Annotated in this window: 49 protein-coding genes and 1 riboswitch (2 of these 50 cut by a window edge); of the genes, 24 read left to right on the forward strand and 25 right to left on the reverse strand. The window is 61.4% G+C overall.

What is annotated here, in order from left to right; all coding sequences use genetic code 11:
* The 3 genes in view from ACYU70_RS01250 to ACYU70_RS01260 are tightly spaced (at most 24 nt apart) and all read right to left on the reverse strand, a layout consistent with a single transcriptional unit that may run on beyond the window.
* Positions 1 to 256, reverse strand: partial view of a xanthine dehydrogenase family protein molybdopterin-binding subunit gene (locus ACYU70_RS01250; RefSeq protein ID WP_342295713.1) — the beginning only. 1,985 nt of this gene lie to the left of the window's left edge; only the first 256 of its 2,241 coding nucleotides appear in the window; it begins with the start codon at positions 254 to 256; its stop codon lies beyond the left edge, outside the window.
* The gene (locus ACYU70_RS01255; RefSeq protein ID WP_342295714.1) at positions 253 to 1,278 is read right to left on the reverse strand and encodes an FAD binding domain-containing protein; all 1,026 of its coding nucleotides are present in this window, start codon (positions 1,276 to 1,278) and stop codon (positions 253 to 255) included. Before ACYU70_RS01255 ends, ACYU70_RS01250 begins: the two co-directional genes overlap by 4 nt.
* Before the next feature lie 24 nt (positions 1,279 to 1,302).
* Positions 1,303 to 1,896 (reverse strand): (2Fe-2S)-binding protein, encoded by a 594-nt coding sequence (locus tag ACYU70_RS01260; RefSeq protein WP_342295716.1) that lies wholly within the window; start codon positions 1,894 to 1,896, stop codon positions 1,303 to 1,305.
* A gap of 341 nt (positions 1,897 to 2,237) precedes the next feature.
* On the opposite strand from ACYU70_RS01260, the gene ACYU70_RS01265 reads away from it, so the two are divergent.
* The 5 genes from ACYU70_RS01265 (at position 2,238) to ACYU70_RS01285 (ending at position 7,596) form a co-directional block, all read left to right on the forward strand.
* Entirely contained in the window at positions 2,238 to 2,918 is a 681-nt protein-coding gene (locus ACYU70_RS01265) for a response regulator transcription factor (protein ID WP_342295718.1), read from the forward strand.
* A gap of 160 nt (positions 2,919 to 3,078) precedes the next feature.
* Entirely contained in the window at positions 3,079 to 4,473 is a 1,395-nt protein-coding gene (locus ACYU70_RS01270) for a sensor histidine kinase (RefSeq protein ID WP_342295720.1), read from the forward strand.
* Between the two features lie 265 nt (positions 4,474 to 4,738).
* Entirely contained in the window at positions 4,739 to 6,382 is a 1,644-nt protein-coding gene (locus ACYU70_RS01275) for a SulP family inorganic anion transporter (protein ID WP_342295722.1), read from the forward strand.
* A 114-nt stretch (positions 6,383 to 6,496) separates the two neighbouring features.
* Positions 6,497 to 6,682 carry a hypothetical protein gene (locus tag ACYU70_RS01280; protein ID WP_342295724.1) on the forward strand — a complete coding sequence of 62 codons (186 nt, stop codon included), beginning with the start codon at positions 6,497 to 6,499 and terminating at the stop codon, positions 6,680 to 6,682.
* Between the two features lie 170 nt (positions 6,683 to 6,852).
* A complete protein-coding gene (locus tag ACYU70_RS01285) occupies positions 6,853 to 7,596 on the forward strand; it encodes a carbonic anhydrase (RefSeq protein WP_342295725.1) in 744 nt (247 codons plus the stop codon).
* Positions 7,597 to 7,704: 108 nt separating this feature from the next.
* Here the strand turns inward: ACYU70_RS01285 and ACYU70_RS01290 are convergent, their stop codons facing one another.
* Complete coding sequence (locus tag ACYU70_RS01290) at positions 7,705 to 10,188, reverse strand: M1 family aminopeptidase (protein WP_342295727.1); 2,484 nt, start codon at positions 10,186 to 10,188, stop codon at positions 7,705 to 7,707.
* 247 nt (positions 10,189 to 10,435) lie between these two features.
* Between ACYU70_RS01290 and ACYU70_RS01295 the strand changes: the two genes are divergently transcribed.
* Positions 10,436 to 12,415, forward strand: coding sequence for a TonB-dependent receptor plug domain-containing protein (locus ACYU70_RS01295; RefSeq protein WP_342295729.1), 1,980 nt, complete (start codon positions 10,436 to 10,438; stop codon positions 12,413 to 12,415).
* 163 nt (positions 12,416 to 12,578) lie between these two features.
* Here ACYU70_RS01295 and ACYU70_RS01300 read toward each other — a convergent pair whose 3' ends face one another.
* Entirely contained in the window at positions 12,579 to 13,007 is a 429-nt protein-coding gene (locus tag ACYU70_RS01300) for a hypothetical protein (RefSeq protein ID WP_342295730.1), read from the reverse strand.
* A gap of 165 nt (positions 13,008 to 13,172) precedes the next feature.
* Positions 13,173 to 13,264, forward strand: a riboswitch (SAM riboswitch).
* Between the two features lie 233 nt (positions 13,265 to 13,497).
* Between ACYU70_RS01300 and ACYU70_RS01305 the strand changes: the two genes are divergently transcribed.
* Positions 13,498 to 14,961 carry an amino acid permease gene (locus tag ACYU70_RS01305; protein WP_342295731.1) on the forward strand — a complete coding sequence of 488 codons (1,464 nt, stop codon included), beginning with the start codon at positions 13,498 to 13,500 and terminating at the stop codon, positions 14,959 to 14,961.
* A gap of 151 nt (positions 14,962 to 15,112) precedes the next feature.
* On the opposite strand, the gene ACYU70_RS01310 is transcribed toward ACYU70_RS01305, so the two are convergent.
* Entirely contained in the window at positions 15,113 to 15,571 is a 459-nt protein-coding gene (locus tag ACYU70_RS01310; protein WP_342295732.1) for a hypothetical protein, read from the reverse strand.
* A gap of 131 nt (positions 15,572 to 15,702) precedes the next feature.
* Between ACYU70_RS01310 and ACYU70_RS01315 the strand changes: the two genes are divergently transcribed.
* The 3 genes from ACYU70_RS01315 (at position 15,703) to ACYU70_RS01325 (ending at position 20,256) form a co-directional block, all read left to right on the forward strand.
* On the forward strand, positions 15,703 to 16,419 hold the full coding sequence (locus tag ACYU70_RS01315) for a hypothetical protein (RefSeq protein ID WP_342295733.1): 717 nt from the start codon (positions 15,703 to 15,705) through the stop codon (positions 16,417 to 16,419).
* A gap of 432 nt (positions 16,420 to 16,851) precedes the next feature.
* Entirely contained in the window at positions 16,852 to 17,580 is a 729-nt protein-coding gene (locus tag ACYU70_RS01320) for a GAF domain-containing protein (RefSeq protein WP_342295735.1), read from the forward strand.
* Between the two features lie 102 nt (positions 17,581 to 17,682).
* Positions 17,683 to 20,256, forward strand: a complete 2,574-nt coding sequence (locus tag ACYU70_RS01325; RefSeq protein ID WP_342295736.1) for a type IA DNA topoisomerase — start codon at positions 17,683 to 17,685, stop codon at positions 20,254 to 20,256.
* A gap of 15 nt (positions 20,257 to 20,271) precedes the next feature.
* Here ACYU70_RS01325 and ACYU70_RS01330 read toward each other — a convergent pair whose 3' ends face one another.
* Both ACYU70_RS01330 and ACYU70_RS01335 read right to left on the reverse strand, forming a co-directional pair.
* Positions 20,272 to 22,239: a prolipoprotein diacylglyceryl transferase family protein gene (locus ACYU70_RS01330; protein WP_342295738.1), complete on the reverse strand. Its 1,968-nt coding sequence runs from the start codon at positions 22,237 to 22,239 to the stop codon at positions 20,272 to 20,274.
* A gap of 181 nt (positions 22,240 to 22,420) precedes the next feature.
* Positions 22,421 to 23,926, reverse strand: a complete 1,506-nt coding sequence (locus tag ACYU70_RS01335; protein WP_342295740.1) for an SDR family oxidoreductase — start codon at positions 23,924 to 23,926, stop codon at positions 22,421 to 22,423.
* Between the two features lie 130 nt (positions 23,927 to 24,056).
* On the opposite strand from ACYU70_RS01335, the gene ACYU70_RS01340 reads away from it, so the two are divergent.
* Positions 24,057 to 24,920: a DUF2911 domain-containing protein gene (locus ACYU70_RS01340; RefSeq protein ID WP_342295742.1), complete on the forward strand. Its 864-nt coding sequence runs from the start codon at positions 24,057 to 24,059 to the stop codon at positions 24,918 to 24,920.
* A gap of 91 nt (positions 24,921 to 25,011) precedes the next feature.
* Here the strand turns inward: ACYU70_RS01340 and ACYU70_RS01345 are convergent, their stop codons facing one another.
* From ACYU70_RS01345 to ACYU70_RS01380, 8 genes are all read right to left on the reverse strand, one after another.
* Positions 25,012 to 26,358, reverse strand: coding sequence for a T9SS type A sorting domain-containing protein (locus tag ACYU70_RS01345; protein WP_342295744.1), 1,347 nt, complete (start codon positions 26,356 to 26,358; stop codon positions 25,012 to 25,014).
* Between the two features lie 76 nt (positions 26,359 to 26,434).
* Positions 26,435 to 27,196, reverse strand: a complete 762-nt coding sequence (locus ACYU70_RS01350) for a slipin family protein (RefSeq protein WP_342295746.1) — start codon at positions 27,194 to 27,196, stop codon at positions 26,435 to 26,437.
* Positions 27,197 to 27,290: 94 nt separating this feature from the next.
* A complete protein-coding gene (locus ACYU70_RS01355) occupies positions 27,291 to 27,761 on the reverse strand; it encodes a hypothetical protein (RefSeq protein ID WP_342295747.1) in 471 nt (156 codons plus the stop codon).
* Between the two features lie 28 nt (positions 27,762 to 27,789).
* A complete protein-coding gene (locus ACYU70_RS01360; RefSeq protein WP_342295749.1) occupies positions 27,790 to 29,145 on the reverse strand; it encodes a M28 family peptidase in 1,356 nt (451 codons plus the stop codon).
* A gap of 202 nt (positions 29,146 to 29,347) precedes the next feature.
* On the reverse strand, positions 29,348 to 30,277 hold the full coding sequence (locus tag ACYU70_RS01365) for an enhanced serine sensitivity protein SseB C-terminal domain-containing protein (protein WP_342295750.1): 930 nt from the start codon (positions 30,275 to 30,277) through the stop codon (positions 29,348 to 29,350).
* 231 nt (positions 30,278 to 30,508) lie between these two features.
* Positions 30,509 to 30,904: a c-type cytochrome gene (locus ACYU70_RS01370; protein ID WP_342295752.1), complete on the reverse strand. Its 396-nt coding sequence runs from the start codon at positions 30,902 to 30,904 to the stop codon at positions 30,509 to 30,511.
* A gap of 165 nt (positions 30,905 to 31,069) precedes the next feature.
* Positions 31,070 to 31,765, reverse strand: a complete 696-nt coding sequence (locus ACYU70_RS01375; RefSeq protein WP_342295754.1) for an SCO family protein — start codon at positions 31,763 to 31,765, stop codon at positions 31,070 to 31,072.
* An 8-nt stretch (positions 31,766 to 31,773) separates the two neighbouring features.
* Entirely contained in the window at positions 31,774 to 32,232 is a 459-nt protein-coding gene (locus tag ACYU70_RS01380; protein ID WP_342295755.1) for a hypothetical protein, read from the reverse strand.
* A 444-nt stretch (positions 32,233 to 32,676) separates the two neighbouring features.
* Here ACYU70_RS01380 and ACYU70_RS01385 point away from each other — a divergent pair, with 444 nt between their 5' ends.
* Entirely contained in the window at positions 32,677 to 33,669 is a 993-nt protein-coding gene (locus ACYU70_RS01385) for an aldo/keto reductase (protein WP_342295756.1), read from the forward strand.
* Between the two features lie 193 nt (positions 33,670 to 33,862).
* Here ACYU70_RS01385 and ACYU70_RS01390 read toward each other — a convergent pair whose 3' ends face one another.
* The gene (locus tag ACYU70_RS01390; protein WP_342295757.1) at positions 33,863 to 35,311 is read right to left on the reverse strand and encodes a diadenylate cyclase; all 1,449 of its coding nucleotides are present in this window, start codon (positions 35,309 to 35,311) and stop codon (positions 33,863 to 33,865) included.
* Between the two features lie 205 nt (positions 35,312 to 35,516).
* Here ACYU70_RS01390 and ACYU70_RS01395 point away from each other — a divergent pair, with 205 nt between their 5' ends.
* Complete coding sequence (locus ACYU70_RS01395; RefSeq protein WP_342295759.1) at positions 35,517 to 35,777, forward strand: hypothetical protein; 261 nt, start codon at positions 35,517 to 35,519, stop codon at positions 35,775 to 35,777.
* A 34-nt stretch (positions 35,778 to 35,811) separates the two neighbouring features.
* On the opposite strand, the gene ACYU70_RS01400 is transcribed toward ACYU70_RS01395, so the two are convergent.
* From ACYU70_RS01400 to ACYU70_RS01410, 3 genes are all read right to left on the reverse strand, one after another.
* Positions 35,812 to 37,050: a BaiN/RdsA family NAD(P)/FAD-dependent oxidoreductase gene (locus ACYU70_RS01400; RefSeq protein ID WP_342295840.1), complete on the reverse strand. Its 1,239-nt coding sequence runs from the start codon at positions 37,048 to 37,050 to the stop codon at positions 35,812 to 35,814.
* A gap of 2 nt (positions 37,051 to 37,052) precedes the next feature.
* Positions 37,053 to 38,840 (reverse strand): chloride channel protein, encoded by a 1,788-nt coding sequence (locus ACYU70_RS01405; protein WP_342295761.1) that lies wholly within the window; start codon positions 38,838 to 38,840, stop codon positions 37,053 to 37,055.
* 188 nt (positions 38,841 to 39,028) lie between these two features.
* On the reverse strand, positions 39,029 to 39,571 hold the full coding sequence (locus ACYU70_RS01410; RefSeq protein ID WP_342295763.1) for a TetR/AcrR family transcriptional regulator: 543 nt from the start codon (positions 39,569 to 39,571) through the stop codon (positions 39,029 to 39,031).
* A gap of 714 nt (positions 39,572 to 40,285) precedes the next feature.
* On the opposite strand from ACYU70_RS01410, the gene ACYU70_RS01415 reads away from it, so the two are divergent.
* The 10 genes from ACYU70_RS01415 (at position 40,286) to ACYU70_RS01460 (ending at position 49,689) form a co-directional block, all read left to right on the forward strand.
* Positions 40,286 to 40,864 (forward strand): TetR/AcrR family transcriptional regulator, encoded by a 579-nt coding sequence (locus ACYU70_RS01415; protein WP_342295764.1) that lies wholly within the window; start codon positions 40,286 to 40,288, stop codon positions 40,862 to 40,864.
* Between the two features lie 2 nt (positions 40,865 to 40,866).
* Positions 40,867 to 41,946: a 1,2-phenylacetyl-CoA epoxidase subunit PaaE gene (gene paaE / locus ACYU70_RS01420; protein ID WP_342295766.1), complete on the forward strand. Its 1,080-nt coding sequence runs from the start codon at positions 40,867 to 40,869 to the stop codon at positions 41,944 to 41,946.
* 60 nt (positions 41,947 to 42,006) lie between these two features.
* A complete protein-coding gene (gene paaA, locus ACYU70_RS01425) occupies positions 42,007 to 42,957 on the forward strand; it encodes a 1,2-phenylacetyl-CoA epoxidase subunit PaaA (protein ID WP_342295767.1) in 951 nt (316 codons plus the stop codon).
* A gap of 147 nt (positions 42,958 to 43,104) precedes the next feature.
* Positions 43,105 to 43,392, forward strand: coding sequence for a 1,2-phenylacetyl-CoA epoxidase subunit PaaB (paaB, locus tag ACYU70_RS01430; RefSeq protein ID WP_342295768.1), 288 nt, complete (start codon positions 43,105 to 43,107; stop codon positions 43,390 to 43,392).
* Between the two features lie 11 nt (positions 43,393 to 43,403).
* Complete coding sequence (gene paaC / locus ACYU70_RS01435) at positions 43,404 to 44,207, forward strand: 1,2-phenylacetyl-CoA epoxidase subunit PaaC (RefSeq protein ID WP_342295770.1); 804 nt, start codon at positions 43,404 to 43,406, stop codon at positions 44,205 to 44,207.
* A complete protein-coding gene (gene paaD / locus ACYU70_RS01440; RefSeq protein WP_342295772.1) occupies positions 44,201 to 44,710 on the forward strand; it encodes a 1,2-phenylacetyl-CoA epoxidase subunit PaaD in 510 nt (169 codons plus the stop codon). Before paaC ends, paaD begins: the two co-directional genes overlap by 7 nt.
* Positions 44,711 to 44,860: 150 nt before the next feature.
* Complete coding sequence (locus tag ACYU70_RS01445; RefSeq protein ID WP_342295774.1) at positions 44,861 to 45,646, forward strand: enoyl-CoA hydratase-related protein; 786 nt, start codon at positions 44,861 to 44,863, stop codon at positions 45,644 to 45,646.
* Complete coding sequence (locus tag ACYU70_RS01450) at positions 45,643 to 46,800, forward strand: 3-hydroxyacyl-CoA dehydrogenase NAD-binding domain-containing protein (protein ID WP_342295775.1); 1,158 nt, start codon at positions 45,643 to 45,645, stop codon at positions 46,798 to 46,800. Before ACYU70_RS01445 ends, ACYU70_RS01450 begins: the two co-directional genes overlap by 4 nt.
* Before the next feature lie 65 nt (positions 46,801 to 46,865).
* On the forward strand, positions 46,866 to 48,929 hold the full coding sequence (gene paaZ / locus ACYU70_RS01455; protein ID WP_342295777.1) for a phenylacetic acid degradation bifunctional protein PaaZ: 2,064 nt from the start codon (positions 46,866 to 46,868) through the stop codon (positions 48,927 to 48,929).
* Between the two features lies 1 nt (position 48,930).
* Positions 48,931 to 49,689, forward strand: a complete 759-nt coding sequence (locus tag ACYU70_RS01460; RefSeq protein WP_342295779.1) for an enoyl-CoA hydratase/isomerase family protein — start codon at positions 48,931 to 48,933, stop codon at positions 49,687 to 49,689.
* A gap of 160 nt (positions 49,690 to 49,849) precedes the next feature.
* On the opposite strand, the gene ACYU70_RS01465 is transcribed toward ACYU70_RS01460, so the two are convergent.
* From ACYU70_RS01465 to ACYU70_RS01475, 3 genes are read right to left on the reverse strand one after another with little or no spacing between them, the layout of a single operon-like run.
* On the reverse strand, positions 49,850 to 50,302 hold the full coding sequence (locus ACYU70_RS01465; RefSeq protein ID WP_342295781.1) for a nucleoside deaminase: 453 nt from the start codon (positions 50,300 to 50,302) through the stop codon (positions 49,850 to 49,852).
* Positions 50,303 to 50,312: 10 nt separating this feature from the next.
* Positions 50,313 to 53,333: a PD-(D/E)XK nuclease family protein gene (locus ACYU70_RS01470; RefSeq protein ID WP_342295783.1), complete on the reverse strand. Its 3,021-nt coding sequence runs from the start codon at positions 53,331 to 53,333 to the stop codon at positions 50,313 to 50,315.
* Positions 53,334 to 53,392: 59 nt separating this feature from the next.
* Entirely contained in the window at positions 53,393 to 53,851 is a 459-nt protein-coding gene (locus tag ACYU70_RS01475) for a BLUF domain-containing protein (RefSeq protein WP_342295785.1), read from the reverse strand.
* 178 nt (positions 53,852 to 54,029) lie between these two features.
* On the opposite strand from ACYU70_RS01475, the gene ACYU70_RS01480 reads away from it, so the two are divergent.
* On the forward strand, positions 54,030 to 54,980 hold the full coding sequence (locus ACYU70_RS01480; protein WP_342295786.1) for a DUF3078 domain-containing protein: 951 nt from the start codon (positions 54,030 to 54,032) through the stop codon (positions 54,978 to 54,980).
* Positions 54,981 to 55,085: 105 nt separating this feature from the next.
* Here the strand turns inward: ACYU70_RS01480 and ACYU70_RS01485 are convergent, their stop codons facing one another.
* Positions 55,086 to 55,553 (reverse strand): hypothetical protein, encoded by a 468-nt coding sequence (locus tag ACYU70_RS01485; protein ID WP_342295788.1) that lies wholly within the window; start codon positions 55,551 to 55,553, stop codon positions 55,086 to 55,088.
* A 111-nt stretch (positions 55,554 to 55,664) separates the two neighbouring features.
* Positions 55,665 to 56,746, reverse strand: the 3' portion of a protein-coding gene (locus ACYU70_RS01490) for a DUF6056 family protein (RefSeq protein WP_342295790.1). Its footprint extends 421 nt past the window's final position; only the last 1,082 of its 1,503 coding nucleotides appear in the window; the start codon falls outside the window, past its right edge — the gene reads right to left on this strand; it ends in the stop codon at positions 55,665 to 55,667.

Below are 56,746 nucleotides of genomic sequence, written 5' to 3' on the forward strand. Positions count from 1 at the left end.
CCTTGTAGCTGCGGTCAAGAAATGCGAAACCGGGCACGTTTTCGTGCGTGAAAATCTCCTGCACGCCGGGCAGAGCCAAAACCGGCGCGGCGTCGATTTTCGTGATTTTGCCCTTGGCAATCGGGCTGCTTACCACATAGCCGTAGAGCAGATTGGGCACGTTGAATTCGGCGGCGTACTTGGCGGTGCCGAGGACTTTTGCCGGGCCATCGACGCGGTTGGTGGGTTTGCCGATGTAGTCGGTGGTGTGGCTCATGGGTTGGAGTTTTGAAAGGCGTTGGTGTCGAGCACCTGATTCATTTCGGTGGCTTGCTTAAGGGCGCGCACGATGGCGCGCTTAGCCAGCTCAATCTTAAACGTATTGGCACCGTGGCCTTTGGCATTTTCGAGCACCTTGGCCGCCACGCGGCGGAAGGTGTCGGCCGTGGCGCGCTGGCCAACGAGCATTGCCTCAGCCTCTTTATCGCGCCAGGGCTTGTGGGCAACGCCGCCCAGCGCCAAGCGGGCATCCTTGATGAGTGTGCCTTCCAACTCCAACGCCGCCGCCACGCTCACCAGGGCAAAGGCGTAGCTGGTGCGGTCGCGCAGCTTCAAGTAGCTGAAGTTTTTCTCGAAGCCCTTTGCGGGCAAGTCGAGGCCGGTGATGAGCTCGCCGGGCTCCAGGGTGTTGTCGCGCTCGGGATGGTCGCCGGGTAGGCGGTGGAAATCCTCAAATTTGATGGTGCGCTCGCCGTTCGGGCCGCTCACGCGCACGGTGGTATCGAGGGCGGCCAGGGCCACGCACATATCGGAAGGGTGGGTGGCAATGCACTGGTCGCTGGTGCCCAGGATGCCGCACACCCGGTTGTAGCCGCCGATGGCCGAGCAGCCGGAGCCGGGCTCGCGCTTGTTGCAGGGCGTGGCCAAGTCGTAGAAGTAGTAGCAGCGGGTGCGCTGCATCAGGTTGCCGCCGTCGGTGGCCATGTTGCGCAGCTGCGGGCTGGCCCCCGCCAGAATGGCTTGGTTCAGCAGCGGGTAGCGTTTTTCTACCTCGGGGTGCCAGGCGGTGTCGGCGTTGGTGGCGAGAGCACCGAGGCGCAGGCCGCCGTCGGGCAGGTTCTCGATGGTATCTAGGCCCAGCTTTTTGAGGCCGATGAGGTGCGTGGGGCGGGCCACGTTCTCCTTCATCAGGTCAATCAGGTTGGTGCCGCCGCCGATGTAAGCCGCGTCGTCGTGCGCGGCTTTATCCTGCACGGCGCCCGCCACGGCGGTGGCTTGGGTGAAAGTGAAGCTGTTCATCTTACTGGAATGAGGAATGAAGGATTATTTCTTCGGTGGTTCAACCGGGGCCATGTCCGGCTTGGCGGCACCCGCCGACCACGCCTTATCCTCGATGATTAATCCTTCGTTGTTAAGTACTTCCATTACCGCGCTCAAAATATTGGTGTAAGCGCCGCAGCGGCACACGTTGCCGCTCATCAGCTCGCGCACCTGGGCTTCGGTTTTGGCCTTGCCTTCGTTGATGAGGCCCTGGGCCGAGCAAATCTGGCCCGGCGTGCAGTAGCCGCACTGGAAGGCGTCGTGGTCGATGAAGGCTTGTTGCAGCGGGCTGAGCTTGTCCTCCGTTCCGAGTCCTTCGATGGTCGTGATTTTTGACTCATCATGCATCACGGCCAGCGTGAGGCAGGAGTTGATGCGCTTGCCATCGACCAGCACCGTGCAGGCGCCACACTGGCCGTGGTCGCAGCCTTTCTTGGTGCCGGTGAGGTCGAGGTACTCGCGCAGGGCGTCGAGCAGGGTGGTCCAGGGGGCAATCTGGAGGGTGTGGGCCTGGCCGTTGATGTTGAGGCTGACGGCTTGGGTTGGGGCCAGGGCCACCGGCGGCGGGGCCAGTGGGGCTTGGGTAACTTGACTCATAATGAAAGAATAGCTAGGAGATGGCAGGTACTGGTATTGCCTACGGCCGCTTTTTCCTTCGTGTTTTGCCAAGTGATGCTGTTCATTGCCGGATGCTTTCAAGTAAGCACAACCAGACAATGTCGAAAGGTTGAAAATCAGTCATAATGAAGACTAGATGAAAATTCTGGCAATTCAGAGAAACTCCTGCCTTTGCCAATATCACATCCGTAAAAGGGATGTATTGTCGGAAATACAACGTGTTAACACTGCTTTAGCGCATACCCGTATTCCTAACCAAGTGGCCCGCCAACGGCCGCCCACGCGGCCCGTTTTCCGAAACGGCGCTACCTTCCGGCCCCATGAAAATCCTTTTAGTTGAAGACGAACCCTCGGTAGCCGCCTTTCTGCACCAGGGCCTGACGGAGCAGGACTACACCGTCGACCTCGCCGCCGACGGCCTGCTGGGCCTGCGCCGCGCCCAGGAAAACCGCTACGATTGCCTAATTCTGGACCAGATGCTGCCCGGCCTCAGCGGCCTCGAAGTGTGCCGGCAAGTGCGCGCCCATGACCCCGGCGTGCCCATCCTCATGCTCACCGCGCTGGGCGAAACCGACGACAAAATCCGCGGCCTCGACGCCGGCGCTGATGACTACCTCGTCAAGCCCTTCGCCTTCGATGAACTGCTGGCCCGCCTGCGCGCCCTCGTGCGCCGCCGTACCGAAGCCCCCGCGCCCAAAGCCGTCCTCCATCTGGCCGACCTCAGCCTCGACCCTGGCGCCAAGCGGGTGGAGCGCGCCGGCCAGGCTATTCAGCTCACCGCCCGCGAGTTTGCGTTGCTGGAGTATTTACTCCGTAATCAAAACCGCGTGGTTTCGCGCGCTGATTTGTTGGAACACGTCTGGGATTTGAGCTTCGATACCGGCTCGAATGTGATTGACGTGTACATCAATTTCCTGCGGAAAAAGGTGGATAAGGGCTTTGAGCCGAAGCTGATTCACACGCTGGTAGGGATGGGGTATGTGATGAAGAATGAGGGGTAAACTAGTGGGGCAGGAGTGAAAATATTGAAGTCATGCTCGCGCAGCCGAAGCATCTTGCGTGCCACCACTAACCTAATCGTTGCAACGAAGCGAGCGAGATGCTTCGGCTGCTCTCAGCATGACGTTCTTTTAATCCGTCCCTTCATCCTGCTTCTGACTAATGTCCATTCGCCTCCGCCTTGCTTTGCAGTTCGGGTCTATTCTGGCCGTGACGCTGCTGCTGTTTGCGCTGGTTATCTACTTCGCTACGCAGCAGTCGCGGCGCAATGAGTTCACTCAGAGTTTGTTCAAACGCACGCTGGTGGTGGGACACGCCTACGTGGCCGGCCAGGAAGGCCGCGCCGATGCCGGCGAAGAAGCCTCCTACCGCCGCTACCTGCGCCAGCTCTACCGCACGCTGCCCGCCGAGCAGGGCCGGGTGTATGACGCAAATAACCACCTGGTTTTTCGGGAAGGGCAGGGGGCGGCCCGGCCCGCGCCGCCCGCGTGGCTGGCCGAGGTACGCCGCACCGGCCAGGCCGTGCTGGAACCCGAAACCAACTACCACGAAACCGTGGGCCTACTCTACCGCGATGCCCGCATGGGGCCGCTGGTAGTGGTGGCCTCGTCGGTGGATGAGGACAGCCGCCAGCAGCTGGACGAGCTGCGGCGACTGCTGGCGCTGGGCTTTCTGGTGGCCGTGGCGGCGGCGGGCGCGGGCAGCTGGTTCTTTGCCGGGCGGGCGCTACGCCCGCTGCGCCGCATGGTGCGCGAAGTCGACGGCATCACCGCCACCGACCTGAGCCAGCGCCTGACCCGCACCGGCGAAACCACCGATGAAATCGGCCTGCTTACCCAGCGCTTCAATCGCCTGCTCGACCGTCTGGAAGCGGCCTTCGTGGGTCAGCGCACCTTCGTGCGCGATGCCTCGCACGAGCTGCGCACGCCGCTCACGGCCCTCATCGGCGAGCTGGAAGTGTCGCTGCTGCAGGCCGAGCGCCCGCCCGCCGAGTACCGCCGCGTGCTGCAAAGCACCCTCGACTCGGCCCGGCAGCTCAACAGCCTCACCAACGGCCTGCTGCAAATTGCCCGCGCTTCCGACGACCCCTCGCAGGTGCCCATGGCTGCCGTCAGCCTCGACGATTTGCTGCTCCAGGCCCACGAGCAGCTGCTGCGCCGCCACCCCACCTGCCGCGTCGACCTCGATTTTGGGGAGGCCGAATCCTTCATCGTGCGCGGCAACGAGGCGCTGCTGCTCTCGGCTGTGCTCAACGTGCTGGACAATGCCTGCAAGTTCTCGAAGGCCACGGGCGGCACCGTGACGGCCACGCTGGCCCGCCGCCGCAAGCACCTCTCACTGCTGGTGAGCGACGAAGGGCCGGGCCTCTCAGCTGCCGATTTGCAGCAGGTATTCGTGCCGTTTTTCCGGGCAGCCTCGGCGCGGGCGGTGCCGGGGCACGGCATTGGGCTGCCGCTGGCGGCGCGCATCATGGCGCTGCACGGCGGCACGGTGCGCGTGGAAAGCGAGCCCGGCCAGGGCACGCAGGTGTGGCTGGAATGGCCGGTGCCTGTCTGAGCTGGTAATGTTGGATGGGACGGTCATGCAGAGCGTAGCGAAGCATCTTTACCGCGCAATGCAATCCGATTGATGGGATTAGTGGTGGCGGGCAAGATGCTTCGCTACGCTCTGCATGACGTTCATTTTATCGGATTTTCGAATAATCCCCGGTTTTAATTTCCTTTTAATTTCCCTTTAATTCGACCTTAATAACGCCTCGGTAACCTTGTATTCAGAATTCCCCCCAAGCCAGATTTTCGGCTTAGGCTGCACTCACAAGACCATGACCCAGGTAATTTCTTCGCCGGCCCAAACCGGTACTCCCATCGCGCCGCCTGCTGCCCCCGTCAATCCCCGGCCCAAGGTGTCGCTGTTCAGCACCATCGGGCAGGATGCGCCGGCGGGGCTGGTCGTATTTCTGGTGGCGCTGCCGCTGTGTCTGGGTATCTCGCTGGCCTCGGGCGCACCCCTGCTGGCGGGCGTGATTGCGGGCATCGTGGGCGGCGTGCTGGTGAGCGTGCTCAGCGGCTCGGCGGTGAGCGTGAGCGGGCCGGCGGCTGGCCTCACGGTGGTGGTGCTGTCGGCTATTTCCACGCTGGGCTCGTGGCCGGCGGTGCTGGCGGCCACGGCCGTGGCCGGCGTTATTCAGATTATTCTGGGGCTGGCCCGGGCGGGCATTATTGCCCTATACTTCCCGGCGGCCGTGATTCGCGGTATGCTGGCGGCTATCGGTATTATATTGATTTTGAAGCAGCTGCCGCACTTTTTTGGGGCCGATGCCGACTATTTCGAGGACATGAATTTCCTGCAGTTCAATGGTATGAACACGTTCTCAGCCATTGGCGCAGCTATGAAGGCGCTGAGCCCCGGCTCGGTGCTGGTGGGCGTGGTGTCACTGACTATCCTGCTGCTTTGGAATACGGCCCCCGTGAAACGGCAGCCGTGGTCGCGGCTGGTGCCGGGCGCGCTGGTGGCCGTGCTGGCCGCCGTGGGCATCAACCAATTGCTAAAAGCCGTGGCCCCCGATATGCAGGTGCGCCCCGAGCACCTCGTGAAGCTGCCGGTGCTGTCGTCGCTGGGCCAACTGGCCCGCGAAATGACTTTCCCCGATTTCAACGCCCTGCGCAACCCCGCTACCTACGGCGTGGCCTTCACCATTGCCATCGTGGCCTCGCTCGAAACGCTGCTTAGCGTGGAGGCCGTGGACAACCTCGACCCCCAGAAACGCCACACGCCCACCAACCGCGAGCTGCTGGCCCAAGGCGCGGGCAACCTGGTGAGCGGCCTGCTGGGTGGCCTGCCGCTCACGGCGGTTATCGTGCGCTCATCGGCCAACATCGCGGCTGGCGCGCAGAGCAAGCTGTCGGCTTTCATTCACGGCCTGCTGCTGCTCACGAGCCTGCTGTTTCTGGGCGCGGTGCTGAACCTGATTCCGCTTTCGGCGCTGGCGGCGGTGCTGCTGCTGGTGGGCTTTAAGCTGACCACACCGGCGCTCTACCGCAAGCAGTGGCAGCTGGGCCGCGAGCAGTTCATCCCCTTTATCATCACCATCGTGGCGGTGCTCTTTACCGATTTGCTGAAGGGCGTGAGCATTGGGCTAGTGCTGGGCTTCTTCTTCATCCTGCGCGACAACGCCAAGGCCGGCTCCTACCTGCGGCGCGACGACTCCGAGGACAACGCCGAAAGCCCCAATGCCCCCCTGCACCTGCGCCTACCCGAGCACGTTTCTTTCCTCAACAAAGCCAGCATCGTGACCACGCTGGACCAGCTGCCCGCCGATAGCCGCGTCATCCTCGACGGCACCCGCTCCGATGTGATTGACCACGACGTGCTCGAAGCCATCGAGGCCTTCCGGCAGGCCGCGCCCGCCCGGGGCATCGAGCTGGAATTGCGGGGCATCCGGCAGGTGGCGCTGGGGGCGCATTAGGGGCTGAATCTGCACGGCATGCACGGCTCTTCAGACCGTCATTCGCCCGCCCGTCATGCAGAGCGCAACGAAACATGACGTTCAATTTCTGTACGACCTGCTTTCCTTCTTACCTTGAATACAGCCCACCAAACCACCAGTCCGCTCCAGCCAACGCCCGCTGATATTCCGGCCCCTGGTGCCGTGCGGCCGGTGGCGGCCGCCGTGGTTACGCTCACGTTTTCGCGCGGCACGCGGCCGCTCAGCACCCGCCGCCCGGCCAACGGCGGCCAGCATGACTACCGCCGCCGCAGTGCCTGAACGGTGCCGATGCTCCCGCCGTAGAACTCCACAGTAACTAATTTTCAACCACTAATAGGTGCTACCTTGGTCAGCGCCTCACCGCTTTGCAGCCCGACCGGGTTGCCGGGCTCAATACGCCAGACAGCTGTTTCGGCAGCAGTTAGGCGATAAAACTTTCTCCTTTTGCCATGGCTGGAATCAGCAAAATTCTCGAAAATAATAAGAAATGGGTGTCAGACCGCAACGCGGCGGACCCCAACTTTTTTAAGAACCTGGCCAATGGTCAGAAGCCGAAATACCTGTTCATTGGCTGCTCCGATTCGCGGGTGCCGGCTTCGGGCATCACCGGTACGGGCCCGGGCGAGATGTTCGTGCACCGCAACATTGCCAATCTGGTGGTGCACAGCGACATGAACCTGCTGAGCGTGCTGCAATACGCCGTGGAAGTGCTGGGCGTGCAGGACATCCTGGTGGTGGGCCACTACGGCTGCGGCGGCGTGGCTGCGGCAGCAGCCAACAAACAATACGGCCTGATTGACAACTGGTTGGTGAATATCCGCGACGTAATTCGGCTGCACGAGGCTGAGTACCTGCGCATCAAGGATGATGGCCAGCGTGCCCGCCGCCTGGTGGAGCTGAACGTGATAGAGCAGGTACGTAACCTAGCCAAAACCAACATCATCCAGAACGCCGTGCGCGGCGACAATCCGCCCCGCCTGCACGGCCTTGTGTACGACATTGCCGACGGTGTGCTCAAAGACCTGAACGTGGACGGCGACGACATGATGACCGAAATGGAGCACATCTACGCCACCGAGGCCGTGAATCATGAACCCGAAAAAGACAAAGACGTCAACTCCTATGAAGGCCCCAAGCACGACCCGGCCAAGGAAGTAGTAGTCGAAAAGAAAGGCGCAGTCGAGAAGAAATAAGCGCACCCGAACCTTTCGTTTTCCCCGAATACCTACCAACCACCCACAAAAAAGGCCTGCCGCGCATTGCGGCAGGCCTTTTTTACTATTCAGGCAAGCAGGGCCGGGTTACTTGGCGGCCTGTAGTTCCTGGGTGGCTTTGTCGACGGCGGCCTGGGCTTCGGCGGCGTGGCCGCGGCTGGCCTGGGCCTTGTTGGCGGTCTGGAGCAGGCCCAGCACCATGCGGTCGGCTCCGTAGGCTTTGTATTTCACGCCGAGGTCGCGCAGGCGGGTCACGCCTTCGGCAAAGGCAGCCGGGTCTTCGAGGCGGCCCATCATGCCGGCCATGGGCTCGGCCAAGCCAAACTTGGCCTGCGGGCGGGCAGCATCGAATTTATCGCGCACGTAAGCCCATTCGGCGGGGCCGCCAGCTTGGGCGTAGGTGGCCACTACGGCTTGCGCGAGGGCACTTTGGCTGTCATTTTCCAACGCTTTGGCACGGACCAAGGCCTGGGCGGGTTGCACCACAGACAGGGCGCGCAGGGCGGCACCCTGCACATTGTACGACTGGCTGTTCAGCTGCTTGGTGAAGTACTTCTCGTCCTTTTTATCCTTCAGCTTGGCCAGTGCGCCGAGCAGCGAGGCCTGCACCCAGGGCTCTTTTTCGGTGGCTGCCAACTTGCGCAGGGCGGGCGCGGCTACTTTGGCCACGTCCTTGTTATCCAGCTTCAGCGCCTCCACGGCGGCCAGGCGGTTGTTGTAGAACTTGTCGTTAATGCCGGCCAGCAGCGTGGCGCGGTTGGCAGCGATGGTCTGGTCCTTGGCTGCGGCGTCGATGGCCTCGCGGCGGTCGACGAACAGGGGCGCGTGGGCGTACTGGAAGGCGTATTCGGCGGCCGTCTTGTTATCGGTTTTCAGCCAGAGCGTCTTCTTGTTGGCGTCCACGTTCACCAGGTCGGGCTTGGCCGAAAGGGGCATGGTGAAGGTCTGGGTGGCCTCCGTCATGGTCACGGGCTGGTGCATCACCTTGCCGCCCACATAGTAATCGATGGTGAAGGGCAGGCGGAAAGTCTGGCCAGTCTGGGTCTGCTTGATGGTGACAGTTTCGGCCTTCTTGGCCGTGTCCCAGGTGTAGTCAATCGTGACGATGGGATGGCCCGGCGCGAAATACCACTGGTTCCAGAACCAGTTCAAGTCCTGGCCCGACACGGCTTCAAAAGCGAGGCGCATCTGGTGCGCCTCGCCGTTGCCGAGGGCGTTATCCTTCAGGTATTTCTGCAGGCCGGCGAAGAATACGTCATCGCCCAGGTAGGTGCGCAGCATGTCCATGATGGCCCCGCCTTTCTGGTAGCTCACCAGGTCAAATACTTCCTCCTGCTCGTCGTAGTGGAAGCGCACCAAGGTTTTGGCCGCGTCGCGGGGCGAACTCAGGTAGCGGCGCAGGTAGCGGTAGTAGTGAGCATCGGCGGCGTCTTTGCCGTATTTGTGCTCGGCGTAGAGGCCTTCCGAGAAGTCGGCCATCGTCTCGTTCACGGTGATGTTGGACCAGCTTTCGGCCGTCACGTAGTCGCCAAACCACTGGTGGAACAGCTCGTGCGCAATCACTGATTCGGAGCCGTATTCGCGGTCAATCAGCTCGCGGTCGGTCATTTGCACCTGCTCGCCGTGCAGGGTGGCGGTGGTGTTTTCCATGGCACCGCTCACGTAGTCGCGGGCCACAATCTGGCTGTATTTATTCCACGGATACTCCACACCGAGGCGGTTGGAGTAGAACTCCATCATGTCGGGCGTGTTGCCGAAAATCTGCTTGGCGAAGGGCGCGTACTTGGGTTCGAGGTAATAATTAACCTCCTTGCCGCGCCAGGTGTCCTTGTAGATTTTGAAGTCACCCACTGCCATCATGAACAGGTAGGGCGCGTGCGGCAGCTCCATTTTCCACACATCGGTGCGCAGGCCGGGGCCGGCGGGCGTGCTGCTCACCATACGGCCGTTGCTGAGCGTGACGTACTTAGCCGGCACGGTCATCGAGATTTCCTCGGTGGTTTTCTGGTTGGGGCGGTCGATGGTCGGGAACCAGGCCGACGAGCCTTCGGTCTCGCCCTGCGTCCAGATTTGCACCGGCTTGCCCTTCACGGTCGAATCGGGGTTGATGAAATACAGGCCCTTGGCATCAGTAATAGCGGCCGAACCTTTCACTTTAAGCTCGTCGGGCTTCGAGACGTAGTCGATGTATATCGTGTATTCCTCGCCCGGCTTGAAAACGCGGCCGAGGTTAATGCGCAGGTTCATGCCATCGGCGTAGTCGTATTTCAGCGGAGTTTGCTGGCCGCCATTCATCAGCGCCACGGCGTTGATGTCCATGCCTTTGGCGTCGAGGCGGAGCGTGTCGGTGGGGTAGGCGTGGGGCTTGAGCGTGACCCACTCCTTGCCCAGTAGATGGCGCTTGGCGTAGTCGAAACGCACGTCGAGCTTGGTGTGCACCAAGTCGTTGACCTTGGTGGCCGAGGCGCGATAGGGGGATTCGGGCTTGGTAGCGGGCGGGGTAGGGGCCTGCGCGAAAGCCGGCGTGGTGGCCGCCAGGCCCAGCAGGCCCAGCGCGAAAAGATGCTTCATGGAAAAACTTCGGGTGAGTGAAAATCGATTTCGCGCGAAGGACGCGGACGTGAGGTTGACGTTGCCTGACGCAAGGACGAAAGTAGCGCTGACTCTGCGAGTCCACGTCTCGCCGCTGTGCGGCGAATGCGGAAATGCGAAATGCCCAAGCGGTGACGGGCAATGGTTATTCGCTGCGTCGCAGCGAGACGCGGACTCGCAGAGTCCACGCTACGGTAACTTTGCACCCCCACCAACCCACCAAGGAATGCGACTTACGCGTTACACCGCCCCATTTTTCTGCACTCTTTTCACCTTTAAATCTCTAGCCCAAAGCACCCCGGCCGACAGCACCCGCGCCCTCAACGAAGTGACCGTGTACGGCACCCGCCTCGACCAGGTGGCTGGCCAGACGGGCCGCTACGTGACCGTAATACCCGGCCGCACGCTCAGCCAGTACCCGGTGGCTTCACTTGATGACCTGCTACGCCTGCTGCCCGCCATTGAGATGCAGAGCCGGGGTAATTTCGGCACCCAAGCCGACATCACATTGCGCGGCTCCACTTTCAACCAGGTACTGATTCTGCTGGATGGGATGCGGCTGAACGACCCGCTCACGGGCCACTTCGCGGGCTATTTGCCCATCACCCCGGCCGAGATTGAGCAGATTGAGGTGGTGCGTGGTCCCGGTGCCGCCCTCTACGGCCCCGATGCCGTGGGCGGCTTCGTCAACATCGTTACTAAAACCTTCGCCGCCACCCATCGGCCCGATGGCGTGGAAATTGGCGGTACGTTTATGGCCGGTGAGTATGATTTAAAAACCACCAACGCCGGCTTTTATGGCCAGGATAAGAGCCTGCGACTGGCCGGCGGCATTCTCAACAACACCGCCAGCGGCCAGTTGCTAAACCTGCCCGGCGGCCTGCGCAATGATTTCAAGCTGAATACCTACTCGCTCTCGGGCGCATACCAAATCAGCCCAAAATTCAGCGCCGCCGCCCGCGCCAGTTTCGACCGGCGCGACTATAACGCCCAGAATTTCTACACCACCAACGCCGGCGACCGCGCCCGCGAAACCACCTCGCGCGACTGGTACCAAGGGCAATTGCGCTATGACTGGAGTACCCGCGCCCGCACCGAATTGCAGTTAGTGGGCACCTCCAGCACCGATTACTACGTGTACACGCCCACCTCGGCGGCCAGCGACCACCTGATGCACTACCTCAACGTGCAGGCCCAGCACCAGCTGCGTTTCTCCGATAAGGTGCAGCTGACCCTGGGCGGCCAGGCCGACCGCCGCAGCGTGCGCAGCAACGACCGCGGCGACCACGCCGTGTGGCACCAGGGCGCGTTTGCCGTGGCCGGCCTGATGCCCACCCCTGGCCTGAACCTGACCGCCGCCCTGCGTCTCGACCACGACCAAGCCTACGGCACCGAAGTGCTGCCCCAGCTCACCGCCAGCCAGCTGTTGGGCGAGAAGCTGACGGTGCGCGCAGCTGTGGGCCGCGCCATCCGGGCGGCCAATTTTACCGAGCAGTACAACTCGGCCATCCGGCCCGGCATCGTGCCCACAGGCTTCAACGTGGGCAACCCCGGCCTCGAAGCCGAGCGCACTTGGAGCTACGAAGGAGGCCTCGATTTCCACCCGCTGCCGGCTTTCACGCTGCGCGGCACCTATTTCAACCGCTACGGCCGCAACCTGATTGACTACGTGAGCACGCCCGGCAATGTCGTGCAGGCCGGCACCGGCTTCACCAATCTGAGCCCGGCCAGTACCTACCGCTACGCCCAAAACCTGTTTGCCGTGAGCACACAGGGGCTGGAGTTTGAAGCCAGCACCCGCGCCCAACTAAGCAAAGCGTTGCGCCTCGAAGGCAGCGTGGGCTACACCTACACCCACCTGAACGTAGACGGCAGCATTGTGTCGCAGTACCTGAGCAACGTGGCGAAGCAACTCGTGAGCGGCAACGTGAGCCTAGTGCACCGCCGCTTCACGGCCAGCCTGGGCGGGGTGTATAAGCAGCGCGCCAGCCAGCAGACTGTGGCCACCGCCACCGTCAACGATGCCCAGCTCACGCCCGATTACGTGGTCATCAACGGCCGGCTCGATGTGGCGCTGCTGCCCGAGCGCCTGTGGGTGGTGGGCCAGGCCCAGAACCTGTTCGACGCCAAATATTCCGACCTGCTGGGAGCGCAAATGCCCGGTCGCTGGCTGATGGCCGGCGTGCGGCTGGCGCTGCGGCGGTAGGGAAGGCCAGAACGGCCGGATAAAAAGAAGGTCATGCTGAGCGCAGTCGAAGCATCTCTACCGTACAAGTAATCCAATCGAATGGGTTTGCTATTGCGGTAGAGATGCTTCGACTGCGCTCAGCATGACCTTCTTTTTTGTCTGGATTGTCAGGTCGTCGAGGCTACCCAATCGCCGCCCGCAGCCAATCCTTCGCCTCTTGCAGCGTGCGGTGCTGGGAGGTTTCAATTTCGTAGTCGTTGGTTTCGGCTACGTTGTGGGTGTAGCTCTGTACCGAAATCTGGCCAAATACCGTTTCCGGCACGACGAAGCTGACGTGGCGGATGCCGGCGCGGTGGGCGCGGATATTCCAGTCGGTACGCATCCATTCCTGGTCGGCGGGCTTCACGGCTTGCACGTTGCGAGTGTCGGCTAGCCAGCCCAGCGGCTGCGTGCGGGCGGCTTCGGCTTCGTAAAGCTCCAAGCCCCGGTTCATGAGAAAGCGGAACTGCTCGCTGTTGGCGAAGCCGTGCCAGGAGATGATGAAACAGGGCACTTCGGGGGAATAGAGCATGCTGCCATAGGGCTCAGCGTGCACAACGGTATCGGACATGAACTAGCGGTATCGGGCAGGTGGTGGGAAGCGGAAATACGCGCCAGCCAAATGCCTCGCCCATACGCGGGCCGGTGCGGTGGGGTTGTCTGGGGCGGCACCGGGTGGGCGGGGCAGCCATCCGGCACTACCTTTGTGCCATCAATTCTTTCTCCGGAAGGATTGTTTTTATACAGAGGCGCTGAGAGACAGGCTCAACGACGCGCCGGCAACCACCCGCAACCGCGGCCCGGTGCCAATTCCTGACCATATAAAAACAACTGCCGTGCCTGCCGTTTCCGCTGCCTCGCTTGCTTTTCCTGGTCTTTTTCGTGCCCGTTTGTTGACGACGGGCCGCATGTTCGCGGGCTGTTGTTACTGTTGATTCCAGGCACTAGCGCCGCGTAGCTGAGGCTACGGTCGGTGCGGTTTCATTCCTTTTTACGGGTTTTTTGCTTTGCGGCACGGCTGCTCCGGGTGGAGCGGTAGCGTGGCGCGTTTCTATCTCTTTATGTTGAAAAAATCACTGGAGCTGCTCCGCGCGGAAGCAGCCGAAACGGGGGCGAACACCCTCAAACGCAGCCTGAATGGCGTGAGCCTGATTGCCATTGGCATCGGGGTAATTATTGGGGCGGGCCTGTTCTCGCTCACCGGCATTGCGGCGGCCAATAACGCGGGGCCGGCCGTTACCATCTCCTTCATCGTGGCGGCCGTGGGCTGCGCCTTCTCGGCGCTGTGCTACGCCGAGTTTGCGGCCATGGTGCCCGTTTCGGGCTCGGCTTATACCTATTCTTATGCCACGATGGGGGAGTTGTTTGCCTGGATTATTGGCTGGGATTTGGTGCTCGAATACTCGGTGGGGGCGGCCACGGTGGCCATCAGCTGGTCGCAGTACCTCATCAAGTTTCTGGGGAAATACGGGCTGCACATCCCGGCGCAGCTGGTGATGTCGCCGTTTGAAAGTGCGAAGCTGGCGGATGGCTCCACCGTGAGCGGCTTCGTGAACGTGCCGGCCATGCTCATCGTGCTGGCCATTACGGCCATCGTCACGCGGGGCACGAAAGGGTCGGCGTGGTTCAATGCGCTGGTGGTGGCCCTGAAGGTGGCCGTGGTGCTGGTGTTCATCGCGCTGGGCTGGCAGTACATCGACCCCGCCAATTACCAACCCTACATCCCGGCCAATACGGGCACCTTCGGTGAGTTCGGCCTGAGCGGGATTCTGCGCGGGGCGGGCGTGATTTTCTTCGTCTTCATCGGCTTCGATATCGTGGCCACCATGGCGCAGGAAACCAAGAACCCGCAGCGCAACATGCCCATTGGCATCCTCGGCTCGCTGGCGGTTTGTACGGTGCTGTTCGTGCTGTTCGGGCACGTTCTGACCGGTTTGGCTAATTACACCGAGTTCAAAAACAGCGCCGCCCCGGTGGCCATTGCCATCGAAAAAACGCCCTATGCCTGGCTGTCCTCAGCCGTGATTCTGGCCATTCTCATCGGCTACACTTCAGTGATATTAGTGGATTTGCTGGGGCAGTCGCGGGTGTTTTTCTCGATGTCGAAGGATGGGCTGCTGCCGCCGGTGTTCTCGCGGTTGCACCCCAAATTCAACACGCCGGCGCAGTCCAGCCTGCTGCTGGGCTCGTTCATTGCGCTGTTTGCGGGCTTCGTGCCCATCGCCGTAGTGGGCGAGATGACGAGCATCGGCACACTGCTGGCCTTTGTGATGGTGTGCCTCGGCGTGCTCATCATGCGGAGGACTAACCCCGACGCGCCCCGGCCGTTCCGCACGCCGTGGGTGCCGGTGGTGCCCATTCTGGGCATCATCGTGTGCCTCGTGATGATGGCCTCGCTGCCCTGGGAAACGTGGCTGCGCCTGGTGGTGTGGCTGGCGCTGGGCATGATTATTTACTTCGGCTACGGCAAGCGGAACAGCAAGCTGCGGCTGGCGCAGGAAGCGGCTGGCAGCCCACAGGTTTAGCCCCAGCGGGGCGGCATAGCGGTAGTAGAACCGACCCAATGTGGTAGCAAAAGCCCCGTAGGGGCGACACTCGTTCAACGAGTGTCGCCCCTACGGGGCTTTGCCGTTTTTCGGATTCGGCCTTACTACCGATATGTCGACCCGCTGGCCCTCAATGCGTGGTCAGCCCATTCGCGTCCAACTCTTCATCGTCCCGCACCCGGCTCAGGTCGCCTTCGAGGTCAATCTCTCCCTCCGCAGCAGTGGGAGTGAGGGGGCGCTGCTTGTACACATCCACGGCCCCGCAGCGGTCGAGGACGGCGCGGGCCTGCTCGGCTTCGGCGGGGGTGGTGGTAGCGATGGTGACCACGGCGTGCTCGGGGCCGGTGGCGGCGATGTGGGCTTGGGTATCATCGAGCTGGCTGCCGCTGAAGAGGTCGGTGAAAAACCGCGTCACGCTTTCGCGGAAGGGCTCGGCCGGCGCGCCGGCATCGGGCAGGTGCTGGGCTTGCAGGGTTTCCTGGGTGGCAATGTTGATGCTGCCGGGGGCGAGGCCGGCGGCCTGCGCCTGGGTGGCGGCAAACTCAGCTTCGGAAGCACTGGTGAATAAACCGACGATGATGCGGGGCATATAATAATAGGGGGAGGGTGTGCCGGTTCTACGGCGGCCCCGGCGGCCGGTTGTGGCGCGGCGGCGACGGCAATGTCCAAATACTTCCTACCTTTTGCCCATCTTTTCACTCCCTACCTCTTCAGTGCCCCATGGCCAACGCTAAAAAAGCCAAATACGCCGCCCGGTTCGAGAATTTCTTTCTGAATCTGCGCCTCAACCGCGACCAGTTTGCCGACATGGCCGCCTTCACCCTGCAAACCATCCGGCAGGCCGCCGGCGGCAAGTACAGCGCCGGGGCCGAGGCCCTCGACGTGGCCCTCACCGACTACCGCGCCACCCACGCCGGCCAGCTCTCCGGCGAGGGCCAGGCCAGCACCAGCACCCTGGCCCAGGCCCTGGTCGACTTCAAGGACTACGTGAAGCGCATGGAGCGCAAGGTCATCAACCCCGCCTACGACGAGAGCAGCGCCGACCTGCTGGCCATCTTCCCCAAGGGCCGCGCCGCCCTCACCAAAAGCGCCCAGACCGAGGTGGAGGACGCCTTCACGGCCTTTCTCGATGCCCTCGATGCCCGCCCCACGGTCTTCACCTCGCCCCAGCGTACGGAGGGCCGCAAGGTGCTCAAATCCCTCTCGGAGGCGCTGGGCCGCGCCGATGTAATGGCCAGCACCGCCGGCACCCAGCGCATCGACCTGCACGATGGCCGCGAAGCCTCCTGCCTGGCCCTGTACCACGTCTACCTCACGCTGCTGCTCGAATTCGCGGCGCAGCCGGAGCGGGCGGCCCCGTTTTTCGATTTCAGCAAAGCCGAAATGGGCGGGGGCAAAAAAGCCAAACTGCCCGTGCCCACCATGCCGAAAAGCTAGTTAAATGTGCTTTGTAAATAAAAAGCCCGTTCCGGACCTCCGGAACGGGCTTTTCTGTGCGGTTGAGGCGCTCCGGAGGTCCGGAGCGGCCATTTCTGACCGGAAACGCCTCCTCCGGACCTCCGGAGCAGCCATTTCTGAGCGGAAACGCCCCCTCCGGAGGTCCGGAGGGCGCATTTCCGGACGGTGAAGCTCACTCCGGACCTCCGGAGCGGCCATTTTCGCTTGGCGAAGGGGGTTCCGGTCCTCCGGAGGCCCGGCGGGCAATGCGTTGCCGCACGCCCGCAAATGGCGTCCACTTACCGGGCGGCCGCCGCCGGTGGCAGAATTTCAGCCAACCATTATGCGTAGCGCAATACCTTTACGCATTGCACCCGCCGCCGAACTTTTACCCCATTCAGGCAGTTGGCGGCTGAATCCCTGAGCTTATCGATGAACAAGACCCAATACCCTGGCCTGATACCTTCGCACGAACACGAGCGCCTCGCGGCGCTGCAGCCCTACCAGGTGCTGGGCACGCCGGGGCAGGAAGTGTTCAATGATTTTGTGAGCATCGTGGCCAAGCTTTTCGATATGCCCATCGCCCTGGTGAGCCTGGTGCGGTCCGACGACGTGGTGTTCATCGGCAACGAGGGCCTGCCCGAAGCCCTGGTCGTGAACCGCGAAGACAGCATGTGCTCGGTGGCCATCCTCCACGACGACCTCACCGAGTTCCGCGACATTGCGGCCGAGCCCTGCGCCCTCGTCAACCCCTTCGTGGCCCAGGAAATGAAGCTCGGCTTCTACGCCGGCCAGGCCCTGCGCACCCCCAAAGGCCTGGCCGTGGGCAGCCTTTGCGTTATGGACCGCCGCCCCCGCCAGCTCACCCCCTCCGAAGGCCGCCTGCTAAAGGACCTGGCCCAGGTAGCCCAGGAGCTGCTGCGCCTGCAAGCCGCCCTGGCTACCGGCTTCACCGTGCCCGATGCTTTGCCCACCCGCCTCGATGCCACTGTGCAGCAGTCGCTCACCCGCCTCGCCACCCTGGCCGAGCTGAACCAGTGGGAAGCCGCCGACACCGAGGAAGCCCGCCAATACGCCGAGTCGCGCCTCGACGAAGCCCGCTACCTGGCCCAGACGCTGTACCGCGAACTGCAAACGGTGCTGGCCGGGGTGGGGAAGTAACACCCGCCTTCAGCTGTCCCAATCGACCTTTTTCGCGGTTACCTTTGTTGATTCCCTGCGTCGAAAACCCTTCGGCGCAGCCCTCCAATCAACCCGAATTCCGTGATAGTTTGCATTGCCGAAAAGCCCAGCGTGGCCCGTGAAATCGCCACCGTGCTGGGTGCCACCCGCCGCATGGACGGCTACATGGAAGGCAACGGCTACCAGGTCACCTGGACCTTCGGCCACTTCTGCCAGCTCAAGGAGCCCGACGACTACCAGCCCGAGTGGAAGCGCTGGAGCCTGCACAACCTGCCCATGATTCCCGATTCGTTCGGCATCAAGCTCATGCGCCGCGACGAGGGCGTGGTAAAGCAGTTCCACACCATCAAAAAGCTGGTAGACGAGGCCACCGAAGTAATAAACTGCGGTGACGCCGGGCAGGAAGGAGAGGTGATTCAGCGTTGGGTATTGATGGAGGCCAAGTGCCGCAAGCCCGTGAAGCGGCTGTGGATTTCGTCGCTCACCGAAGAAGCCATCCGCCAGGGCTTCCAGAACCTGCGCGAGGCCAAGGAATTCGACTCCTTATACCAAGCCGGCAAGAGCCGCGCCGTAGGCGACTGGCTGCTGGGCCTGAACGCCACGCGCCTCTTCACCCTCAAATACACAACCTACCAGGACAAGCAACTCCTAAGCATCGGCCGCGTGCAAACCCCCACGCTGGCCCTGCTGGTAGAGCGCTGGCACGAAATCCAGAACTTCAAACCGGAGCCATACTGGGTACTGAAGACCGAATACCGGGGTACGCTCTTCAGCCACATGGCATCACCGGACAAGGCCAAAGACGCCGACGCCGCACCCGATACGAAGTCGCGGCTGCGCGCCCTGGGCTATTTCGTGACCGAAGAAGAAGCGAAAGAAGCCCTGGAAGCCGTGCGCCCCGCCCCGCTGCGCGTCACCGATGTGGAAATCAAGAAAGGTCGTGAGTCCCCGCCGCGTCTCTTCGATTTGACCTCGCTGCAAGTGCAGTGCAACAACCAGCTGGGTTTATCTGCTGAAGACACGCTGAAAATCGTGCAGGGCCTGTACGAGAAGAAAGCCGTGAGCTACCCGCGTGTCGACACCACGTTTCTGCCCGACGACCAGTACCCGAAAATCCCCGGCATCCTGCGCGGCATTGGCTACGATGCGCTCACCGGCCCGCTGCTGGCTACGAAAATCCCGAAGACGCCCAAGGTTTTCAATAACAACAAAGTCACTGACCACCACGCCATCATCCCGACAGGCGCGGCCGGCCCCGGCGGTGGCATGGAAACCAGCGTGTACGACATCATCGCGCGCCGTTTCATCGCCGCCTTCTACCCCGATTGCGAAGTGAGCAACACGACGGTGCTGGCCGAAGCCGCCGAGCGCCCCTTCCGCGTGCGCGGCCGTCAAATCCTGAACCCCGGCTGGCGCGTGGTCTACGGCGACCCCACCCAGCAGGCCGCCCCCAAACCAGCGGCCGCCCCGGGTGCGGCCGGAGCCGCTGCCGAAGCTGATGATGATGCCGTTTCCACGGTCCTGCCCAACTTCGTGAAGGGCGAAAGCGGCCCCCACGACCCGCGCCTAGAAAGCAAGATGACCCAGCCGCCCAAGGACTACACCGAAGCCACGCTGCTGCGCGGCATGGAAACGGCTGGCCGCAACATCGACGACGAAGAGCTGCGCCAGGCCATGAAGGAAAACGGCATCGGCCGCCCCAGCACCCGCGCCGCCATCATCGAAACGCTGTTTAAGCGCAACTACATCAAGCGCGAGAAGAAGCGCATCATTCCCACCCCGACGGGAGTAGAGTTGATTGGCTTAATCCGAAACCCCACCCTGAAATCGGCCGAGCTGACGGGCCAGTGGGAGCACAAGCTGCGCCAGATTGAGCGCGGTGAGCTGTCGTCGGAAGGCTTTTTGGGCGAGCTCTCGGCCTTGGTGCGCGAGATGGTGGCCGAGGTGAAGAACGACGGGCGCGGCCGCATGGTCACGTCCGGCAGCGCTGAGTTGGCGGTGCAGCAGGCGCAGGCCGGCAGCAGCAAAGTGCCCGCCGGCATGACCGGGGCCAAAACTGCGAAAGCGCCCGGCGCGGCCACGCTGCCCGGGGCCAATGGCCTCGGCTACTGCCCGGCCTGCAAAACCGGCCACGTCGTGCGCGGCAAAACGGCTTTCGGCTGCGTGCGCTTCCGCGAAGGGTGCACGTTCCGGCTGCCCGCCGAAGTGCACGGCAAAAAGCTGAGCGACCCGCAGGTGAAAGCCCTGCTCGCCAAAGGCCGCACGCCCGTGATGAAAGGCTTCGTCGGGGCCGAGGGACAGAAGTTCGACGCCGCTATTGGGCTCGATACCAGCTTCCAGCCCATCCTGCTGCAAGTGGCCGACAGCAAGCCCGGGGCCGCGCCCGATTCGGGCCTGATTCCGTGCCCGGTGTGCAAGCTCGGCACCATGCTCAAGGGCAAAACGGCCTACGGCTGCTCGCGCTTCCGCGAAGACTGCCAGTTCCGCGTGGCATTTGAATGGGGCGGCAAGCAACTCACCGAAACCCAGCTCAAGCAGCTACTGCGCAAGGGCGAAACCAGCGTTATCCGAGGCTTCCTCTCAGCCAAAACCGGCAACAAGTACGATGCCGCACTGAAGGTGGAGGAGGGGCGCGTGGTGCCGGTGTTTGGGTAGGGCTGGCTTTGGTACTTAATGGCCAACCTGAAATTGGTAATGCAGGCGCAGGCTGAGTAGGCGCTGCTGGTCGAAGTCAGTCGCAAAATACGGTTCAAGGCTGAAGGCGCTGAAGCCAGTACCCGCAGGCAGGCGGATGTTGGCACTTAGGAAGCCCATGGTGGGCAGTTCGCTGGCCGAACTGAGCGTTGCGGCCATGTTCGGATTCAACGGTACCGAACCAAGCGAGGGAAATGCAAGGCCCGCCAGGAGCGTGCCGCCGCGCTTCGAGCCAAAGCCAGAACCCAAGCCCAACCGGGAATAATAATTGCCGATGCTACCCGCGCCGTAGCCCCCATCAAACTGGCCGTAGAACCAGCGCCGACTGCCCAACCAGAGCTGCACATCGGGCATCACATTGTAGGTAGGGCGCAATTCTGGCTCCGCACGCTTGGGCGAGCCAAAAGCCAGCTTGCCGATATGAAGGCCCGCGTGATACCCAATACTGAAGTCTTTGGCGGGATTGAAACGGAAGTGACCCTCTACGAAAGGATTGATATCGAGCAGTTGATAGGTGCGCGTTGGGGCCGCGTCGGGAATAGTAATTGCGCCTCGTAGAGCTTGTGGAGCATAGCTCACCACGTCGGTACCTGCCCACACGCCCATGCCGACCGTGCCCAGCGTGGCGCGGCCACCTGGGTGCACTTGGTAGGCCACCTGCCCACCGGCGGCGCGGTAGCGGTGCTTATACCCATCGCGCGATGCTGGAATTTGAGAGCCCGGGGAACTGTCGCAGCCACTGCCGCTACTGCTGACATCATAGAAAGAATCCTGCGTGAAGCCGCCAGTCAGGCCTCCCACTGCGATATCAACCGTCCGCACCGAGTCTGGGGCCGGGCTTTGGCTGGTGAGCACAAATACCGTGGCGGCCAACCCTACCGGCAGCAAGCGCGGCAATGGCAGAGAATGCAGAAAGTCCAACGACCAAATAGTGGATTGGTTAACCAGCCGGGTCGAACCGCTAGCCAAAAGCTGACTCGCCTCCACGGCTAGCACCATCAATAGCAACCCCCTCACCACCGTGGTTTCGGGTTGTGTGAGCGCAGTAGCCGACAGTGCCGCCGTGAGACCCAGCAGGCCCACCAGCACCAATAGATAGCGGCTAGCTGGCACCGGCTGGGCAGCTTCGAACTTATAAATAGGCGAGGCAGACGGCCGCCGCACGCGCCACACCCAAAGCCCCAGCGCCAGCAACCCCAGCGGCAGCAGCCACATCTGCAGCTCCAGCCACCGGGCACCCAGCACCGAATGAACATCGCCCGCCACCGGCTCGCTGGCCGCATCGCGCCAGAAAGCCTGCGCAAAGCGCCCCAGCAGCAGCAGCCCCGTTTGCAGCAACAGCCACGAGCCCACCGGCCAGCGCCGCTTGCGGGTGGCCAGTAGCACGCCGCCCACCGCCGCGCACAGCAGCAGGGCCAGCAGTTGCGTGGGGGCCACCGGCAGGCTGTGTAAGGCCGTAGTTGGCAGTAGGCCCGCCTGCACCTGGCAATACCACGGCAATGTGCCGGCTGCATAGGTAAGTCCCCAGACTCCGGTAGTAGGCTCCCCAAAGCAGCAGCCCGTGAGCACGCAGCCCACGCACTGCACCACCAGCGCTGCGCACAGCGGCAGGGCCAGCGCATCGAGCACGGCCCAGCCCAGGCCCAGCCAGCGGCGCAGGGCTACTACCGTCAGCGCCGCCGCCAGGCTACCGCCCAGAATGGAGCGCGCCGTGTCGGTTGGCGCGTTGCTGAACAGCAGGCTGCTCCAGTCGCCCACCGGGTGGGTGATGAGCTTGGTTCCCAGGATGAGGGCCAGGCTGCTGGCCGCCACCAGCGTCAGCCAAGGGCGGAGCGGGAAGCCGCGCCGCCAGCCTTCCCAGAGCAGCAGCAACACATTGGTGAGCGTGGCCAGTAGGTAAAACGGCGTGTAGTAGTCGTGGCCCGGCGTGTAAGGTAGCGTCATGGTTAGGGTCAGTTAAGAGGCTCTGTGGATAGCAGCCCCTAAACTTACCTTTCTACCTAAAGATATTGCAACCCAATTTGTGCAAGTATCAGACTCTTGAATCAGTTATAATAAAAAATTAAATAACTGTAATACAATGGATAATATGGGATTATTTAGACTTTATACCGTGCTGAAAACTTCATGACTGAGCCAGCTCCGGCTGATGTGTCGGCGGTGCCGCGCTCTCCCGGTATTCCACCAGATTCTTCACCATGCCTTTGAAAATAATGCCGTGAAATGGCAGCACCGAGTACCAGTACAGCCGCCCGGCCAGGCCGCGCGGGCGGTAGGCGGCCAGCTGCTCCACGGCGTGCGAGCCATCGGGCTGGTCGAGGATGCGGAACTGGAGCCAGGCCTCGCCGGGGAGCTTCATTTCGGCGTAGAGCAGGAGGCGACGGCCGGCTTTATCGGCTACCAACACGCGCCAGAAATCGAGCGGGTCGCCGGCGCGCAGGCGGCTGGGCGAGCGCCGGCCCCGGCGCAAGCCCACGCCGCCCACAGCCTTGTCCATGAGCCCCCTGATGCGCCAGAGCCAGTCGGTTTTGTACCAGCCCCGCTCGCCGCCGATGCGCCAGATATTGTCCAGCACCTCCGCCACCGGCCGAGTGAAGGGCATGAGCTGGCGGTCGAAGAACATGCCGTTTTTGGGAATCTGGATGGCGTCCATGTAATTCTGGCGCATCACGCCGGAGCTCAGCGCGTCGCTCCAGCTGCTCACCACCTCGTTTTGCTCGATACGCTGGAAGGCCAGGGCCAGGGCCGCGCGGTAGTCCATGCAGGTATGCGGAATCACGGCGCTGATGCTGTTTTTGGGGTCGCAGATGGTGTCGTTTTTCAGGCTTTCGACCAGGCTTTGGGCCAGGGAAAAGGTGGTGCTCGTGACCAGATAAAGCCACCACGACGACAGCCGGGGCGTGAGCACGGGCACTGTCACAATCCAGCGCTTGTAGCCGCGCTCGGCTGCCAGGCCCAGCAGCATTTCGCGGTAGGTGAGCACATCCGGCCCGCCCACATCAAAGGCCCGTCCGAAGCAGGCCGGATTATCCAGCACATTGGTGAGGTAGAACATGATATCCCGAATGCCAATGGGTTGGCAGCGCGAGTTCAGCCAGCGCGGCGTCACCATCACCGGCAGCTTCTCCACTAAATCCCGAATGATTTCAAACGAAGCCGACCCTGAGCCAATGATGATGCTGGCCCGCAGCACAGTGAGCCGGGCCGTGGTAGCTGCGCTCAGCACGTTTTCCACGGCGCGGCGCGAGCGCAGGTGCACACTCAGGTCGTGGTCGTTGGCAATGCCGGAGAGATAGATGACCTGCCGGGCCGTGGTGGTATTGAGGTAGTCGGTGAAATGCTGCGCCGACTGCTGCTCCTGCTGGAAAAAGTCCTCGTTGCCGCCGCTCATGGAGTGCACGAGGTAGTAGGCCACATCAATATCGGTGGGTACGGCGGCCAGAGTCTTGGGCCGGAGCAGGTCGCCCTTCACCACGCTCACATGCGGGTGCAAGGCTTCGGGCAGTGTTTCGGGCAGGGCAAAGCGGCGCGGGTCGCGCACCAGGCAGATGATGTCGTGGCCGGCCTCGGCCAGCAGCGGCAGCAGGCGCTGGCCAATGTAGCCGGTGGCCCCGGTGAGCAGGATTTTCATAAGGTCGCGGCGGGGGCGTGGAACGTGTGGCGGCGCTCCCACTTTGGTGTAACGGCCTGGTGGCGCGCTTGTTTGGCTACTGCCGCACGCGTGCCCGCAACCCTGACGCTGAATCAGCATCTTTGCGCCTATGAAACACGCCTTACACCTGCTCGCCGCCAGCCTGCTGCTCACCACCACCGTGGCGCAGGCCCAAACCAAGTTCAGCATCCCACCGCTGAGCCCGACCACCCACATCCACCAGAACTTCTCCACATCCTACATCGACCTGACGTACTCGCGGCCCTCGCTGCGGGGCCGCACGGCCTTCGGCGGGGTGACTCCGTATGGCACGGTGTGGCGCACGGGGGCCAACACCATCACCAAAGTGCGCTTTGGCGAGGAGGTGAAAATCAACGGCCAGGTGGTGCCGGCCGGGGCCTACGCCCTGCTCACCATCCCCGATGCGAAGGAGTGGACCTTCATCCTGAACCGCGACACCGCCCAGTGGGGCTCCTACGAGTACAAGCAGGCGCTCGACGTGCTGCGCGTGAAAGCCAAACCCACCAAGCTGGCCGCCCCCGTCGAAACCATGAGCCTGACCGTGGAAAACCTCAAGCCCGCCTCCGCCGACCTCGTTATGACTTGGGACCGCACCCAGGTGGCGCTGCCAATCGTGGCCGACCCTGACCGCGTAGTGATGGGCCAGATTGAGCAGGCCATGAAGGGCGAAAAGAAGCCCTACGTCTCGGCCGCGCAGTATTATTACAATACCGGCAAAGACCTCACTACCGCCATCGGCTGGCTCGATGAATCCATCAAAGCCAACCCCAACAGCTACTACGCCTACTACTGGAAAGCCAAGCTGCTCCAAAAACAGGGCAAAAATCAAGAGGCCATCGCCGCCGCCAACAAGTCAATGGAGTTCGTGAAGGATGATAAAAACGAAGTATCGAAAGCCGAATACACGCGCCTGAATCAGGAAGTGCTGACGGCGGCCGGCGCGAAGAAATAGCTCTTCTGCAACCCGTTGCCCTATTTATTGCGGCACAAAAAAACGCCCCGCATTATTTGCGGGGCGTTTTTTTGTAAGAGCCAAACAAGAATTACTGCACCACCACTTTCTGGCGGGCAGTGCCGCTGGCGGCCTGCACCTCCAGCACGTAGATGCCGGCGGGCTCGCGGCTCAGGTCGAGGGCGAGGGGCGTGGCGCTGGTCCAGGCTTGCGTTTGCACGAGGCGGCCGGCCACGTCCAGCACGCGCACGGTGGCGGGGTTGGCCGTGGTGCGGGCGGCTTGCAGGGTGAAGCGTCCGCCCAGGGCCGGGTTGGGCGATACCGTGAGGCTGGCTTGCAGGCCGGCATCGGTGCGGGTGGCCAGGGCCGTGCCGCTGTAGCGGTTCACAACTCCCGTGATGCCCGTAGACTTAATCTGGATGCCCGCCGACCAGCCCACGGTGGGGCTCACAAACTCGGCCCCGATGTGGTTGAAGGTGTTTTCGAGCGCCACCCAGGTCTGGCCGTTGTCGCGCGAGTAGGAGGAGCCCTGGTCGCCGTTGCCAAAGTCGATGCCGGTCGAAACGTACTGGCTGGTGCCGGGCACCATGCTCAGGCCCGCGCCGTGCAAGGGGCCGGAGTAGGTAACGGCAGTCCAGGTAGCACCGCCGTCGGTGGTGCGGTATAGGCCGTGGTTGAGGCCCCCCAGGGCATCCAGCGTGCAGAGTAGCCCATTCTGGGCATCGCGGAAGGAGAGGGTAGCCGGACCACCCAGACTGGGGGCGGCGGTGGCTACGGTCCAGGTCAGGCCCTTGTCCGGCGAGTGAAATACGCGTCCCTCCGTGGTGACGAACCAGATGTGGTTGCCCACCGCTGCGGGCGCAGTATTCACCGGATATTCCCCCAGCGGGGCAGCGGGCGGGGCGGCCACCGGGGCCCAGGTGAGGCCACCGTCGGCCGTGGTATACATCTCCATCTGGTTGGTCCCGGGCAGCGGGTCGCCCACGGTCAGGCCATCGGTGGCCGAGAAAAAGTGAATCAGGTCCGGGTAGCTGCTGGCGCTGGCATACACGGTGGCGCTGTTCTGAATGGTCCACGTCTGGCCGCCGTCGGTGGTGCGGAGGATGCGGCCGCCCGTATTGTTGTTCAGAAACGTAGTAATCCAGGCCGTGGAAGCACTAATGGCCGAGAGGGCCGTGAAGTCCTCATCCGCACCGGTTTGGATGGGCAGGTTGGTGACCGTCCAGTTCTGGCCGGCGTTCACGGTGCGGGCCACCTGAGGTATCGAGTAGGTACTCGAAGTGCCCGTGCCCACGGTCCAGGCCGTGTTTGCATCCACCGCATCAATGTAGAAGGGCGCTATATTGGGCGCAAAGCCGACGGATTGGCCAACCCACTGAGCCTGGGCCGTAAAACCCAGCAAGCAAAAGCCGAGGCAGGAAAGGAAATGTTTGTTCATAAATAAAAGGAAGAAAAAAGGGTGATTTCGTCTCGGTAGATTGCCAAATTAGGCCGTTGGTTGCCCGGCGGCGCAATTATTTTTCCTGTTGGCTGACCATTTGCGTGAAGCTTTTGGCCGCGTTGGTAAATTCAGACGGAATAAGCACCACCGTCGTGGTATTATTATCAATACCGATTTCCGACAGCATCTGCATCCGGCGCAGCTCCAGCGCGATGGGGCTTTTCTCCATTTCCAATGCGCCCTGCGTGAGTTTTATCGAGGCTTCCAGCTCTGCCTCAGCTTTGATGATGCGGGCGCGCTTCTCCCGAATAGCTTCCGCCTCACGCGCCATGGCCCGCTGCATGGATTCCGGGATTTCCACGTCCTTGATTTCGACCAGCTCAATCTTTACGCCCCAGTTTTCGGTGGCCGCGTCCACAATCTGCATCAGCGAAGCGTTGATGGCGGCACGCTCCCGCAACACCTCATCCAGTTGGTGCTGGCCGATGATATTGCGCAGCGCCGTAACCGACAATTGATAAACCGCCTGGTTAAAATTGGCCACCTTAATAATGGCATCGGCCGGATTCACCACCCGAAACCACAGCACGGCGTTCACCTTAATGGTCACGCTATCCTTGGTGATGGTTTCCTGCTGCTCCAAATCCACGGTTTTGGTGCGGATATCAATGGTCTGCTGGCGCTCGATAAACGGGATTATCCAGTACAATCCCGGCCCGCGCCCGCCCACAAACCGGCCCAATCGAAATACAATTGCCCGCTCGTATTCCTGCGCAATGCGAATACCGGAGAGGAGGAGCGCCACAATGATGAGGAGAATAACGGACAGCGACATGACCAAAAGGGGTTAGTGAGGTTTTGGGAGATGTATCGCTGTTGGGATGCGAGCATTACAACCGGAGAATATGGTAAACGAATAGGGAGAATAGCTACTTGCGTTTTCGGTTGGCGAATGTCCCAATCATACCATTCAATTTTGCGGATTCCGCTGTTGAAATACGGCCTTCTTGTTCGGTAGCATTAATTAAATCAACCGCGTAGTCATACTCAATCAGCCCTTTAATTTTCCCACGATTTAGAATTTTGCGCAGTTTGTCCTCACGCAAATAGCCCAACTCTTCTGCGTGAACTTTCCCCCAGAAGTATTCAACCGCTTCACCAGTTGATTCCTGAAAGAAAGTAAAGACGTCTGCTGCTCTGTAATCAAGAGACCGAATATTTCTGTATGCAGGTGCTGGATTTAAAATGGAAATTTTCCACTCAGTATAAGTATTTGCGAAGTGCTCGATATTCTCTTTTGAAAAGGCTGTGGGTGGGAAGGTTTTAAATGCATCAATTGCCAAATCAATTGCCTTTGCAAGTCTTGAAGATTCAACGTCATATTCCTTTTTTACAGGCATGAGCTTTTTGCTGGATTAAGCTTGAAACTTACCGCCCCACTACCGGCAACACCGCCACACTTTCGTGTCCGGCGGCATCAATACTCACCACGCCAAAAATGAAATTATCCTTGCTGATGGGCAGGTCGGCTTTGGTATCGGAAACGGGGAAGCGCTGCTGCCACTGGGGGGCGCTGGTTTCGCGCACCAGCACCACGTAACTGCTGGGTTTGGGGCCGGTGGCGGGGGCCTGCCAGCGCAGCTCGGTGCGGTTGGTGAGGTTGGCGGTGAGGACTTCGACCTTGGCGGGGGCGGCGGGGGCCAGGGCCAGGCCGGCCATGGTGGCGAGGTTCACGCCGGCGTTGCGGCGCAGGTAGGCGAAGTCCACGCCTTCGGTTACGTCGCCGTAGGCGCGGCCCTTTTCGGTGCGCAGGTCCTGGTGCTGGTGGGTGAAATCCTCGTTCATCTCGGTGAAGCGGACGGCGGCGAAGCCCTGCTGGTTGAAGGGTGTGTGGTCGCCGCCGCGCAGGAAGCGGTCGGGCCGGTACTCAATGGCGACCTGGTGGCCGTGGCCGTAGAGCTGGGCCATGCGGGCAGCGTAGCGGGCCAGCTGGCGGCTGGGTGCGTCGTTTTCGGAGCTGAGCTGGCGGCGGATTTTGGCCTGCTCGGGCGTTTCATTGGCCGGCACGCCTTCGCTGAACACGCGCAAGTGTTTGTCGTCGCTGATTTCGGGGTCGAAACCGTGGGAGTTGCCCACGATGTCATTGTTCAGCATCGCAATCAGATTCCAGCCTTCCTTTTTGGCGCGCTCGGCGAGGTGGCCGGAGCCGTAGAGTCCCTGCTCTTCGCCCTGCACGGCCACAAATTTGAGGGTGCAGGGAAACGTCTGGCCGGCCAGCACGCGGGCCAGCTCCATCACCAGCACGGTGCCGGAGCCGTCGTCGTTGGCCCCGGGTGCGTCAGCGGTGGCGTTCATCACGTCCGAAACGCGGGAGTCGATGTGGCCGCTGACGAGGATGACGCGGGTATCGGTGGGGTCGGTGCCGGGCAGGGTGGCCAGCACGTTGGCCATGAGCACGGGCTTGTTGATGCGGCGGCCGTCGGGCTTCACGGTGAAGGTGTCCATCTCGACGGTCATTCTTCCGCCGCCGGCTTTGCTGTATTTCTCGAACTCGCTTTTGACCCAGTTGCGGGCCGCGCCGATGCCGCGCGTGGGGCTCTGGGTGTCGCTCAGCGTGTGGCGCGTGCCGAAGGAAACCAGCTTGCGGATATCGGCTTCGAGGTTTTTGGCTGAGATTTCATCGACCAGTTTTTGAATGGTAGGGTCGGCGGGCGGCAGGAGCGGGGCGGGCTTTTGGGCGAGGGCGGCGAAGGGCGCGAGCAGGAGGAGGGCGGCGAGTTTCATGGAGGTAAACTTACGGGAGTGAACGCAACTCCCCTCCTTACCAGGGAGGGGATGTTTGGCTGAAAGCCAAACGGGGGTGGTTGTGGGCGTTTGCACGTCTGGAGGGAATACGTTCCGACCGGCGCACACGCCACAACCACCCCCGTTTTCGCTGGCGCGAAAACATCCCCTCCTTGGTAAGGAGGGGAGTTTGATGTTCTACTTACTTTTTATAAAACGGCTCAATCGTTTTGAAATACGGGTTCACACCCTCTTCCGAAGTCACATCCAGCAGCATCAAATCGACGAACTGGTACACGTTGGTTTTGCCTTCGAGCACGGGGCCGAGCTCCTGCATGAAGCTGGGGTCGGGGTTGGAGCTGATGAAGGCGAGGAGCAGGCGGGGCACGTCAGGGTTGTTGGCCAGCTGCATCTGGGCCACGTAGGCGGCTTCGATGTGGGGCTGGGTGGCGGCCCAGGCAGCAATGGCGTCGGTGACGGCGGTGGGGGCTTCGGCGGGCTGGCTGAGCATCACCTGGGCATCGCCGCCGGCGGGCGAGAGCGGGCCGGTGAGCTGGCCATTGAGCAGGGCGGCTAATTCGTCTTTGGGCAGGAGCTTGCCGGCGGGCGAGAAGGGGTTCAGCACGCAGTCCTGGCCCTGCACCATGTTGAAGAAGGCGTGGCCGGGGATGCGCACGTAACTCACGGCGCCGTTGTCCACGCCGCCGTCGGTGAGGCGGGGGGGCGAGGAGAAGATGGGCAGCTTGCCGTCGTTGAGAATCTGGAGCTGGATTTCCTGGCCTTCGGCGAGGACAACTTCGCCGGTGCCGATGCCTTCCATGGGGGCCAGAATCATCAGGATTTCTTCCTGCAGCAGGGCCTGGTAGAAGGCGGGGCGGGCGTTTTCATCGGTGGCGGCCAGCAGCAGGAGCTGCTCCAGCACGTTCTGGGGCTCGAAGGGGAAGGGCTCCGGCTCGGGCATCTGGAAGGTGGGCACGGCGGGCTCGGGCTCTACCGGGGCCGTGAATTTGGCGCCCTGGTAACGGGGGCCGCCGGCGGGCTTTTCGGCCGGGGCCGAAGGGGTGGCGGGGGTGGCAGGAGCGGCCGGCTTTTCGTCGGCGGGTTTGTTTTTGAGGAAGTCGAGCAGGCCCATGGGGAATTCAGTTTTGCTGGTGGATTGAGGTGCAATCTACGGCGAAAAATGGGTTTTGGGAGGGTGGAATGGGGATTAAGGACGATGACAACGCGGAAAAAAGCACGTCATGCTGAGCGTATTCGAAGCATCTCTACCGCAATGCTATTCCTTTCGATTGGAATTAGTTGCGCGGTAGAGATGCTTCGAATACGCTCAGCATGACGTGCTTTTATCAAGCATTTTGCCCCCTCAATGGCACTTATCAATCTGGGCCTGCACGTCATTAATGGTGCGGGGAGCGCCTTCATTGCCCCAGTGGCTCTCGATGTAGTTGAGCAGGTTGGTGAGCTGGGCGGGGCTCAGGCCCTTGTTGCTGGGCATGATGTTGTGGTAGCCGACGCCGTTGACTACAATGACCTCATTCTGGCCGTTGCGAAGCAGGCAGGCCAGCTCGGCGCGGTGGTCTACTAAGTAATCGGATTCGGCCAGGGGCGGGATGAGGCGGGCGAGGCCCTGGCCCTGGTCGCCGTGGCAGCTGGCGCAGTGCTGGGCGTAGAGCTTTTCGCCTTGGTGGCGGTTGTTGCTGAAGCAGCCGGGGAGGAGCAGGAGGAGGGCTGCGAGCAGAAAGCAGGGGCGGAAGGGCATTGAAATAGCAGGGAACTCAGGTTAGAGCACGGTTAGCGATGTAGGGGCGGGGTCGTACCCGGTAGGGCCTGCCCCCGCCCGGACGTTCGCATCATTACAACGGTGCCGTTCAACGGCGGGCGGGGGCAGGCCCTACCGGGTACGACCCCGCCCCTACATCGTCTACTACTTCCCGGCCACGCCCTTTTTGCGGCTGTCGATTTCGGCCAATAGCACCGGGATTTCGGCCATTAACCTAGCCACTTCCTTGGGGTTGAGGCTGTCGTAGAGGCCGCGAATGTGGCCCTGGTCGTCCACGAGGGCGAAGGTGCCGTTGTGGGCGAAGCCGCCGGGGGCCTGCTGGTCGGGCATAGCGGCGGTGAAGTAGGCTTTGGCCAGCTGGAAAACGGTGTCTTTGGCGGTGGGCTCGCCGTGGGCACCGGTGGTGGCGAAGTGCCAGCGGTTGGCATCGGTGATGCCGAGGCGCTGGGCGTAGTCTTTGAGGACGGGGATGGTGTCGTGGGCCGGGTCGATGGTGTGCGAGAGGATGGTCAGGCGCGGGTCCTGGCCGTATTTGGCGTACACTTTCAACAGCTCGGCCTGCATTTTGGGGCAGATGCCGGGGCAGGTGGCGAAGAAGAAATCGGCGATGTAGGCCCGGCCGGCGAAGGTTTGGTTAGTGAGCGTCTGGCCGGCCTGGTCGACGAGGCGGAACCGGGGCACGGTGGCGAAGACGGTATCGGCGGGGCCGCCGTCGGCGCGGGGCTGCACGTCACGCTCGCCCATGATGGGCAGTTTGGCGGCTTCCTTGGGCGGCTCGGTGCAGGCGGTGGTGAGCAGGGTGGCGGCCAGCGCGGGCAGCAACAGCAGGCGATTGAACATGGGCGGGGTTATTTGGAAGCGGGGGGCAGCACTTCGCCGGCGGCGGGGTGCTCATTGTGGAAGCGGGTGGCCGAGTCGATAGTGGCCTTGTACTGGCGCTGCACGGCGTCGAGAATCAGCTTCTGCTGCTGGAAATAGGCGAGGCGGGTGGCGGCCGTGGCCGTGGTATCGGGGGCTTTGTACTGGTGCATCCAGCTCATCATGGCCTTATCGGCGGCCAGCAGGCCGTGGATGTAGGGCGCGGGGGCCTCGGAATGGTAACCGGAGAGCTTGGCCTTGAGCTCGTAGAGCTGGCTGGTTTGGGCCATCAGGGAGTCGTGCTGATTCATGAGGGCCATTTCGGCGGCGCTGACGGGCGAGGCCGCGCCGTTTTCGGCGATGGGCTTGTTGGGAGAGGAGCAGGCGGCCAATACCGGCACCGAGGCCACTACGGCGGCGCGGAGCGCATTTTTAAAGGGGCTTTTCACGAGGCAAAGGTACGGCCGGCGGCCGTGAGGGAACGGTGAGGCGGGAGGGAGGAAGACTGTGGCGGGACCGGGAAAGCCCGTGGCGGTACCGAGGAAGGTTGGGGCGGCAGGGAGGGAAGCCGTGGCGGGACCGAGGATGGGTGGGGCGGGACCGAGGAACATCGGGGTGGGACCGAGGGACGGTGAGGCGGGAGCGAGGAGAGTCGTGGCGGCAGGGAGGAAGGCTGTGGCGGGACCGAGGAGAGTCGTGGCGGGACCGAGGAAAAAAGTGCGAAATCAAAAACCGGAGTCAACCGGTTTGTCATCCTGAGCGTAGCGAAGGACCTTATCATGATTGCGCTGGTCGAATTACTGCAAACAGCTCAGCGGCGATAAGGTCCTTCGCTACGCTCAGGATGACAAATTTTCATCCACCATTCCACTCATCCACCAAACCACCACCATATGAAAACCCGTCAACTGGGCCGCTCCGGCCTCACTGTATCGACCCTGGGCCTGGGCTGCATGGGCATGTCCGATTTCTACGGCGGCCAGGACGATGCCGAAAGTACCCGCACCCTGCACCGCGCCCTGGAGCTGGGCGTGACGTTCTTCGATACGGCCGATATGTATGGCCCCTACAAAAACGAGGAGCTGGTGGGCCGCGCCTTCAAAGGCAAGCGCGACAGCGTGATTCTGGCCACCAAATTCGGCATTCAGCGCGACCCCAACGACCCCACCCGGCGCGGCATCAACGGCCGGCCCGAGTACGTGAAATCGGCCTGCGAAGCCAGCCTCAAGCGCCTCGGCACCGATTATATCGACCTATATTACCAGCACCGCGTGGACCCCAGCACGCCCATCGAGGAAACCGTGGGGGCCATGAGCCGGCTGGTGGAGGAGGGCAAAGTGCGCTTTCTGGGCCTGAGCGAGGCCGCGCCGGCCACCGTGCGCCGGGCCGTGGCGGTACACCCCATCGCTGCGCTGCAAACCGAGTATTCGCTCTGGAGCCGCGAGCCGGAGGACGAGATTTTACCCACCGTGCGCGAGCTGGGAGTGGGCTTCGTGCCGTATTCGCCGCTGGGCCGGGGCTTCCTCACGGGCCAGATTAAGCGCTTCGAGGACCTGGCCGAGGACGACTACCGCCGCCACACGCCCCGCTTCCAAGGCGAGAACTTTCAGAAAAATCTGGATTTGGTGACCCGCATCAATGACTTGGCGAAGCAGAAGCGTTGCACCGCCAGTCAGTTGGCCTTGGCCTGGGTGCTGGCGCAGGGCGAGGACGTGGTGCCCATTCCGGGCACCAAGCGCGTGAAATATCTGGAGGAGAATCTGGGGGCGCTGGAAGTGGAATTGACGAAGGACGAGCTGGCGCAGCTGGATGAGATTGCACCGAAGGGCAAGGCGGCGGCGGGGCTGCGGTACCCGGCGGCGATGATGGGCTCGGTGAACGGGTAACGACTATCATTGCGAGTGGAGCGCAGCGGAACGCGGCAATCCGTCCTCTGAATGCGACCAACCCTGAGATGTGATAAAGTTTTTTTAAACACAAAAAGCCCCGGTACTGCGAAGTATCGGGGTTTTGTGGTAAAAGAAAGGGTCTGGTTTTGACAGGACGGATTGCTTCGGCTCCGCCTCGCAATGACAGACGCTAGCTCGGCAGCAAGTCAATCCAGCCATCCTCGCTCACTACTACGGCCAACACGGGGTACTTGCTGCTATTCACGTAGCGCAGGGCACCGTTGTAGCGGGAGCCACGGGAGGAGTCGCCTTTTTCGGTGGCCAGACCGTCAAGGATGACGCCGATGGCGTGGCACATGGCGTTGGGTTCGATGAGCACGGCCCCGTCGATGTTGGTGACTAGGCGCAGCACGGAGGGCGTCATGATGCGCGGGACTACGCGGAAGCTTTGGCGGGTGAGTCGCTTGGCCTCGTTGGCGGCCCCGGTGGTGATGACCAGGATGGTGCCGTTGGGCTGGGTGGTAGCCTGTTGGGCGAGGTCCCAGAGGTAGCCGATGCTGTCGCGGTCCAGCGCCGGAAACACGATGCGGACGATGCGGGCGAAGTTATCGGCCGCGACCTGGCCCTGGGGCAGGCGGGGCGTGTTGCTCACCACGCGCATGAGAACGTGGCCGGCGTGGCTCACCTCCCAGCTGTAGTGGTTGGTGAAATGGACCGTGACCAGCGGCTCAAACTGCGAGTCGGACTCGGGCACGAGCTGGCCCAGGCCGAAGACGTGCGAGGCGTCCGAAATCAGGGCGGTGTGGCCTTCACTCAGCTCCAGCAGCTTGCGGATGGAGCGGTGGTCGCGCATGGGAACGGGCGTTTCCAGGGTGAGCACGGGCACCACGGCCGGGTGCTGGCGGCGGCTCACCAGCATCGTGCCGATGCCTTCGTCACCCTCGTGGCGCAGGGCGGCTACGCCGTTGCAGGCGTCGTAGAGGCCGTGGGTGCCGGCGGGGGCCACGCGCAGCATCAGCCGGCGGCCGGCCGAGCGGAGGACTTCGTTGTAGTCGCGGTCGAGGACGGGCTGGTCGTTGTCGGCGGTGTCGGCTTCGCGCAGGGCGCGGGTGCAGTCGTGCATGAACTCCAGCACGGCCGCGTGGGGCAGGTTGGCGGGGCGGCCCGAGCCGGGCTTGGGCAGGGCGTAATAATTATCGTAGCACTCGGCCGAGAGCTGGAGCACCACCGTCACGAGGTAGCCCTGCAAACTCACCGGGGTGGAGCAGAACGAGCGGCGGCTTTCGTGGCGGCTGGCGGTGAGGCCTTGCAGGGTGGTTTCGGTGGCCTGGCACATGAGCTCGTACCAGTGCTGCTTCTCGAACCGGTCGTGGTCGTTGGGGTGCAGGTGGTACACGGAGCCCTGAGGTCCTTTGTCGGCTTCGAGGGCGGTGGCCTTGACTTTTACGTCCCGGAAATCGGCGGGCGAATAGCGCACGGAAGTAGGTTCCAGCACCACGGCATCGGGCTCGTCGCCTTCCTTCGCGGAAGCAAATCCTAATAAGAAAACCTCGGGCCGCAGGCTGCGGTCGAGGAGATTAAAAACCCCCTCAGCAAAGAGTTGGGCAGAAACGCGAAACAGGCTTTGGTGTTCCCACATGGGCAAATACAGAACGGTCGGGACCCGTCGCGGACCCGGCTTCGCCCCGAACTACGCAAAAAAAAGATGGATAGTGGTGCGCCGAAACAAATTTCCTGCCTAAGTGCTTCCAGCATTTCTCTTAAAGGCTGCACAAGTCGTATCTTCGGTACCACGCCGCCGGCCGTAGCCGCCTCTCCCTCACCTCCCCATCCCTCGCAAGCTTATGCTCTTCGTCGACATGCTTTTTGTGATGGCGGTGGCCATTTCTTTTATCCCGATTCTGACCGGGTACTGCGCTCACAGTCGGGGCCGGTCGTTCTGGCTGTGGTTTGCGCTGGGCTGGTTGCTGCCGCTGGTGTCGTTCTTCCTGCTCTTCGCCCTCATTGCCCGCGACGAGCTGAGCCCCGGCCGCCGCCTGCTCGGCGAAGCCCGCGAAATCCTGCGCGAAGCGGAGGAAAAAGCTAGGACGAAAACGAAGCTATAAGAAGAAATTCGCGCGAATCGGTAAGCCTTAACGGTTAACGGTTTCCCAAACGCCAGTCTTCGCTGATGGCCCGCGCCACCCACGCTCCGGTGCTGAAGCAGCCTTGCAACAGGTAGCCACCAGTCGGCGCTTCCCAGTCCAGCATCTCGCCGGCCACGAAGGTCCCCGGCCGTTGCCGCAACATCAGCTTATCATCCACCGCGGAGAAAGCAATGCCGCCCGCCGTGGAAATAGCTTCATCCAGTGGCCGCAGGCCCGTGACGGGTAATGGCAAGGCCGTGAGTAGCGCCGCCAAGGCTTCCGGTTCTAAGGTTGCTGCCTCGGGCGCTACCTCTCGCAGCAGCGTGGGAATGGGTGGCCCCAAGTGGAGGGCTTTTTTCAGAAACTCGGGGAAAGAGGCTTTGCCGCGCGGCTGCCGAAGTTTCTGCAGGAGCGTGGCAGGGGGCAAGTCGGGTTTAAGGTTTAGGTGCAGCACGGCTGGGCCGCCTGCTACCAGCGCCGCCCGCACCTGCGGGGTGAGGGCGTATACCGGTGTTCCTTCCACGCCGTAGTCCGTGAGCATGAGCTCACCGCGCACAGCAGGCCCTTCGTTCACGCGCAGGGCAATGTTTTTGAGCGGTGTCCGGCCCACTTTCTCCTGGAAGAAGGCTGACCATGCGACTTCCGCGCCGCAGTTGGCCGGGGCAAAGGGCACTACCGGCACCCCGATTTCCTGGAGCAGCGGCACCCACGCGCCATCGGAGCCGGTTTTGGCCCAGCTCGCGCCGCCCAGCGCCAGCACCGTGGCGGTGGGCTCGATGATGAACGTGCGGCCCATGCCAGTGCCGGCGTTTTCGTCACGCAGGTGCAGGCCCATGTTACCCGCAAAGCCCAGCCAGCGGTGGCGGGTGTTGATTTCTACTCCCAACTCGCGCAGCCGCCCCAGCCAGGCGCGTAGTAAATCGGCCGGCTTGTGCTCCGCTACCGGGAAGATGCGGCCGCTTGTTCCCACAAAGGTTTCGATGCCCAAATCGGCCGCCCAGGCCCGCAGGTCAGCAGCCGAGAAGTGTTCCAGTAAAGCCCCGAAGCGGGCGCGTTCCGCGCCGTAGCGGCCGGCAAAGAGCGTAGCATCCTCCGCGTTGCTCAAATTGAAGCCGCCGTGCCCGGCCACCAGAAACTTGCGCCCCACAGTGGCCTGAGCTTCAAAAAGCTGCACTTGCCAGCCGCGCTCAGCCAGCCGCTGGGCCGCCATTAGGCCCGCTGGTCCACCTCCCACAATGGCTACACTTTTCATACTCACGCCTCGCTCTCCTGAATAAGCTGCTTGCGATAACGCGCCAGAATGGCCGATTTCAGGATGAAGCCCAGGTAGCGACCATCCTCCTCACACACTGGCAGCGCCCAGGCATTGTGACGGTCCAGCAAGCTTAAGGTGTGCTCCAGATTATCATTGGGACCTACCACGGCCGGGGCTGGCTTCATCAGCTCACGCACGCTCGTGGTGCCGTAGTGAGCATCATCAAAAAGCGCATCGCGCACTGAATCGAGGCTGACCACGCCCAGCAGCCGCCCCCCCGCCGCTACCACTGGAAACAGATTGCGCGAGGAGTGACGGAAAATTTCCACCAATTCGCCCAGCGTGGTTTTGGGCCGCACGGGAATGAAATCGGTTTCGAGCAGCTTGCGCGGGTCCAATTGGGCCAGCAGGCCGCGGTCGCGGTTGGCATACACGTCCACGCCTTTCAGCGTAAGCTTGCGGGTGTACACCGAGTAGGGTTCAAAGTACTTGGTAATCAGATAAGAGCTGCTCGTAACCACCATCAACGGCACAAAAAGTGCGTAGCCGCCCGTAATCTCAGCAATGAGGAAAATGGCCGTAAGCGGAGCGTGAATCACGCCCGCCAGTGTGCCCGCCATGCCCAGCACCACAAAATGCACCTCCGGAATGTGCACCAGCCCGCTCAGATTGATAAGCCGGGCGAAGAAAAATCCCGCCATCGCCCCCGCAAACAGCGACGAGCCGAACATGCCGCCATTGCCGCCGCCGCCCACCGTAATGCTTGTGGCCACCACCTTCAGCATCATGCTGAACAGTACCAGCACCAGCAGCAGCCAGGGATTATTATCTTGATAAACAGAGAATATACTGCCGTCCGTGATGTGGTCGGCGTGGCCGCGCAGCAGCAACTCCACCGTGTTGTAGCCCTCACCATACAGCGTCGGAAACAGGAAGATGAGCCCACCCAGCGCCGCGCCCGCGATGAGCACCTTGCGCCAGTCCAGCCCCGGCCAGCGCTCAAAAAAGTGGTCGAACCAATGGTAGGTCCGAATCATGTAAACCGAGAAGAAGGCCGTAAAAAGCCCCAGCAGCACGTAAAATGGCACCGCATCAACCGGCCAGCTGGTGGTGATGAGCACGAACGGCTGGCCCGCGTAAAGCGCTTTCGATATCACCGTGGCAGTGGCCGAAGAAATCAGCAGCGGGATGAAATACTGCGCCGGCAGCTCCAGCAGAATGGTTTCGACGGCAAATAGCACCCCCGCGATGGGCGAGTTGAAGATGGCCGCCACGCCCGCCGCCGCCCCGCAACCCGTGAGCAGGCGCCGCCGCCGCCGGTCCAGGTGCAGCACCCGCCCGGCATTGGAGCCAATGGCCGCGCCGGTCACCGAAATCGGGGCCTCAGTACCAGCCGAGCCGCCAAACGTGACCGTGAAAAAAGCCGTGATGAGCTGCGAATACAGTTTCGAGCGCGGCACCACGCTGCCCTCGCGGGCTGTGTTATAGATAATCGGGGCAATGCCACGCCCCAGCTGCCCGCCCAGAAACCACTTGGTAAACAGCACCGTGAGCGTAATGCCGATAACCGGGTACACCGAAAGCGCAAACACCCGGTTGGGCTCCGAAATGCCCATGCGCAGCATTTCCTGCCCCCAATGCACCGAATTCTTGAGCAATACCGCCGCCAAGCCCGCCGCTGCCCCCACCAACACGCTCAGAATGAGCATATACATCCGTTCGCTGATGTGGCGTGCCCGCCAAACCAACAGCGGGCGCAACAAGCGGTGGACGGCGTGATGGGGCATGGGCAAAAAAAGTGGACGGCACTTTTACCAACGCAAAATTGGGGCCCGTAGATGTAAACAACCTGAAGCCGTCACGCGCCGGCCCCGGTAAGTACCCGTTCAATGAGAAGTAGCCGATGCCAGATGCTCTGTCAATCAATTAATTGATGGATGGAGGACACAAGGCGCGTTTTTTTAGCAGCCACCCATTATCCGGGTAGCGGCAGTCCTTGCACATAGGTTTTCTTGAGGTGCTCGCCCACGCGCAGCAGGCTTTCGTCGTGTTCATATAGCAGGTTGCGCCACAGGCTTTGGATAAGTAATAGCAGTCGCAACGTCATCATCTCCGGGTCATCGGTGCCGAGCTGCTCAAACGCCTGCTTGAGCAGACTATCAATAGGGCTCATGAAGCGCTGAAAGTATTTCTGCACCAGTGGCTTGCTGAATTCCTTGTCCTGCACTTTCCAGAAGTCAGGCTCGTCGTGCACCAGCTTGTAGGGCAGGTCGATGGTTTTCTCAATCAGCGCCCGCGGGTCTTTCTCCGCCAGAATTCCGCGGTTGGCTTCCACAATGCGCTGAAAGCCCTGCTTAATCAGGTATTCAAAAAGCTTCTCTTTGCTCAGGAAATACTTGAATAACAAGGCTTCGGAAACCCCAGCCGTCTTCGCAATGAGCAGGGTGGAGGTATTGTCGTACCCGCGCTCACCGAAGAGCTGCAGGGCCGTTTGTTCGATTTTAGAATGACTGGTCATTGGCCAGACCGGATGAAGAAGTTGAAAGCCCGAACCAAAACTGCTTCGAACCAGGGAAAATACGTGTTTTAGGTAAAGTAACACCGGTTAGGCGGCTTGAAACGCCCACGGCTCGGATTACCCCCAAAAGGTACAGCCGGCTAAATCGAAATAGTTCGACTTAGCCGGCTGTAATAGGCTGATAAACTCGTTGTTGGAACCTTCTAGCGCGAAGGCAACGTCATTTTCAGCAAATGTTGCCAGACGGGGTGGGAGTTCATCTGGTTAAACAGAACGTGGGAATTTGGCTGCCTGGCAAACGGGTGAGATGTTGTTCGACAGCGAGACAAAGGTAGAGAAGATTTTTTATTGTAAAATGAGTGTTAGCTCACTATCTGTAAGTGTTTACTCACTAGGTTGATAATTAGATTGATAAAATGGGTGGAAATGAGCGGATAGCCGGATTGAGGCGGTAAGCATTGACCAGAATTCTGAAATGTGGATACGATTTCGACACAGCTGTGGTCCGCAACGCATTCAGAAGCGGGCAGAATGGGTTCTAATCAACAACGAACATTTGTTAGTTTGATAGGCTGCTGTACCTTTGAGTTACCCAATTCCCACCTTCTCCTTGATACGTCTCATGCTTCTCAATTCTGATATTGAGCACTTCATGCTGCATCGCAGCGGAGCTGTCATGTTCGTGGGCATCAGTGGCACCTGCCGGCTCAACGCATGAATAAGAAACTGAACAAACGCCAGATTATTCTGGATGAAGCAGCTAAGCTGTTCAAGCTGAAAGGTTTCGGCGGTACGTCGATGCGCGACCTAGCGGGCGAGGTGGGCATGGAAGCCGCCAGCATGTACAACCATATCAAGTCGAAGGATGAGATTCTGGAGCACCTCTGCTTTCACGTTTCCAATACCTACATCGCGCAACTGGCTGAGGTGGAGCAGATGCCTGGCTCGAACGGCGATAAGCTGAAGGAGCTGCTGCGCTGGCACATCAACCTGATGCTGGAAGACGGCGCGGCCGTATCGGTGGCCAATAATGACTGGAAATACCTGACGGATAGCAAGCTGGAGCAGTTCAAGGCCGCCCGTAAGCAGTATGAGAAGGGTTTTGCGGCGCTGATTGAAAACGGCATCGCGGCCGGCGAGTTTCGGCCTGTGAATGCCTCGGTGGCGCTGTTCACCATTCTGTCGGCGGTGCGGTGGGTGGAGCTGTGGTACCGGCCGGGCCGGGGCGTCACGGCGCAGGAGCTGGAGGAGGATATCATGGCCATTCTGCTGAATGGTTTGGCAAAAAACTAGTAATGAGTCGTTTCCATAAAGTCAAAATCAAGCGCATTCAACGGGAAACCCCCGACAGCGTCGTGGTATCGCTGGACGTGCCGGCGGAGCTGCGCGAGACGTTTGCGTTCACGCAGGGCCAGTACCTGACGTTTCGGCGCGAGCACAACGGTGAGGAACTGCGGCGGTCGTATTCCATTTGTAGCAGCCCGCTGGAAGGCGAGTGGCAGGTAGCTATTAAGAAGGTGCCGGAAGGGCGGTTTTCGTCGCTGGCCGTGGATGCTTTGCGCGTGGGCGAGGAGTTGGACGTGATGCCGCCCGCTGGGCACTTCCACACGCCGCTGCACCCGGAGCATGCGAAGCATTACCTGTTTTTCGCGGCCGGCAGCGGTATTACGCCGGTATTCAGCATCATCAAAACCGTGCTGCTGACCGAGCCGGGCAGCCAGGTTACGCTAATATATGGCAACCGGGGGCGCAATTCCATCATCTTCAAGGAAGGCATCGAAGGCCTGAAAAACCGCTTTCTCAACCGGCTGAGTGTGTACCATGTGCTGAGCCGCGAGCGGGGAGAATCGGACCTGCTGTTCGGGCGCATCGACCGGGCGAAGGCCGCCGAGTTTCTGGCGAAGATTGTGCCGGCCAGTCAGGTCGATGAGTGCTTCATCTGCGGGCCGGAGGACATGATAAATGGTGTGCGTGCCGCGCTAACCGATGCCGGGGTGTCGCCGGAGAAGATTCATTTTGAGATGTTTGGCTCGGCCAATGCCGGGGTGGGCGGCGCGGCCAAAGCCAAGCTGACGCCCGTGGGCGAGGACGACAAACACAGCCGCGTGACGGTCCAGCTCGACGGCAACACCCGCGTGCTGGAGATGTCATATTACGGCAATACCATCCTGGATGCGCTGCTGGAAACGGGCGTGGATGCGCCGTATTCCTGCAAAAACGGCATGTGCAGCACCTGCCGGGCCCGCGTGACGGCCGGGCAGGTAGAAATGGACGTAAACTACTCGCTGTCGGATACCGAAGTGGCGAAAGGCTATGTGCTGACTTGCCAAGCCCGCCCCATAACCGAAACGGTGGCCGTGGATTTTGACCAATAGCAGCCGATAATATTTCTTACTTTTAACTAACGATTGTTAGTTAAGCTTTGTTGAAAGCGCATGGAAACGTTAGAAATGACCCAGGAAGAGCAGTTTCAGGCCCGCATTGATGCCGATGTGCGTATCGAGCCCAAGGACTGGATGCCCGATGCCTACCGCAAAACGCTGATTCGGCAGATTTCGCAACATGCTCATTCGGAGCTGGTTGGAATGCTGCCGGAGGGCAACTGGATTACGCGGGCTCCTTCGCTCAAGCGCAAGTCCATTCTGCTTTCCAAGGTGCAGGATGAGGCGGGCCACGGCCTCTACCTCTACAGCGCCGCCGAAACGCTGGGCACTACCCGCGACCAGATGCTGGCCGACCTACATTCGGGTAAGGCCAAGTATTCCAGCATCTTCAACTACCCAACGCTGAGCTGGGCCGACATGGGCTGCGTGGGCTGGCTGGTGGATGGCGCGGCCATCCTGAACCAGGTGCCGCTGTGCCGCACCTCGTATGGCCCGTATGCCCGCGCCATGGTGCGCGTGTGCAAGGAAGAGAGCTTCCACCAGCGCCAGGGATTTGAGATAATGCAGACGCTGTGTGAAGGAGCGCCCGAGCAAAAAGCCATGGCTCAGGAAGCCCTGAACCGCTGGTGGTGGCCCACGCTGATGATGTTCGGCCCCAAAGACGAGGACTCGCCCAACACGGCGCAGAGCATGAACTGGCGCATTAAGCGCTTCACCAACGATGAACTGCGCCAGAAATTCGTGGACATGATGGTGCCCCAGGCCGAATTCCTTGGCCTGACCGTGCCGGATGAAAAGGTGAAATGGAACGAAGCCCGCCAGGCCTACGACTTCGGCGAGGTGAACTGGGACGAGTTCTGGGCCGTGGTGAAGGGCAATGGCTTGTGCAACCGTGACCGTCTCGGCGCGCGCGTGAAGGCGCATGAGGAAGGTGCCTGGGTACGGGAGGCGGCGATGGCGCATGCGGCCAAGCGCGCTGAGCGTGAGGCGGTAGCGGCGTAGTATTTCAAGCAACAATTATTTAGACCGTCATGCAGAGCACAGCGAAGCATCTTTACCGCGCAGTGCAATCCAATCGGAAGGATTAGTGACTGCGGGCAAGATGCTTCGCTGCGCACTGCATGACGTTCTGATACAAATACAGGTAACATGAACCAATCCGAATGGCCTCTGTGGGAGGTTTTTATCCGCAGCAAGCAGGGGCTTGACCACAAGCACGTAGGTAGCCTGCACGCGGCCGACGCCCAAATGGCTATCCAAAATGCCCGCGACGTGTATACGCGCCGGCAGGAAGGCATCAGCATCTGGGTGGTGGAGTCGAAGCACGTCCACGCTTCCAACCCCGATGATGCGGAGGCTTTTTTCGACCCGGCCAACGACAAAGTGTACCGTCATCCGACCTTTTATCAGGTGCCGAATTCAATTAAACACATGTAATGCAGGGTGATATGCAATTTGCTTCTTCGGAAAACCCGGCCCTGGCCACGTACACGCCAGCGGTGCGGCAGCAGTTGTTTCAGTTTGTGCTGCAGTTGGCCGATACCAGTCTGGTTCTGGGCCACCGGCTGAGCGAGTGGTGCGGGCATGGGCCTATTCTGGAGCAGGATTTGGCCATGGCCAACATCGCGCTGGACTTGCTGGGTGAAACCCGCAGCCTTTACCAGTACGCTGCCGAACTGGAAGGGCAGGGGCGCACCGAAGACGACCTGGCCTACCTGCGCAGCGCCACTGAATACCGCAACCCGCTGCTGGTAGAGCAGCCCAACGGCGACTTTGCCGATACTGTGGTGCGGCAGTTTCTGTTCGATAATTTCCACTATCATTTTCTGAAGCAACTGCTGACCAATGCCGACGAGCGGCTGGCGGCCATTGCCGAAAAGTCTTTGAAGGAAGCCACTTACCATTTGAAGTGGAGCTCGGAATGGATAATCCGGCTGGGCGACGGCACGGAGGAAAGCCGCCGCCGCGTGGAGAAATCCATTGCGGAGCTGTGGCGTTTTTCGGGCGAACTGACTACGCCAACGACACTGGAAAATTCGCTGCAAACGGCGGGTCTTATTCCGGATTATGCTGATATTCAGGCCAACATGGTAGCCCATGCCGAGCGTGTGCTGACCGAAGCTACGCTGGCTCTGCCGCAGCAGGTGTTCATGCTGACGGGCGGCAAGGACGGCCGTCACACCGAGCACCTGGGCTACATCCTGACCGAGCTGCAATACATGCAGCGCACCTTTCCCGGCCTGACATGGTAGTGCCCGCGCCCCCCACCGAAGCCCACATCTGGCAGCTGCTGGAAGAAGTGACCGACCCCGAAGTCCCGGTGCTCAGCATCCTGGACCTGGGCATCGTGAGGGCCGTGCGCGTGGAGGGCGAGCAGATTACCGTGACCATTACGCCCACCTACTCGGGCTGCCCGGCCATGAATACCATCGCCACCGACATCCGGCTGCGGCTGCTGGCGGAGGGCTATACCAAGCTGACAATCAACAATCAACTAAGCCCGGCCTGGACTACTGATTGGATGACGAAAGCCGGCCGCGAGAAGCTGGAAGCCTACGGCATTGCTCCACCAATTGATGGCACGGCCAGCGGCCATGTTCTCAACCTGTTCGGGAAAGAAACGGCGGTGCGCTGCCCGCTGTGCAAGTCGGAGCACACGCATCTGGTCAGCCAGTTTGGCTCCACGGCGTGCAAGGCGCTGTACCAGTGCGATGACTGCCGCGAGCCGTTCGACTACTTCAAATGCCACAGCTGATTTGATATTCGAAAATGTAGAGACGCGACCCTTCGCGTCTCGGCGTTGAACGACTGGAACCGTGCAGAACTGCGCAGCCCTAACAACATCAGCAACGAGGAGACGCGAAGGGTCGCGTCTCTACATCGTTCAATTTCCACCCTCCTCCTTATGCCCGAAAACGACCCCCTGATTTTTTCGCTGGAAAACGGCGTTGCCACCATCCGCCTCAACCGGCCCGAGGTGTTTAATAGCGTGAATAAGCCACTGGCGTTGGCGTTTCAGCAGCATTTGCGCGACTGCCAGGCTGATGCTTCCGTGCGGGCCGTGCTCATCACGGGCACCGGACGGGCTTTTTGCGCGGGGCAGGATTTGGCCGAAATCACCGGGCCGGATAGCCCGGAAGTGGCGGAAATCGTGGAGAAGCATTATAACCCGATTATCCTGTTGATTCGGGAGTTGGACAAGCCGGTGGTGGCGGCCGTGAACGGCGTGGCGGCCGGCGCGGGTGCCAACATTGCCCTAGCTTGCGACATTGTAGTAGCCAAAGAATCAGCTTCGTTCATTCAGGCGTTCAGCAAGATTGGGTTGATTCCAGACAGCGGCGGGACGTATTTCCTGCCGCGCCTCATTGGCATGCAGCGGGCTAGTGCGCTGATGATGACCGGCGACAAAGTGAGCGCCGCCGAAGCCGTGCAGATGGGTATGATTTACAAAGCCTTCGCCGACGAAACCTTCGACCAGGACGTGGCGGCACTGGTGCGCAAACTGGCCGCCATGCCCACCAAGGGCTTGGCTTATACCAAGCAGCTATTGAACAGCACGTTTGCCAACGATGTGGCCCAGCAGCTGCGCGCCGAGGGTGACTACCAGCTCCGCGCCGGCAACACCACCGACTACCGCGAAGGCGTCGCCGCCTTCCTCGGAAAACGCCAACCCACGTTCACTGGCCAATGAAAACTGTCGGCATTATCGGTTGCGGGGCCATGGGCGCGGGCATTGCCCAGGTAGTGGCCACGGCTGGGCATACCGTGCGTTTGCTCGACCAGCACTCTGGCGCGCTTGAGCGGGCCGTTTCCGGCATTCAGGATAATCTGAATAAGCTGGCCGCGAAAGGCAAGCTGACCAGCGAGGCGGCGGAAGCGGCCGGCGGTCGCCTTCACGCCACCTCCGACATGCAGGATTTCGCAGATTGCGACCTCGTTATCGAAGCCATTGTGGAGGATTTGGGAGTAAAGCAGCAGCTTTTCCGCAAGCTCGAAGGCGTGGTTTCGACTGATTGTGTGCTGGCCAGCAATACGTCGTCGCTGTCGCTGACTTCGATTGCGGCGGCCTGCCAGCGGCCGGAGCGGTTTGTGGGCATCCATTTTTTCAACCCGGCCCCGATTATGCAACTGGTGGAGGTGATTCCGGCCGTGCAGACGCGGGCGGGTTTGGCCGAAGAAATCAAAGGACTGGTAGCTAGCTGGAACAAGCTGCCGGTGCTGACGCAGGACACGCCGGGCTTCATCGTGAACCGGGTGGCGCGGCCGTTTTATGGCGAGGCCATCCGCATCATGGAGGAAGGCATTGCCGACATGGCGACCATCGACTGGGCCATGACCGAGCTGGGTGGCTTCCGCATGGGCCCGTTTGCGCTGATGGATTTCATCGGCCACGACGTGAACTACCGCGTGACGGAATCCGTGTTTACCGCCTTTTTCTACGACCCGCGCTTCAAGCCTTCATTCTCGCAAAAGCGGCTTTTTGAGGCAGGGTATTATGGTCGGAAATCGGGCCGCGGCTTCTACAGTTACGCTGCTGATGCCGCGCAACCTGAGCCCACCCGCGACAAAACTTTGGGCCGCCAGATAGTGAGCCGCATTGTGGCCATGCTCATCAACGAAGCCGTGGACGCGCTGGCCCTGAACGTGGCCTCGGCCGCCGACCTGGAGTTGGCCATGACCAAGGGCGTAAACTACCCAAAAGGCCTGCTGGCCTGGGCCGACGAGCTGGGCCCTGCCACCGTGCTGGCCACCCTCGACGACCTCTACGCCGAGTACCACGAAGACCGGTACCGCGCCAGCCCGCTGCTACGCCGCAAGGTGCGCGAAGGGCAGTTATTTCTGTAGAACATGCTTTAGCTTGTTCATCTTAAACTCTTTACCGGCGCAAGCTAAAGCACGCGCTACCTGCTATGACTCCCACCCTCGAAAACTACACCCTCGGCCGCTGGACCACCGGCGGCAATTCGCCCCAGGAGCTGCTCGATGCCAGCACCGGCGAAGTCATCGCCCTGGCCAATACGGAAGGCTTCGACTTCGAGAAAATTCTGGACTACGGCCGTCGCGTGGGCAACCCCAAGCTGCGTAAAATGACTTTCCACGAGCGGGGCCGGATGCTGAAGGCACTGGCTTTTCACTTGCAGGAAAAGAAGGAGATTTTTTACGAGCTGAGCTACCGCTCGGGCGCAACGCGGGCCGATTCTTGGATTGACATTGAGGGTGGTATCGGCAATCTGTTTGCTAATGCCTCGCTGCGGCGCAAGTTTCCCGACAAGCCTTTCTATGTAGAAGGCGAGCCAGTTGGTCTGAGCAAGGGCGGCACTTTCATGGCCCAACATCTGCTGGTGCCCCGCGAGGGCGTAGCCGTGCACATCAACGCCTATAACTTCCCCATCTGGGGCATGCTGGAGAAAATTGCGGTGAACCTGCTGGCCGGCATGCCCGCCGTGGTGAAGCCCGCCGTGCCTTCGGCCTACCTCACGGAGGCTGTGGTGCGCGAAATCATCGCCTCCGGCATTCTTCCCGAGGGTGCATTGCAGTTAGTGGTGGGTTCGGGCCAGGGCCTGCTCGACCACGTTACGTATCAGGATGTGGTGACATTCACTGGCTCGGCCGCAACGGGTCGCAAGCTGCGGGCCCATCCGCGCATCATCGAGGAAGCCGTGCCATTCACGATGGAGGCCGACTCGCTGAACGCCGCCGTGCTGGGACCCGATGCGAAACCCGGCACGCCGGAATTTGACTTGTTCGTGAAGGAAATCCGCAAGGAGATGACGGCCAAGTGCGGGCAGAAATGCACCGCCATCCGCCGCGCCATCGTGCCCGAAAACCTGCTGGAGGATGTGCAAATTGCCTTGGGCAAGCTGTTGGGGCAGACGACAGTAGGCCACCCGCAGGCCGAGGGCGTGCGGATGGGCGCACTGGCCGGCCGGGCCCAGGCCGACATATTCCGCGAGCGGGTGCGGCACCTGGCCCAAAACACGCCCATCGTGTACGGCAACCTCGATAACGTGGAATTGCTGGGCAAGGAACGCGGCGCTGATTATACCAAAGGCGCGTTCACCTCACCCATCGTGCTGCTGAATAAGGAGCCATTCAAGTACCTCGACAGCCACGAAATCGAAGCCTTCGGCCCGGTTGTCACGCTGATGCCCTACCACGACGTGGCCGAGGCCGTGACGCTGGCCAACATGGGCAAAGGCTCGCTGGTGTGCTCGCTGGCGACGAATGACCCGCGCACGGCGCAGGAGTTCGTGCTGGGCGCTGCTACACACCACGGCCGCATCTTGGTGCTGAATAACGAGATGGCGAAGGAAAGCACCGGCCACGGCTCGCCGCTGCCGCAGCTCATCCACGGCGGACCGGGCCGGGCCGGCGGCGGGCAGGAAATGGGCGGCATCCGAGGCGTGGAACACTTCATGCAGCGCGTGGCTTTGCAAGGTTCGCCGAGCATGATTACGGCCATCACGGAGGTGTACCAGACCGGCGCGAAGCAGGTGGAATACGACAAGCATCCGTTCCAGAAATACTTCGAGGAACTGGAAATCGGGGAAACCTACACCACCCATAAACACACCGTGACGGAGGCCGATATCAGCGCCTTCGCCGGAATTTCGGGTGATAATTTCTACGCCCACGTCGATGCTACTTCACTGGAAGGCACGCTCTTCACCGGCCGCGTGGCCCACGGCTACTACGTGCTGTCGAAAGCCGCCGGCATGTTCGTGGACCCGCGCAAAGGCCCCGTGCTGCTGAACTACGGCCTCGATGAGTGCCGCTTCACCAAGCCGGTGTACCCCGGCACCACCATCGGAGTGAAGCTGACGGTGAAGGAGAAAGTCGGCCAGGAAAAGCGCGACGAAAATGACATCGCCAAAGGCATCGTGCGCTGGCTGGTAACAGTGACCGACGAAACCAGCGAAACGGTGGCCGTAGCGACGATTTTGACGATGGTAAAAAAGAAGAATCAGGAATAATATGAGCACCCTCACCGCCGGCCACGTTGCGGCCGAAACCGATGCCGCTGGCATCACCACCATCACCTTTTTTCACCCTTCGCACAATTCCCTGCCCAGCCGCGTGCTGAACGATTTGGCTCAGGCAATTAATCGCGCCGGGCAGGATGAGGCTACGAAAGTCATTGTTTTGAAAAGCGAGGGTGACCGCACCTTCTGCGCCGGGGCCAGCTTCGATGAGCTGCTGACGATTGAAACCAAAGAGCAGGGGCTGGAATTTTTCTCCGGCTTTGCGCGGGTTATTAATGCCTGCCGCACCGCGCCAAAAATCATTATCGGCCGGGTGCAGGGCAAGGCCGTGGGCGGCGGCGTGGGCGTGGCTGCCGCTACGGACTACTGCTTCGCCACCCAGCACGCGGCCGTGAAGCTGAGCGAGCTGGCCGTGGGCATCGGTCCATTTGTGGTGGGGCCGGCCGTGGAGCGCAAGATTGGCACGTCAGCGTTTCAGCAGCTGGCGCTGGATGCGGGCGAATTCCGCTCCGCCGCTTGGGCTAAGGAGAAAGGTTTATACGCCGAAGTGGTGGAGGATGTGGCCGCCTTAGATGCTGCGGTAGCTGCTTTTGCGGCTAAAATGGCGGCTTATGCGCCGGATGCTACCCAGGCGATGAAGCAGGTTTTCTGGCAGGGCACCGAGCATTGGGACACGCTGCTGACTGAGCGCGCCGGCATCAGCGGGACGCTGGTGTTGTCGGATTTCACGCGGCGGGTGCTGCGGAAGTAGCGCCGTTGAACGGAAACCGAACGAAAGAAGAACGGTCATGCTGAGCGTAGCCGAAGCATCTCTACCGCAATACTAATTCAATCTAAAAGAAATAGTTACACGGTAGAGATGCTTCGGCTGCGCTCAGCATGACCATTCTCTGTTTGGCTTTGAAGGAGCCTTACAGCTCCATAATATCCTCGTTCCAGAGCGTGGGCTCGGCTTCGATGAACTCGTTCATCATATCCACGCACTCCTGCAAATCGCAGTCGACCACTTCTACGCCGTGGCTTTCGAGAAAGGCCCGCGACTCGCCGAAGGTGCGCGACTCGCCCACCATCACCTTGGGGATTTTGAACTGCACGATGGTGCCGGCACACATGTAGCAAGGCATCAGGGTGGTGTAGATGACGGTGTCGCGGTAGCTGCGCTGGCGGCCGGCGTTGGTCAGGCAGTCCATCTCGCCATGTTTGATGGCGCTGTCTTCCTGCACGCGCTTGTTGTGGCCCTGGCCGATGATTTTGCCATCGCGCACGAGCACGGAGCCGATGGGAATGCCGCCCTGCGAGCGGCCCAGGCGGGCTTCGTCGATGGCAGCTTGCATGAATTCGTCTTTGGTTTTCTGGTCTTGCATGGGTGGGAGGTTAGCGTGCGCAGATGCCTTTGTAAGGGCAGTATTCGCACTTGGTGAAGTCGTCGGTTTTGCGGATGGGCTCGGCGGGGTCGAGGATGCGCAGGGCAATTTTACGCACTAAGTCCTCGGAAACGGCTACGAAGTCTTCGCCGCCTTCGGTGAGGAAGCTGAGGTCGGCGGAGAGCAGGCCTTCGTCGATGTTGCGGAGCGAGAGGATGGCGGTTTCGGCGGTTTCGCGCTGCACCGTGTGGGCCAGCATGAGGCGGTAGAGCCAGAGCTGGCGCACTTTGTCGGCGCTGCTGCTGGGCTCGTGCAGGAGGCGGTCGATGGCTTCGGCGGGGCTGAGCTTGTCGCGGTAGCCGCGCAGCTGGAGGTCGCTCTTTTTCACGAGGCCGGACTTGTAATCTACCACGCGCAGGCGGCCGTCGGGCAACTCGTCCACGCGGTCGGCGAAGCCGAAGAGGCGCACGGCTAGCGGCTCCGACTGGCCCGGTACATCCACGAAAACGGTGGCGGCCAGCTCCTTTTCCAGCCCGAACAGGCGGATGGGAAGTAGGCCGGGCTGTTCGGTCATGCTTTCCAGCAGGCGCACCACCAGGCGGGTTGCTACCTGGCCGTAGACGTGGTTCAACCCTTCGTCGGCGCGGGCATGCTTTTCGGTGGCTTCCTGGCGCAGGGCTTTTTGAACTTCGGCTGGCGCTTGCTTGATGAGCTCGGGAATGTCATCGGCCGTAATCTGGCGGGCATCCTGATGGAAGGGCAGCATCAGGTTTTCCAGCGCCTCGTGTATCATGGTGCCAAAGCTGCTGGCTTCCAGTGTCTCCTCCACGGCGTCGTTTTCGTGGAAGCGGGCCACTTTGGAGAAGTAGAAACGTAGCGAGCAGGCCATGAAATCGTTGAGGCGCGAGGGGGAGATGTTGCGCTCCAGCACGCCGCGCAGGGCGGCCAGCATTTCGGGGTCTTTCTCCAGAACCAGGTCGCCTTCGTAGGGATTAACACCGACTTCGACCTCCGGCCCGGCTACCGAAACGGTCAAATCTTCCAGCGTAAGCTGCGGGTTTTGGGGCAATAAATCGTTCTGTAATTGCAGCAGGAAGCGGCTGCGCTCGCCGCTTTTCATGCCCTCGGCCCCGGGCAGGACGTGCACCAAATCCACGCGCTGCGCCCGTTGCAGCAGGCGCCAGAAGTTGTAGGCCGTGATGGCCTCCGCATCGGCGTAAGTTGGGAGGTTGGCCGCCGTGAGGACGTCGTATGGGAACAGCGACTGCTGGCGCTTGGGCGCGGGCAGCACGCCCTCGTTGCAGCTGAGAATGATGAGGTGGTCGAAATCCAGGGCGCGGGTTTCGAGCAGGCCCATTACCTGCACGTCGGCCAGGGGCTCGCCGGAGAAGGGGAGGCGGGTGCGGCCCATCTGCTCATACAGGAAGCGGCGGAACGAGCGCACCGACAGGCGCTGCTCGCGGCAGTCGAAAGCCGAATCGAGCTGCTTGACGAGGGTGTAGAACAGGTACAGGTACTCGGCCCCGAGGCTGGCTTCGCGGTCGGTGTCGGCCACTTCGGCAGCGTAGACCTGGCGCAGCAGGTCGATGACGGTGTAGCAGGCGGCGATGATGTCGTCGCAGTTGTCCCAGGTTTTGAACAGGGCCTCGATGAGCGGGTGGTGCGCCCCGAGCTTCAGCAGCTCCTCGGCGGGCAGGAGCACGGCGTTGAGGCGCACGATTTCGCGGCAAATCTGGTCCAGAATGCCGTGGTACTGGGGCTGGTCGGCCTGCTGGTCCTGCCAGTGTTGGTAGCGGCGCAGGAAGGGGTGGCTCAGCAGCTTGGTCACGGCCAGATGGTGGTAGCGCGGCACGCCGTAACCGGTTTCCTGGCTGCCTTCGCGGATGCCGGTGAGGTGGACTTCAAACAGCAAATCGACCAGGTTGAACAGCGGCGTGGCTTGGAAGCTCAGGCCCATGGTCACGTTGTAGTCGGGCACCTCGTCGGGCGGCAGGCCGTGGAGCACGGGCAGGAGCAGGGTTTCGTCGGGCAGCACCACGGCCACGGTGGCGTCGGGGTAGCGTTGGCGGGCTTCGGCCAGGAGCTGGCCGGCCAGCTTGCCCTGCATGCTGGGGTTGGCCACGCCGAGGTAGCGGATGTGGTGGGGCATACCGCGCAGCCATTCCACACCCCCGCCGAAATTATCCAGCGGCAGTTTCCACTGCTCGAAGTAGCGGCGCAGGTGCTGGCCGGCCCGGTTGGGCGAGCGGGCTTCCAAATAAAACGGGTCGGCATCGAAGCGGATTTCGGCCCGGCCGGCATTCATCAGCAGGCGTATCAGCTTCTCTTCCGACTTCGACAAATTGCCCAAACCCACAAAAACGTGCATGGCCGGCGCAGGTTTGGCCGGGTCTTTCAGGGACTTTTCGAGCTTCTGCACGGCCAGGCGGTAGGCCAGGCCGGGGTAGGCGAGGTGGTTGGCCTTCATGCGGCGCAGCAGCTCGTGGTACACCCGCTCCAGCTGGTTCCAGAAGCTGAAGGAGTGCGCGGCGGCCTGGCTTTTGGGCGGCAGCTCGGCCAGGTCCCAGCGCTCCAGGGCCTTGGCTTCGCTCAGGTATTCGAAGACCTTGTGGGTGTCGGCCAGGTTCTGGTCGAGGTTGGAGAAGTCGCTGAGCAGCATGCTGGCCCAGCCCACGAATTTGTCGAAATCAAGCCCGGTGTCGATGCCTTTCAGGATGTCATACAGCAGCAATTGCAGGGCAATGGGCTCCTCCACCTGCACGCCGGCCAGCTCCACCATGTAGTCTTCCATGGCGGCCACGCGGGGTGCCCATAGCGGCTCGCCGCCGGGCAGGGCCAGCGCCAATTCATTCTTCAAATATACCACGGCGCGGCGCGTGGGCACTATCACCACGATGTCGGACAGTTCATCGGTGGGGCCGGAGCCGTAGCGGTCCAGCAGCTCGCGGGCGGTGGCGGCCAGAAAGGAAATGGGGGCCGTGCCCGGTATGGCCGGGGCAGCAAGGGGGTAGGGGGCGGGCGGAACAGGCATCGGGGTAAAGATACCAGCCCCAGCCGGAGCGCGAATGCCGGCCCCGGCCCGCCGCCGGGCTAGAGGCGCGGGTGCTCCACCCAGGACTCCTCCTGGCACTGGGACACGAAATCGCGCAGCAGGGCCAGCAGCTCGGGGCGGGTGTGGGGGCGCGGTACCAGCAGGCCCGGCGAATCGGGGGCCACGTAGCCCAGCAGGGTGCGCAGGTGCTGCGGCTGGGCCACGCGGAACCCCATGCTCCACTCGGCAAAGGCGCGGTGCTGGCAGGGGCCTTCGCTGAGCACCCGGCAGCTGAAATGGCGTGGGTCGACGGCAATGTGTTGGTAATAGAGCCGCCGCACGGCCTCGGACGAGCCTTCCAGCACTTGCAGAAACCGGCCGTCGGGGGTGTAGAGCAGCAGGCCGGTGATGCCGTCGCGCAGGTTGTTGGTGCGGCATTGCGTGAGCAGGGCGACGAGCTCCGGCGTGTCGAAGGGCACCAGCGACTGGCTTTGATAAATGAGTTGGTACAGGCTCATGCGCTTCGACTGAAGGGTGAAAAAATGACTCTCCAATGTCATGGAACAACGGCAATCTGCTCTTAGGTCAGAAATATAGGTAAATAGAAGAGTTTATGTAATGATGAGCTTGCTAATGGAGTAATTATTAACCCGCCAAAACGCCGTTATTTACTTACTCAACCAACCTTCTCCTGCCATGAAACAGCTTGTCCTCCTGCCCCTGGCCGCCCTGGCGCTGGCCCTGGCCACCCCCGCCGCCGTGGCCCAGACCACGCCCGCCGTCATTCCGGCCCCCGCGCCGCCGGCCACGCCCGACCCGCTCTGGCATAAGTCCATCAAAACCGGCCTCGGCCTCAACGAAGCCGTCCTCAGCAGCAACTGGCGCGGCGGCGGGGCCAACACCGTCGGATTCAACGCCCTGTTCAACGCCAAGGCCAACCGCAAAAGCGGCATCCACAGCTTCGACAACGAGGCCGATATGCTCTTTGCCTTCTCCCAAACCACGGGCCTGGGTTACCGCAAGGGCCAGGACCGCCTCTACCTCGACACCAAATACGGCCGCGCCATCAATGAGCGCTGGGACATGTTTCTGTCGCTGAACCTGCTCTCGCAGTTCGCCCCCGGCTACAAGTACGACACCGATGCCGCCGGCAATGCCCGCGCCCAGCTCACCTCCGATTCCTTCGCGCCGGCCTTCATCACGGCGGCCTATGGCTTTGAATACCACCCCACCACCTACTTCCACGTGCGCCTTTCGCCCTTTGCCCCGCGCCTCACGGTGGTCAACCGCGTCGACCGTTTCGTGGCCGCCCTCGGCGACAGGCCCTACGGCGTGAACCCCGGCCACAGCACCCGCTTCGAAGTATTGGCCGCGCAGGTGCTGGCCGAATACGACCGCAACATCAGCCCCAACGTCAACTTCAAGGCCCGCTACGTGCTGTTCGCCAACTACGAGCACCTCAATTTTAAGGAAATCGACCACCGCCTCGACGTGGCCTTCACGGCCAAAGTGGGCAAATACGTGAACGTGGCCCTCAACGGCATCGCCCTCTACGACTACGACCAGGACCACAGCATTCAGTACTCGCAGGGCCTCACCATCGGGGTGGCCTACGCCTTCCAGAACTTCGTGGACGCGAAGAAGTAGCTATGGTGAAACTTTCGCTACTTAAGAAGCGCCGGGACCGGGAGGTTCCGGCGCTTTTTGGTGGGGGCCTAGTCTAGTGCGCATTGAAAAACCCCATCAGCATAATTACTTCCGAGGCTTCTGTTCAGGATGGTATTTGAAATAATCTGGACGAGCCATCGTATTCCAAACAAACTTATATCCCGTTTCCATAATTTCTATATTAAACGGTCTTTTAAAATAAAATAAATTGTCAGGGTTTAGTAAATAAAGCATAGATATTCCTGCCACAATAATTGTTGGTATTGAAATGACCGTAAGCGCGATTTTCTGAATCCTTTCAGTGCAGTTCAGATTTAATCGGGTGATTGCAAGAACTACTGTCACCCAGAATAAAAAGCATAATGCAAAGTCAATTAGAAATTCAATCAAGAAAAATTGCTCAGACATTGAAGTGTGGAATCCTCTGCAAGTATAAGGCAATGGAAATCCGTATAAAAATTCGTCAGTTCCATCAACTACCAACGCATACCACCATTTGTCAAAAGTTATAAATGAAATAAGCGAGAACAGAAATGCGAATTTCCATTTCATAAGATATTTATTTTAGAGAGTTACCGCAGGTCGTAAATCTGCTCAATTATCCTCACCACTTTCAGGACTCACAGGGAAGCTGCGTTGCGGCACTATAACTCCTGTTGTGGGTTAATGAACGTTCACATCAAAGCCATCCAGGTAGGGCGTGCTCACGCGCAGCGAATCCACCTGGTACCAGTCGGCCACGGCGCGGTTGAGGTGGGAAGCGGGATTGGTTCCCAGCGGCTCGCCCAGCACCAGGATGTGGTGTGGCAGCAGGTTCTGGAAACCTTCGACCACCACCGTGCGCTGCCCCCGGGCCCGCGCCGCCCGGATGGTGGCGGCGCGGGCCTCGTTTTGGGCTTTCCAGGAGGCCGCGTTTTCCAGCCACTCCCGCCACGCGTTGCGCTCGGTGCCGCCGCTGGCCAGCAGCACCACGTACAGCAGCGCGGGTAACCGGAGCGAAGCCAGCCAGTGCCGCCGCCGGGCCTGCGCCGGGCTCAGCTGGTCGGGCAGCGCGGCCCACAAGGCCACCAGCCAGCCGCTCAGCAGCCAAAACCACAGGAAATTGAGCGAGCGCACGGCCGGGTAGCCCTGCCAGGTCCGGCTCAGCAGCAGCAAGGCGGCAAACAAGCCGGCCAGCACTATCCCCAAACTCCAGGCCAGCGGCAGGCGTAGCGCGGCGGGCCGCCAGTGCCGGGTGCGGTAGCCCAGCCGCGCCAGCAGCAGAGGGGCCACCACCAGCGCCGTGAGTTGCCGGGGCTCGGTCAGGAACATGACCGTGACCGCCACGGCCCGCCCGATGACGTGCACGATGCCCGGCGACGCGGACTTGGTCTCGTAGGCCATGCGGGCGAAGTTGCCGGGGGCCAGCACGGCTACCGCGCCGGCCCCGGCCGTGAGGAGCAGGAGGGCCAGCCAGGCCCGCCGGCTGCCGGTCGTGCCGCGCCGCCAGGTTGCGGCCGTGAGCACGGCCAGCAGCCACAGCAGCAGCAGCAGCGCCAGCTCATTAGAGCCCGCCACGCCCACCGCCGCCATGCCTGCCACACCATACCACGCCGCCCGTCCCAGGGCAGTGGGGGCCCGCCCTGCCCGCAGCACCGCCACCGGCACCAATACAAACAGCAGCGTAGCCACCTGATACGTGACGGTACTGGCAAACCAATAAAACCCGGAATTCACGCTGGGCATGGTGTACAGCTGCCCCTGCA

The organism is Hymenobacter segetis (assembly GCF_054776495.1).

Excerpts from the sequence above, each read along its gene's own strand:
- ACYU70_RS01450 (WP_342295775.1), top strand. The coding sequence starts at position 45,643 with ATGAAAACTGTCGGCATTATCGGTTGCGGGGCCATGGGCGCGGGCATT.
- paaC (WP_342295770.1), top strand. The coding sequence starts at position 43,404 with ATGCAATTTGCTTCTTCGGAAAACCCGGCCCTGGCCACGTACACGCCA.
- ACYU70_RS01400 (WP_342295840.1), bottom strand. The coding sequence starts at position 37,050 with ATGAAAAGTGTAGCCATTGTGGGAGGTGGACCAGCGGGCCTAATGGCG.
- ACYU70_RS01265 (WP_342295718.1), top strand. The coding sequence starts at position 2,238 with ATGAAAATCCTTTTAGTTGAAGACGAACCCTCGGTAGCCGCCTTTCTG.
- ACYU70_RS01305 (WP_342295731.1), top strand. The coding sequence starts at position 13,498 with ATGTTGAAAAAATCACTGGAGCTGCTCCGCGCGGAAGCAGCCGAAACG.
- ACYU70_RS01295 (WP_342295729.1), top strand. The coding sequence starts at position 10,436 with ATGCGACTTACGCGTTACACCGCCCCATTTTTCTGCACTCTTTTCACC.
- paaB (WP_342295768.1), top strand. The coding sequence starts at position 43,105 with ATGAACCAATCCGAATGGCCTCTGTGGGAGGTTTTTATCCGCAGCAAG.
- ACYU70_RS01370 (WP_342295752.1), bottom strand. The coding sequence starts at position 30,904 with ATGCCCTTCCGCCCCTGCTTTCTGCTCGCAGCCCTCCTCCTGCTCCTC.
- ACYU70_RS01485 (WP_342295788.1), bottom strand. The coding sequence starts at position 55,553 with ATGAAATGGAAATTCGCATTTCTGTTCTCGCTTATTTCATTTATAACT.
- paaD (WP_342295772.1), top strand. The coding sequence starts at position 44,201 with ATGGTAGTGCCCGCGCCCCCCACCGAAGCCCACATCTGGCAGCTGCTG.
- ACYU70_RS01290 (WP_342295727.1), bottom strand. The coding sequence starts at position 10,188 with ATGAAGCATCTTTTCGCGCTGGGCCTGCTGGGCCTGGCGGCCACCACG.
- ACYU70_RS01345 (WP_342295744.1), bottom strand. The coding sequence starts at position 26,358 with ATGAACAAACATTTCCTTTCCTGCCTCGGCTTTTGCTTGCTGGGTTTT.
- ACYU70_RS01480 (WP_342295786.1), top strand. The coding sequence starts at position 54,030 with ATGAAACAGCTTGTCCTCCTGCCCCTGGCCGCCCTGGCGCTGGCCCTG.
- ACYU70_RS01255 (WP_342295714.1), bottom strand. The coding sequence starts at position 1,278 with ATGAACAGCTTCACTTTCACCCAAGCCACCGCCGTGGCGGGCGCCGTG.
- ACYU70_RS01445 (WP_342295774.1), top strand. The coding sequence starts at position 44,861 with ATGCCCGAAAACGACCCCCTGATTTTTTCGCTGGAAAACGGCGTTGCC.
- ACYU70_RS01350 (WP_342295746.1), bottom strand. The coding sequence starts at position 27,196 with ATGTCGCTGTCCGTTATTCTCCTCATCATTGTGGCGCTCCTCCTCTCC.
- ACYU70_RS01365 (WP_342295750.1), bottom strand. The coding sequence starts at position 30,277 with ATGGGCCTGCTCGACTTCCTCAAAAACAAACCCGCCGACGAAAAGCCG.
- ACYU70_RS01335 (WP_342295740.1), bottom strand. The coding sequence starts at position 23,926 with ATGAAAATCCTGCTCACCGGGGCCACCGGCTACATTGGCCAGCGCCTG.
- ACYU70_RS01465 (WP_342295781.1), bottom strand. The coding sequence starts at position 50,302 with ATGCAAGACCAGAAAACCAAAGACGAATTCATGCAAGCTGCCATCGAC.
- ACYU70_RS01410 (WP_342295763.1), bottom strand. The coding sequence starts at position 39,571 with ATGACCAGTCATTCTAAAATCGAACAAACGGCCCTGCAGCTCTTCGGT.
- ACYU70_RS01460 (WP_342295779.1), top strand. The coding sequence starts at position 48,931 with ATGAGCACCCTCACCGCCGGCCACGTTGCGGCCGAAACCGATGCCGCT.
- paaZ (WP_342295777.1), top strand. The coding sequence starts at position 46,866 with ATGACTCCCACCCTCGAAAACTACACCCTCGGCCGCTGGACCACCGGC.
- ACYU70_RS01355 (WP_342295747.1), bottom strand. The coding sequence starts at position 27,761 with ATGCCTGTAAAAAAGGAATATGACGTTGAATCTTCAAGACTTGCAAAG.
- ACYU70_RS01275 (WP_342295722.1), top strand. The coding sequence starts at position 4,739 with ATGACCCAGGTAATTTCTTCGCCGGCCCAAACCGGTACTCCCATCGCG.
- ACYU70_RS01330 (WP_342295738.1), bottom strand. The coding sequence starts at position 22,239 with ATGACGCTACCTTACACGCCGGGCCACGACTACTACACGCCGTTTTAC.
- paaA (WP_342295767.1), top strand. The coding sequence starts at position 42,007 with ATGGAAACGTTAGAAATGACCCAGGAAGAGCAGTTTCAGGCCCGCATT.
- ACYU70_RS01415 (WP_342295764.1), top strand. The coding sequence starts at position 40,286 with ATGAATAAGAAACTGAACAAACGCCAGATTATTCTGGATGAAGCAGCT.
- ACYU70_RS01405 (WP_342295761.1), bottom strand. The coding sequence starts at position 38,840 with ATGCCCCATCACGCCGTCCACCGCTTGTTGCGCCCGCTGTTGGTTTGG.
- paaE (WP_342295766.1), top strand. The coding sequence starts at position 40,867 with ATGAGTCGTTTCCATAAAGTCAAAATCAAGCGCATTCAACGGGAAACC.
- ACYU70_RS01470 (WP_342295783.1), bottom strand. The coding sequence starts at position 53,333 with ATGCCTGTTCCGCCCGCCCCCTACCCCCTTGCTGCCCCGGCCATACCG.
- ACYU70_RS01395 (WP_342295759.1), top strand. The coding sequence starts at position 35,517 with ATGCTCTTCGTCGACATGCTTTTTGTGATGGCGGTGGCCATTTCTTTT.
- ACYU70_RS01375 (WP_342295754.1), bottom strand. The coding sequence starts at position 31,765 with ATGTTCAATCGCCTGCTGTTGCTGCCCGCGCTGGCCGCCACCCTGCTC.
- ACYU70_RS01320 (WP_342295735.1), top strand. The coding sequence starts at position 16,852 with ATGAACAAGACCCAATACCCTGGCCTGATACCTTCGCACGAACACGAG.
- ACYU70_RS01360 (WP_342295749.1), bottom strand. The coding sequence starts at position 29,145 with ATGAAACTCGCCGCCCTCCTCCTGCTCGCGCCCTTCGCCGCCCTCGCC.
- ACYU70_RS01385 (WP_342295756.1), top strand. The coding sequence starts at position 32,677 with ATGAAAACCCGTCAACTGGGCCGCTCCGGCCTCACTGTATCGACCCTG.
- ACYU70_RS01260 (WP_342295716.1), bottom strand. The coding sequence starts at position 1,896 with ATGAGTCAAGTTACCCAAGCCCCACTGGCCCCGCCGCCGGTGGCCCTG.
- ACYU70_RS01340 (WP_342295742.1), top strand. The coding sequence starts at position 24,057 with ATGAAACACGCCTTACACCTGCTCGCCGCCAGCCTGCTGCTCACCACC.
- ACYU70_RS01310 (WP_342295732.1), bottom strand. The coding sequence starts at position 15,571 with ATGCCCCGCATCATCGTCGGTTTATTCACCAGTGCTTCCGAAGCTGAG.
- ACYU70_RS01285 (WP_342295725.1), top strand. The coding sequence starts at position 6,853 with ATGGCTGGAATCAGCAAAATTCTCGAAAATAATAAGAAATGGGTGTCA.
- ACYU70_RS01475 (WP_342295785.1), bottom strand. The coding sequence starts at position 53,851 with ATGAGCCTGTACCAACTCATTTATCAAAGCCAGTCGCTGGTGCCCTTC.
- ACYU70_RS01270 (WP_342295720.1), top strand. The coding sequence starts at position 3,079 with ATGTCCATTCGCCTCCGCCTTGCTTTGCAGTTCGGGTCTATTCTGGCC.
- ACYU70_RS01390 (WP_342295757.1), bottom strand. The coding sequence starts at position 35,311 with ATGTGGGAACACCAAAGCCTGTTTCGCGTTTCTGCCCAACTCTTTGCT.
- ACYU70_RS01315 (WP_342295733.1), top strand. The coding sequence starts at position 15,703 with ATGGCCAACGCTAAAAAAGCCAAATACGCCGCCCGGTTCGAGAATTTC.
- ACYU70_RS01300 (WP_342295730.1), bottom strand. The coding sequence starts at position 13,007 with ATGTCCGATACCGTTGTGCACGCTGAGCCCTATGGCAGCATGCTCTAT.